Origin of the sequence: Allorhizobium sp. Av2, assembly GCF_021462805.2 — a bacterium.
GTDB classification, from domain to species: Bacteria; Pseudomonadota; Alphaproteobacteria; order Rhizobiales; family Rhizobiaceae; genus Allorhizobium; species Allorhizobium vitis_G.
Map to the genome: position 1 here is coordinate 1 of NZ_CP192699.1, position 57,499 is coordinate 57,499.

Genomic DNA, 57,499 nt, shown 5'->3' on the forward strand with positions numbered 1-57,499 from the left:
ATGAGCCAGCTGCCCAACAGATTTGACGTCGAGATCGCCCAGCAAGGGGCAAAGATCTCAAGCGCGTTGCATATGCTGCGCAGCCAACAGTATCCGCCGGACGCTCGTAAGGGATTACGCAAGTTTCAGCTCGGCGAGGTCGCCGATTTCATGGGTGTGACCCAAAGCCATCTCCGACAAATCCATTCCGAAGGGAAAGGCCCGGAGATCGAATCGGTCAGCGGTCGCCGATATTATACGGCCGATCAAATGCGGGAGCTTCGCGAATATCTCGAAGCCAACAAAAAATCCGACAAGCGCTATTACGTTCCTCAACGTCGCGAAGGCGAGCCGATGCAAGTCGTTTCGGTCGTGAACTTCAAAGGTGGAAGCGGGAAGACAACGACCGCCGCACACTTAGCACAGTATCTCGCCCTCACCGGTCACCGTGTGCTTGCCATCGATCTAGATCCCCAGGCGTCGCTAACGTCACTGTTCGGCATTCAGCCCGAACTCGATGATACAGCGTCCCTATACGAAGCGCTTCGTTTCGATGAGGAGCGAAAGCCAATATCAGCGGTAATTCAGTCGACCAATATTCCAGGACTAGACGTTGTACCGGCGAATCTTGTGCTGCAGGAATTTGAATACGATGTGCCACTGTCAATTTCTTCTCGAAAAGGTGACGAGGGTCGGTTGTTCCACATGCGCATCGTCAATGCGCTTAAAGAAGTGGACGACAAGTATGACGTGGTTGTCATCGACTGCCCGCCGCAGCTCGGCTACCTTACTATCACCGCGTTGATGGCTTCCACTGGCATCCTGATTACAATCCATCCCCAGATGTTGGACATCATGTCGATGAGCCAGTTCCTACAGATGCTGGGAGGGATTATGACCCCTGTTGCAGAGGCTGGTGCCGAAATCAGGGTGGAATGGTTCCGCTACCTCGTGACACGCTTTGAGCCGACCGACATTCCGCAAGCGCAGATGGTCGGCTTCATGCAGTCGATGTTTGCTCAGCAGATGCTGCGAAACCACGTTCTTAAATCTACCGCTATTTCCGACGCTTCAATCAAAAAGCAGACTTTGTACGAGGTCGAGCGGGGAGAGTTCGTTCGGTCTACTTACGATCGAGCAATGGAAAGCCTGAATGCCGCAAATGGTGAAATTGTCGACCTGATACACAATGCTTGGGGGCGGAAATGACAAACTTGTCAGCCGTTTTTTTTCCTATTTTTGCAAGGCGAAATAATGCCTTAGCGGAGTTGAAGTCAAAGTTGGAGTTCGGTCATGGCGCGTGACAATCCATTTGCGAAGCTTGATATAGCGTCGATATCGACCGACAAATCTCCCGTAAAGCCTGGATACGCGATGACGGGCGCCGCGAAGACGGTTGTGCGATCGATTGAAGATCTCGCCGAAAACACCAAGAAGCTCATGGAGGGCGAGGTCGTCGTGGAGCTGGATCCGCGGCTGCTGGATGTATCATTCGTGGCCGATCGGCTGTCGGATGAGGGCGAAGAATACCAGGAGCTCAAACAGGCGATCAAAGAATCCGGTCAGACGACACCAATCCTGGTTCGGCCTAGCTCGTATGACAGCCAACGCTTCATGGTCGTTTTCGGGCACCGTCGTCTCAAGGTCGCCAAAGAGCTCGGGATTTCGGTCAAGGCGGTTGTCAAAAAACTTGACGACATCACGTCCGCAATCGCCCAAGGGCAGGAAAACTCTGCCCGCTCAAACTTATCCTTCATCGAACGTGCGTACTTCGCACAGAACCTGCTTGCGTCCAACATGACGAAGGACGTGGTGCGGTCGTCTCTCGCGATCGACGAGGCGATGTTGTCCAAGATGCTCGGTGTCGTGGAAGTGGTCCCTGCTGCGATCATCAAAGCTCTCGGTGCGTCCAAAAAAATCGGGCGCGACAAGTGGCTTAGCCTGCGTCAACTACTTCTCGTTCCTGCCCTCTTGAAGGTTGCCACTGAATTTACGGAGACCGCAGGGTTCGTTGAACTGGCAGAAGAGAAGCGGTTCGACGAACTTCATGATTATCTGAAGCGCTACAAGGTCAAATCGGCTGCTAAGAAGCCCAAGGGCAACGCATCCGGGAGGGATTGGACGTCGAGCGACAGTTCACTGAATTTCGTAATGAACACCAAATCGAAGAAGGTTGCGATTGAGCTTTCGAATGTCGAAGCGAAGCCCTTCAGCGACTGGCTTTCGGGCCGGATGGACCGCTTGTATGACGAGTACAAACGGTCAAAAAGCGAACGCAACGGAGATTAAACCGCAAAAGAAAAAGGCCCCCAAACGGTAAACCGTGGAAGCCTCTCTCGTCATCTCTAGCAGGATCGAGAATCGCATTTCCCGGAATCGCAGTCAAGAGTGTTGGCACCGATTTGGTGAGCGAATTTCTTTTGCCTAGAGAAAGGTGAGAGAAAAAATGCAAACGGGACATGTAACGACGCCTTTTGGGCGGCGACCGGCTACTCTTGCCCTAGTTAAGGGGCAACTGGCCATCACAGCACCGAGCCCAGGCGCACGCGTAGAAAAGTGGAAAGTGTTTCGTGACGTGTGTGAGGCGAGGGAGCGCTTCGGTCTGCAAGACAGAGCGCTCGCTGTTCTCGATGCTCTCTTGACGTTCTACCCTGAGCCACAGCTCGACCAGGATCATGGACTTGTCGTGTTTCCATCTAATGCGCAGCTATCTGTCCGCGCTCATGGGATCACAGAAAGCACACTCCGCCGGCAACTCGGAGCACTGGTCGATGCCGGACTTATCCAGCGCCGGGATAGTCCAAACGGCAAGCGTTACGCGCATCGCAGTCGAGATGGCGTAATTGAGCAGGCATACGGTTTCGATCTCAGCCCGCTGCTGACGCGCGCGGCGGAGCTTGCCCTACTTGCGCAGGAAGTCGCAGCAGAACGTGTACGCTTCCGCAGGGCAAAAGAAGCACTGACGATCTGCCGTCGCGATGTCCGTAAGCTGATTACGGCTGCGATTGAAGAAGGAGCGTCAGGAAACTGGCTGGACGTCGAGATGATGTATGTTGGAATTCTTGGTCGACTACCTCGTTATCCCGACAGAACCCAGGTCGAAGCAACACTCGACGAGATGGAGCTTTTGAGGAATGAAGTCATCAACCTCCTGGATATGCAGTTAAATACCGACTATATGCACGGCAATGCCATTCAAAATGAACGCCACATACAGAATTCAAATACCGAATCTATCTATGAACTTGAACCTAGCTCTGAAAAAGAGCAGGGCGAAAGCTTGCCGGAAGAGCCGCCAGCCAAGAGGATAGGCGTTGAACAGAAAAGGGCGAATGCAGAACAGATCAAGTCGTTTCCGCTCGGTATGGTCCTTCGAGCTTGCCCCCAGATCGTAGACTATGGGCCGGGCGGTGGCATATCGAATTGGCGCGAGTTGATGACGGCGGCCGTAGTGGTCCGCTCAATGCTCGGAGTAAGTCCCTCAGCCTACGAAGAGGCCTGCAATGCGATGGGGCCGGAGAATGCTGCCGCGGCAGTGGCGTGCATCCTAGAGCGCTCGAACTACATCAACTCGGCCGGTGGTTATCTACGTGATCTGACTAAACGCTCGGAACGAGGAGAGTTTTCAATTGGGCCTATGCTGATGTCGCTGCTCAAGGTAAACGGCGATGGCAACCGGCTTGCGGGTTAGCGATGTCAATAAGCGCAATGTGTTGAACCTAGATGACGAGGTAAGGCTCTCATACAACCGCTACAATCTTGTCAGCCGTTTTTTTCGGAATTTTCCTCATAAATTACTGATGCTTATACGAGATGAGTGCGCGTAATTTCTCGTTGAATTGATGGCTGGGCCTGGTCTATGCCAATCGACGCGAGAGCGGCTTTCACGCTACCGGACGACGAAAGCTTTATCGCGGGTAGACGCCTGCCTTCACAGCAAACGTGCAGCACGACCGCTTCGACGGGTAGCGCTATTGTAATAGCTCGACGCCTGCTGCACTGAACGATGCCTCGACTGCTCCATGGCTTCGGGGAGGGGTATGCCGCGGTTAGCCGCTTCGGTCAGATATCCTGATCGTAGCCCATGTGCCGAAAACTCCGCAGGCTCCAGCCTGCGCCAAGCTACGCCGCAGCAAAGGCGGCGCTTGTCAGCTTCACCCGGAGCTGGGCCCTTGAACTGGCTGCGGGCGTAATAACGGTGAACGCCGTTTCGCCGGGGCCAACGGAGACGGCGTTGTTTCGGGCGAACAATCCTGTCGGCAGCGAGAGCGAAGCGCGTTACCTCTTCGGCGTTCCAATGGGCCGCTTCGGAAGACCGGAGGAAGTCGCTGGGGCAATCGAATTCCTGCTATCGGATGACGCTGGGTTTATTACCGGGTAGACGCTTCATGTCGATGGAGGGGCCTCAATCGGCAAGTCTTCGTTGTAGATTCATCGCGGTCTATCTGGAGGCAGTGCCGGCCGATCCGCGTCTTCAAAGCATACGCGCAGCGCGCCCGCTTCGGCGGGTCGCGTTGTTGTAATAGCTGGAGGCCTGTTGCACCGAACGGTGTCGCGACTGCTCCATTGCTTCGGGGAGGGGGATCCCGCGGTTGGCGGCTTCCGTAAGATATCCCGACCGCAACCCATGCGCCGAGAATTCCGCAGGGTCGAGTCCAGCCATCTCGGCCCGCCGCTTGACGATCGCATTGACCGCGCCCGGCTCCAGCGCCCGCTTCGAGACATTGCCCCAGCGATCGATCTTCCGAAAAATACTCCCGCTTTCGATTCTTCCAGCCGCCATCCATGCGTTCAAAGCATCCACGGGCCGGCCCGTCAGATAAACGGCCTCATCGCTTTCGGCACCTGACGTCTTGGTGCGACCGAGATGGATGGCGAGAGAGGGGAGGGGAGGGGCACCCTCGACGGTGATGGGTGGCTCGACGGTGAGCTGCTCCCTGCGCAGACCGGCAGTCTCACTGCGACGACGACCGCCCGAGGCAAAAGCCACCATCAGGATTGCCCGGTCGCGGATGTCACGAAGGCTGTCGGTGCTGCAGGTCGCGAGCAGCTTTGCCAGCACGTCGCCGGTGACGGCCTTCGCGCTCTTGCGTTTCCTTGGCCGCGGCGTCGCCCGAACGGCGAGGCGTATCGCGGATTTCAGCGAAGGGGAGGAGAAGACGCCTGACAGCCCTCGCCATTTCGTCAGTGTCGACCAACTGGCGAGCCGCCGCCGCACCGTGTCGGGTGCATGCGGTCCTGAAGATCGAAGAAAGCCTTGCTCACGCAGGCTCTGCTCGACATCAGCTGGCATGCCGTGGTGAGGATCGATCTCGCGCTGGTCGGGCTGCCAGAGATGGTGGGCGACGAATTTCAGCAGCAGAGCTTCAGGCGCCGGCCAGGGGAGGGAGGCGCCGGTTGCCGCGAGCGACCAGGCCTGTAAATAGGCGAGGTCGGAGGTGAGCGCGCGCAGGGTGTTTTCCCCCATGCCCTCATTGACCAGGTGACGCAGCGTTTCGATGTCCTGGTCGGTCAACAATTCGGCCAGTTCGTCGCGCCGATCGATTGGCAGCACACTGGCGATGGTATCGAGTTCGTCGGCGCGGCGATCGACGGCCGTTTTTGAAATAAATGCCTTGGCCACAGAGAAACTCCGGATCTACGGTTTCGGCGGCCGCGCGCGCCGTGCTTTGTGTCGGTTTTCGCTGATTTGCGGGGAAAAATCAATAACCCCTGATAAGGAATACTTATCGATGGTTATAACCCCAACCGGCAATCATACCATGTGAGGAACCGTAATATCCACATAGCGTTCGTGTAAGAAATCATTTACCATGATTTCAATGGCTTATGATCTCGCGAAAATCAGCATGACAGCCCTGATGCGGCCGGCTTTCGACGCGGCAATCGCGCTCACACGTCTCGACGAGCGCGTAGCCCGTTCGCCGGTCGGGCACGGCTTTATCGAGCGCAGCCAATTCACGGATGCCTGCGCCTCGCTGTGGATCGACGGCGAACTCGTCCACCTCGAAGACCTCGTCCTCCACGACGATATCAGAGATATTCGTACACCCACCCACGAACTGACCATCGCCCGCGACGTCCTCAAAACCCGCCGGCGCATATCTGGCCAGCCACCCGGCTGGGCACTCTCGCCCGATGGCCTGCGCAGTTTGCGGGGGCAGGCGTGGCCTGCAGCATCATCTGGTGGCGATGTCCACGTCGAGAAAGAAGTCGGCGTGGTGCATTCCGGCGAACCCGTGAAAGGGGAGGGGGAGGAGTGCGATGATGACGCCGGCCCGCTGGCGGAGGAATTCGCCGCCATCGACGCGGTGCTGGCCCGCTCCGACGCCGCGATCGAAGAGGCAAGATCGCCCGGCCCCGCCACAAGCGCTCGGGCCAAGGATCCGCTGGTCTATGATCTCGACTGGGACGAGGACGAGCGGCTGGAGGAATGGCGCGGCGTGCTGCGGCAGGCCGAACATCTGCCGGCGGTGTTGCGGGCGATCGTCGCCCTCGATGCCTGGAACGAGTTGGCCGTCCTACAGCACGCCCCCTGGCTCGGCCGGCTGCTGGCGTCGTCGATCCTGCGCCAGGCCGGCGTCACGTCAGGTGCCCATCTCGCCGCCGTCAATACCGGCCTCAAAACCATCCCGGTCGATCGCCGCCGGAACCGCGACCGGGAGACAAGGCTGCTCGCCATCGCCCACGGGTTTTTGGCGGCCGCCGAGATCGGGCTGAAGGAGCATGACCGGCTGGCGCTGGCCAAGACGATGATGGATAGAAAAGTGGATGGGCGGCGGATCTCGTCAAAACTTCCAAAACTGGTCGAGCTGGTGATGGCAAAACCGCTGGTGTCGGCGGGGATGGTGGCGAAGACGCTCGAGGTGACGCCGCAGGCGGCGCGGCGGATCGTTTTGGAACTCGGCCTTAGAGAGATGACGGGGAGGGGGAGGTTTCGGGCGTGGGGCGTATTGTAAGAGTTGTTGCAAGGTGGCTTCTGGTTTGAAGCCACCTCGTTCGATCGCTGTAATCAGCTGGCAAAGATAGACTTGAGCCAGCGCAGGAAGCGCTTGAACAAGGAGTCCTTGGCGTACTTTTGCTCAAGATAAGCAACGCGACGTGCTTCCTCCTTGCTGCGTCCTGCCATGATTTGCTCGGGCGTCCACTGGCCACACCATATGATCTCCCCACCATCGACTACGTAGTGAGACTGGCATGGCTTCTGCCAATTTCCTACTGACGGCCAGAGTGATGGGCCGGTTGCTTTTTCGGAGAACGACCATTCAGTTTCTCCTAACGGAGTGCGGATCTTTTCCCCGCATCCACAAGCGCACAGATGAGCTGCGGTTCCGTATTTCGTGGACACGTAAAGAATGCCCGGCTCTAGTTGCTTGGGCATGAATTCTACGTGTCGCAGTTTGATGTTATTCAGTTTCATCGCCGTAGATTTCCGATACCGTCTTCAGATCGCCTATCTCGAAAAGCGTGTGGAACGTTGGCGCTTCTTCATGATAGAAACCTTTGAGCTGCTTATATTTGATAACTGCAAGCGCTGCGTTGAGTGCATTGAGTTCGCCGATCTGCACATTCGTTCGATAAAGGTTTTCAGGGGGATCGGAAAGCTCCGACAGTCCTAGCTTTAAGACCTCTGATGCATGTTCAGCATCGTAAAGGGTCGCTCTAAGCATGCCATTTAACAGGCCAGTTTTTCGATTCAATCCCATTCCCACGTCGATGAACGGTATGCCAAGTGACATCAGCACACTGAAAATCCCCGATCGTGATGAGCCCTTATCGACGCAGACGAATGCGAAGGTGACGCCTCGGAGATCGTCACGACTCTCGACATCCACAAATTTTGCTTGAAGCTTTAGACCATGCCGGAAGTTTTCGTACCGTTCTTGGTAGACTTCTGCCTTGCTCCTCTGAAAGTCATGCTCGTCCAGCTTACCTGGCGACCTGTATGCGTTGTGAACATGGTACGCATCGACGTCGAAACCCAGAATTTCCCTAACGGGAGTTTTGACCAGAAAGTCGAGGACGTAAGCGCCCGTCCCGCCCAATCCGATGATTGCGACGACTTCGTCGGAGAACTTTGAGGATAGTTCGGTGATTTCAGCACGGCTGGTAAGGGTGTCGTTGAACTTGAACACCGATCCTTCGCCCTCGTCAGAAACTACTCTAAATGTGTAGGGGGTCGCTCCGTGCAGCTCTGTTGCGGGCCCAGAGATAATTCCCGCATAGGAATCGATCTTATCGAAAAAGTTGGCAAAGCCAGTGAGCACACCATTCGTATTCGGCTTATTCGATAACTGGCGTTGCACCACGATGTCGCTAGCACCGGGGCCAAGTGCTAGCCCTGTCGCCCTGTCGTTCATGTTTGTGATAGGGCTGCCGTCAACGTTGTGGGGTGCGCTTCCAGCGAAGAATACCTGATGGTCGTCTTGCTTGACATGGACCTGGTCCGTGAAAACGAGCTTCGCTACGAACGCACCAGTCTGCAGACCTCGCTGGCTGTCCACATAAGGGATGTCGCGAATGATGAGATAGTTGCTGTCGAAGCCAACAGCATACCCTTTCTCAACTAACCGACGGATATCGTCGTTATGACTGGCCAGTTTCTGATACACTAAAGATCATCCCATTTTTGACTTTGACAGATGCGCCTTTGACGAGAATTCCCTCTGGCTTGTTGCCAGGGCCATTCTTGTATTTTACGGAATATGTGATTTCCGGATGCTGTGCGTAGTCTGGGACTTCCAGAGTGACCACTTCGTCATACGAAATTCTGTTCTGGTCCCATTCATGAGGCGTGCCCTCAACGATGATGGTGACCGGCCCATGCTTTGCTCGAGTTTTGAACTCCTCGGTGCCCGACTTCGAGATGCGGACCTCATCTGACATCCCCACGATCTTATCTGGCTGGTCTTCTCTCTCGAGCAGGATTTCAAAGCCATCCTCTTTGCCCGCCAGAAACAATAACGTGTGCCCGGTCGCTTTCTCCAGCGGCCAAGCCATGCTCAGGCCGTCAATCAGGAACTGGAAAGTCACATCGCTTTTGATCACGAAGAAGCGAAGAGATTTTTTGAGATCGGCCAATTCGGTCGGCCGAAGTGTCTCGATTTCATAAGATGGAAGCTGCTGGAGGACGATGAAGTCCTTCAAAGGATGAGCTCCGGCAGCCTCGCCGATCTGTGCGCCGGTGACCTTCTCGTCGTCAAAGAGGTGCTCAACAAAGTTGAGATCCTCACGACCAATCCGGGCTTTCATTTTCTTGGACATGCCGAGTTCCTTTCTCGTTTCAAGAACGATGCCCGATACGGTCAGCGTCTGCAGTTAATTTACGTTAACTAAAAATCGATTGTCAACAGTCTACTTTTGATTTACAAAATATGAAAAATAATTGACGAAGGCAGCCATGCACATTCCCACAAGCGAAATCCTCGAACTTTTTGATGCGGCCTTGTCAGCCGACTACACGAAGGTCCGGAGGATAGGATCACGCGTTTCTCAGGCCGTAGCAGCGGAGGATCCTGAGGCCGCGAAAGCATTGCGATCGTTGCTGAGGCGCAAGGGAGTGCCTTTGCAGGCGTCAGGTTATTTGGAAACGCTCCCTGTCGATTCCAAATCGCGATCGCCACTCGTCGAGGAGCAACCATGGCCGACCAGTCCGCTCTTTGTTGATGAGCAGAGCGGTAGTATTTTCAGGAATTTCATTGAGGATGCGACGAACGTTCAGATTTTGACCGAAAAAGGTCTCGGGACTCGGCTCTCAATGCTTCTTTCGGGGCCGCCTGGCACGGGGAAGAGCCTCTTGGCCGGTCATTTGGCCGCCCAATTAAATAAGCCACTTTATGTCGTACGGCTGGATTCTGTTGTTTCATCATATCTTGGGGACACCGCGAAAAATCTTCGTAATGTCTTCGACTTCATTCCTTCGAGAAACGCTGTCCTTTTTCTTGACGAGATGGATGCCGTCGCGAAGATTCGAGACGATAAGAATGAGCTTGGTGAATTGAAGCGTGTCGTCAACACGCTGATCCAAGGCCTGGACTCGCTCGATGATCAGTCAGTTGTCATCGGAGCGACCAACCACGCTCAATTGCTTGATCCAGCAATTTGGAGACGGTTCCCCTATAAGATTGAACTGGGGTTTCCCTCTGAAGAGGTTCTTTGTGATCTGTGGAGCCATTATCTTCAGAATGACAACAGCGATTCGACCGTATCGCGAATGCTTGCGAAGATTGCGGCCGGTCTTACTGGAGCCGAGGTTGAAGATTTGGCATTAGCGGCGCGACGGCACGCGCTTCTAGATAAGCGCGAGGTTGACTTGGCAGCCGTTGCGTGGGCGGCGATGTGCTTGCGAGAAGGCCGCTATGCGATGCCTGCGCGCGACGGAGTTAGTACCGAAATAAAGAAGAAATTGGCAAGCCAACTTGTCAATACATCTGGCGTGAGCGGCGCTGACGTTGCCCGATTGCTTGGTGTCAGTAGACAAGCGATTTCTGGATATTTGAGAGACGAACGCGATGGCACCTGAGCCCCCAAGTCGAAATCCGCTTCTTAACCCTGTCCTTCTTTTGAAAAAGGAGCCCGTTCCGGAAGAGCCTCACATTTCAGGAAAGGGAGAGGACGGGATTGTTGCGGCGCGCCTACAGCAACAACGTAGGGAGCTATACCGTGATGCCCAGGAGGTGATCAGGGCTGTGGACGAGACGCCGAAGCACGGCGGTAAGCTCCATATTGTTGCGAAAATGTTTGGAGACTCGCTTGCGCCATCCTGGATACCGCGCGGCTTGTTCGATGAGCGGTCCGGGTGCAAGTTCACGGCGCCAATAAACGGTGGCTATCTGATCGAGGTCGAAGCTGCAAAGTTACCCCTGTTGGGGCGCCATATTCAGGGCGCAACAACAATCGAGGCCCGCACCGCCATCTCGCGCGTCCGTTCGATCTCCACTTTTGGCGAAGAAGCGATTCTTCGCGGTCGTACGATCGACGCGCTCTGGAATGCGGCAGATGAGTTGAAGGAAGGACGCGGCTTTGTCGTCTGGCTAACACCTTTCCGCGATGAGCAGGCACGTGAATCCGTTGTGCAAACTCTGAATCGCATCGAGTCGGAGGGTCATCTGATGCCGACTTTTTCAGGCGTTCTTCTTGCAGGACAAACGAGCGGTGAAGACGGTCTTCCGGCCAACGTAAATCCTAGGCAAACTGCTGTAAGCAGGGCCGTCCGTCGCTATCGCAACAATGGCGCAGCCAGAACTTTCGCAGCAATACCTTCCAAAGAAGCACTCATCGAGCTCATCGCGTCGGGATCATCATTTCGCATTGATCCGGTTCGTCGGATTGAAGTGACCTCGCCAGGGATTGGGGCGCAGCCAGTCCCGCCTGCGCCAACCCTGGCATCCCAACCTATCGTCGCTGTGGTTGATGGTGGATTGACGGCAAATTCATATCTTCCGTTGGAAGCTTGGCGAGCACCGTCACTTGTTGCTGCTACAGTTGCGGACACTGCGCACGGAAATAGGGTGGCATCGCTCGTAGTGCATGCTCACGCGTGGAATAATCAGCTCGAGCTACCTCAATTGGAATGCCGACTAGGTACGGTCCCTGCAGTGGCCAAGGCCGGTGGAAATGCAGGCGTAAATCCAGATGCCCTGATCGACTATCTGCGACAGGTAGCTCGTCTTTACCCAGACGCCAAAGTTTGGAATTTATCGTTCAACCAAGTGTTGCCCGAAGGCGATCTATTCAATGTCAGCTATCTCGGCCATGAGTTGAACGCGATAGCGCGGGAATTCGGCTTGCTGCTCGTAATCTCTATTGGAAATCGCCGGGCGGATAATCCAACACACCAGCTATGCCCTCCTGCCGATTGCGATGCTGCGATTGTCGTTGGCGGCAGGCAGTTCGATAACAGGGGAAAGCCGGCCGATGCATGCGGCGTCTCGCTCGTCGGCCCGGGCCCTGAGGGCATGCTGAAACCCGATCTAAGCTGGTTCTCAACATTAAATATGTTAGGTGGTGGGGCGCCCCAATCCGGCAGTAGTTACGCTGTCCCTCTAGTTTCATCCTTGGCTGCGCATACCTTCGCAAATTTGAAGGACCCAAGCCCGGACCTAGTCAAAGCACTTCTGATTGATCGTTCGGAGGCTGACGCACATCATCCTTCGACGGGATGGGGAACACCTTATCGAGGAACGATGCCATGGATCTGTGCGCCCGGTACCGTAACGATGGCGTGGAAAGCAGGGCTAACCCCCGGGTATGCATATTTTTGGGATGAAATCCCGATCCCGCCGGAGTTGATCAAGGACGGGAAACTCTTCGGAAAGGCGCGGTTGACAGCGATCCTTACCCCTAAGGTATCGGAAGCTGCGGGCACAAATTACTACGCAACCCGAATTCAAGTCGCGTTGCAATACCGTAAGGCAAGCGGTGACATTGGAAATCTACTTGGCAGCATGAAAGAGGACAAGGCGCCCGAGATGGATGCGCGGACGGAGCTAGCCAAGTGGTATCCGGTAAGGCGTCACATGCGCGATTTTTCGAAGAAGAGCGGGATCGGATATTCTGGCGCCACCTTCCGGCTCAGAGCGCAGGTGTTTTCCCGCGATCTGTATCAATTCAACTTGACTGGTAGCCAACGAGAATTGGGTGAGCAATCCGCCGCATTCGTACTAACGTTCGAAGCTGGCGATAACAGCTCAATCTATAACTCGACGGCTCATCGAATGAGGAACTTTGTCGAGAGTGCGGTTATTAACCAAGAAATTGAAATCCAGTAGAGTTCCCAAATCCTGGGATGCCCGTCGCGTAGTGAGCGGATTGACACCCGCACGTTAAATGCCAGCTTAGCTGGCGCCTAGACCCCGGCGACGAGCTTGGCGATCTTGACAGCGTAACGGTCGGTCATCCCGGACACATAGTCGGTCAGCGCATGGAGAGCTGTGTATTCGTCTTTGACGTCTCGCAAATCGAGGTTAGCTGCTCGGCGAAGCTGCTCGTGGTACCCGTCGAGCCCGGCCGGGTCCCAATTCCTGGCGCGCAATTGCTCGAAGACGCCGATTAGTCCGTCAAGCACCCGGTGCAAGACGTTCCGTCCGAAGACCTCCAACTCCGTCTTGCGAGGAGAGGTGAACAGGCGCTGCCTGGAGAGATTCTCGATCGCGGCGAATTCCCTACTTCTAGCCGATGCCTCGATGAGCGATCCCGAGAACGAGCCCGACATGATCGCATCATAGTTTGCCTTGAAGGCCGCGACACAGGCATCAATGGCCGAACCAATCGCGCGAGCGCGGGCATAGGCGATGATCTCGTCGGTCGTTCGGTCGGCTAGGTCGACGTTGGGGATGCCGGCGAGCGACTGAAGATGCTTCAGGACGATGTCCTCGTTGAAGTCGCCCGACGCGTAGGCGTCCTCAAGATCGAGGATGTTGTAGCAGATGTCGTCGGCGGCCTCTACGAGGAAGACAAGCGGGTGGCGGCGCCACCAGCGATCGGCGCCTAAGGTTTCCACGGGCAGCCCCACCGCTTCGGCGACTTGGGCGAACAGCTCGGCATCGCTTTCGAACACGCCGAATTTCTTGAGCCCGCGATACGGTTGCTTTGCCTTGGCGCGGACCCTGGCGGTTACCGGATACTTCGCGAAGGCGCCAAGCACGCCCATCGAGAGGCGCATGCCGCCCTCGTTCCGGTACATCTCAAGCCTGCTGATAATCCTGAAGCCCTGCGCGTTCCCCTCGAAATCCTGGAATTCCAATCGAAGCGGCGTCTCGATTGCGCCGAATAGTTCGGACGGACCGCGGAAGCTCTCCGCGAACCAGCTTCCGATAGCCGCCTCGCCCGAGTGTCCGAAGGGCGGATTCCCTATATCATGGGCAAGGCAAGCTGCCTGCGTCATCCCGGCGACGACGTACTTTTCGCCGGCACCGAGGCCGTGCTCTTTCTCGAGCCAGTCGCCGACGGCAATGCCCAGGGAGCGGCCGACGCTCGCCGTCTCGACGCTGTGGATCAGTCGATGGTGTAGGTGGTCGTTTTCGTACAGGGGATGGACTTGCGTCTTGTTGGCAAGGCGACGGAAGGGAGCAGAGAATGTAATTCGGTCGGCGTCCTGAATGAACGTCGGTCGATCGGTTTTCTCAACGTAATTCGCGTCGCATAAACGCCTGCGGTCGAGGAGGTTTTGCCAATCCACGGGGGCTCTCCAACTATCTGTGCGCTACAACTATCACGTTAGTGGCTGCCAAGGACAGCTGTGTACGCAACGAATACAGAATTAGAATCCGTCTACCACCGCCGCCGTACGCCAGCCGGGACGAGGTGTATCGAACACTCGCGGTCGGTCGCGGATATCGCCAGTTACTCACGCGGGCTCCAGGGCGAAGGGCAGCCGGGCTGGGTCGGCAGCCGCTACGTCCCTATCGAAATCGGCGCGGGCGTAGTCCCTTGGATAGTAGCTGAAACTCTTGAGCTCGAAATAGGAACCGGTATCCATAAATCGGCGAGAGAGCGATAGACTTGCCGCCTCGGCCTCGGCGGCGTCGAAGTCCTTGCTGAGGTGCATCATCGTGATGCCGGTTGCTTCGGCGCTCGCCGGATCCACCGGCCTGGCCCCGCGGGCAATCCAATCGCTAAGCAACGGGTCGGCCGTCTTGGGCGGCCCGTAGGCGATGACCGGGCCTACGGACACGCCTGCGATCGCCGAAACGTGGTGGTCAAGCCATGTCGTCGTTTCGTCGAGGGTCCGCTGTGTTTCACCTGCATAGAGCAGCACATTCGCTTTGACCCGCACGCCGTGTTCGCGGCACGCCTCGACGAGGTCGGATGCGCGCCTGAGATACCTGTCCGGATCACGGGACTTCCCCATGGCCAGGATTTGGGCCGGAGACGCTGTCTCTAGCCCAAGGTCGATGACTTTCAGCCCCGCCTGCGCCAGCGCCGCGACCGTTTCCGGTGTCATGGCGTCCACCCGGGTCTCCGTCCGCCATTCGACGCGGAGCCCGAGGCGCTCGACAGCCAAAGCGAGGCGCTCGCTCCATTGGCGACTGGGCGCGAACATCGACGACTGAAGGTAAGGGTGAATCGCAGCTCCGCGGTACTGCTCCTGTACGAGAGCCATCGATGCGGCGAGGTCGTCCGGATCTCGCAGCTTCTCAAGCGGGATATCGCGCTCTTCGCAAAAAACGCATTTCATGCCGCAACCGCGAGAGGCTTCCACGCTCGGCTGATACCGCTCGTAGCCGTCCACCAGCAGGTGATTCAAAGTGAACCCAGGGGTCGGCGCCGACAGCCTGCGAAGGTCTGGGTTCCCGCTCAGAAGGCTTTCGACGATCGGCTCGCCAAGCCCTTCGACGAGAATATCGGCCTCGGGCAACTTGGTGCGCAACCACGCGACATCGGGCCCGACCACCCACCTGCCTCCGACAATGATCCGACAATCACGATCTGCCTTCTTTGCAAGCGCGCAGAACGCTTTGGCCCAATCGAGGGCATAGAAGCTCGGGATAGACACCATAAGTGGAAAGGACGAGGGCAGCGCCCCCCTTGCCACGAGGCGCTCCATTGCCACCTCTGGCGTGTCATGTTCCCCATGAAGTAGAAGCGTTTCATAGCCCTTGAGCTGCAACATCGTTGCCAACGACAAGGCGCCGTAGTTGAGGTAGAGTTGTCTACGGGCGAGGGAGTGGTCGCGCTTTTTAGGGGCGGACATACCCGCAGAGACAAAGACAACAACATTTGATCGAGCCATGAGCTGCCTTCCTGCGGCGCGGGTTAGTCATATAGGAGTTCAACTTGCCGTTTGTAAGTATTGAGGGAATCGACGGCAGCGGAAAATCCGTGCAGGTCAAACGCCTTGTCGAGCGTTTGCGTGGGGAAGGCAGGAGCGTCGTGCAAACGAAGGAACCCGACGGCGGCCGGCTCGGGAAAGAAATCCGCGCCATCCTGACCCAAGGCGACCGGCAGCTTGAGCGTGTGGAGGAACTGCTGCTGGTCAACGCAGCCCGGTACGACCACGTCCAGAGTGTGATCCGCCCGGCCTTGGTCCGCGGGAACTGGGTCGTGTCGGATCGCTACTTCGATTCGACCTACGCCCTGCAAGTCTTCGGCGCGGCCGAGGATCTCAGACCTCTCCTCGACGCCGTTCTGCACGCAGTTGTCGGTGACGCACGACCGCATGCGACTATCATTCTCGATTTGCCACCACACAGGGCTGCGGCACGCAGGACAATCCGGAAGGACGGTCCCGGCGATCCCGCTGAGGACGGGCGGAACTTCGTGCAGATTGCAGATGGCTTCCGTTCGGCCGCGGCGAACGACCCCGGACGCTGCCATCTAGTGAATGCTGACCGCACCGAGGAGGAGGTGGCAGCCGACATATGGTCAAGAATTGCCACTCTGTTGTAGATGTCAGAATGAGGGTCGCGTTTCCCTAGACCAACCCGACACCCTCCTCTCCGAGGAATCGGCTCGGAGGATTACCAAAGCGGTCGCGGTCATATACATACATCAGCAGTCTTTCCGCCCGGGTTACCGCGACGTAGAACTGCCGCCGTTCTGCATCGACCGCTTCAGGGGTCCGTGCTTTGAAGTGAGGCATCGATCCTTCCCTCAGGCCAATCACCGCGACAGCTGCAAATTCCCGTCCCTTCGATTCATGGATGGTCATCAACCGCAACGCTTTGTCAGGGCTAGCAAACATGCCAAGATCATCGATCGAGAGGTTATCGACATCGATGTTGTTGTGCCGCATGTCTGAAACCATCTCCCGCACGGAAGCGAAAAAGTCGGCTTCGTGCTTCGGTGGAAGCCACTGGTCCTTCACCAGGACACGACCAACCTCCTGCGCCGTCGCGTCGAGCCATTCGACGCCGTCGAGCGACCGCGCCAAATCCTTCGCGATCCGTAGAAGCGCAACCATAGTTCTCCGTCCGTCAAAGCCATAGACGTCAAATCGGCTTTCCCCGCTGGCATCCTGGATCGCATTGAACGTCGCCCGCTCCAGCTGCCGGATGTTGTAAAGATGCTCATCTGTAATGGCAGCTCCAAGCTGCTCCGCCAATGACGCGAAAAGCCGCGAGCGCCTGTAGGGCCTCGCACCCGGGCCGACCACACGGATCCCATAGTCCCGAAGCCCACGAGAAATAGGATAAAGCGCGTTCCAGCTCTTGGCCAGGATTGCTGACCGGCCCAATGGCAACTTCATGCGCTCGATTGCCGGCAGGAACTCGTCCGTTATAGCATCGAAGACTTTCCCCGTCGAAACGAGATGGACCGGCTCTGCGCAGTTCTTCGCTTCGCCCTCGCTTGTCATTGCCGGATTGCGAGGAAAGAGGCGCTCGGCATGTTCGACGACTGCCGGACTGGATCGAAAATTCCAAGATAGGGACAGGTCGCGCTTGGCTCCGATCTCGTCAGCGAAGGGGTCGATGAGCTCGGGTCGCGCGCCCGCAAATCCGAAGATTGACTGAGCGGGATCGCCGACAAGGAAGAACTTTGAGCGCTTCTCCTGATGGAGAAGTCGGAGGATCTCGACCTGGATTTCCGTCGTATCTTGAAACTCGTCGATCAGAAACGAACGAAACTTCGTCGCGACAGATCGGGACACCTCTCGATCGTCTCGCAGCAAGCAGTAGGAATGATAGAGGATGCTGGCGAAGTCGATAAAACCGCGCTCGGCTGCCAGTCGCATGAAGTGCGGCGCGGCGAGGGCGATCATGTCGTCTTCCAGCGCAGATCCTATATACCGACCGCTGGCATCGAGACCGATCCCGCCGAAACGCACATAATCTTCAAAACGAAGATCATATCGGCCGACCATCTCCGCGGCGAGATCGGCGATTTCGACAAACTCGGCTCTCTCCGAGGTCAACACCTTCATAGTGCCGGAAAAACCTGTGACCCGGCTCGCGAAGGGCCGCAGAATATGGTGCAGACAGAACGAATGTATCGTCGAAACGATATAGTTTGTCTGGCTATCCGGCATGAGGTGGGCCGCCACGCGGGCGTCGATTTCGTTGACCGCAGCATTGGTATAGGTGATGCATGCTACAGCAAAGGGCGTCCCCCGGACCTCCTCTACTTCCTTCACGAGCCTTGCAACGATCGTCCGAGTCTTGCCGCTTCCTGGGCAGGCCTTCAAAAGCAGATTGCCGGGATGATCGAGAGCGAGCTGTTGTTGCGGTGTCAGCTTCATTCGAGCAGCCAATCTACTGCGTTGCGAACATAGTCAGGGATGGCGGCCTTTTCCGAAATGTTTTCGGCTGCGAGCTGCGCAAAGCGCGCCTTGCCGAACCGCTTGGCCGTGTTAAGCACGCTCTTCTTCAAGCCGTCGTCAACCAAACCGAAGAGATCGGCCATCTCGAGTTTTTTGGAAATCCGGGGCGCGCCAATGCGCGCTGCTGCCTTCTGCAGCATGTCCAGATTCTCGGGAAGGGTGATCTCCCGTTCAAATGTCGTGGCTCCAAGGAAGACTTTTACATAGTCCCCTTCCAGGGCGGTGAGGATCTCCTTCTCCGGCGCATCGATTTCATCATGGTCCTCGTCGTCGGTCAGCTTGGCGTCCGATGGTTCCTGATCTGCATCAGCCACGATCGCGCAGCGCTTCGGCAGGCCGATTCCGGAAAACAATCGTGCATAGGCTCCGAAATGGACGCCGTGTATGGGCACGATTGAGATTCCTGCGCGTTCGAGGTCTATGCCCATGGCCGATCTGACAAGGCCGGGAAGCAGAAAAGCCTCCGCCGCTCCCTCGACCAGCATTATCCTGCGGGCAAACAGCAGGTTTGATTTGGTTGCGTCTAGATAGCGCTCAAGATCGGCAACGTCGTACGGTGTCAGTGCGGTGTTAGAAGTGATGGTCGAGACGTAAGGGGCGTTGCCGCCCGTGTTGGTCATCATCACATACGACGACAGCGGCGCCTTTGCCGTCACCTGGGTACTGTGGGTGGTGACAATCGACTGGAACGGCAACTCGCGCAGAGCATCCAGCAAGACGCTCTGCAACTGGGGATGCAGATGTGCCTCGGGCTCCTCGATCAGGATCAGTTCGCCCGCCGCCTTGCCTTCTGCCGCGCGCTTGCGAAACTGCTCGATCAAGATCGCAATGTAGAGCAGATTGTTCATGCCAAGACCGTTGCGTCTCGGCTCAAAGGCTTTCAGGGATGGGCCACTCAAGAGGATCCGGATGTTTCGCAGGATCGACTGGAAGGTGGGCGAACTCAGCCCAATATCGACATCGAGCGCAAAGGCGTCGCCCGTCACGTCCTTTAACGCTCCATCAATGGCATCCGCAACGGATTCGATCGCCGGTGATTTTTCAATCGCGTCGTTTGCGGCCTTTACGGCGGCGATCAATGCCGCCTGCTCACCTGCTCCGATTTTGGTCGCCTCGATCAGGCGAATGAGCGGCGACCGGCGCATATCGGCAAGATCTCCTTCGACATCGCGGAGCGCATGGAGGAACACCACCCTGTAGGCCTGAAGATATTGCAAGCCGACAGAGCGCGCTCCAATTTCGTCGTTATCAGTGTCCCATTCGAAGTCGGCAAGGTCGATGTTGGGATCGCCGCCGCCATAGAGCTCCCATCCGAAATCTTCCAGCGTGAGGCTGTCAGCGGTTCGACCGCCGGATGCCAGCTCACCGCGGACGAGGTTTTTGGGACGAAACCTATAGAATATTCGGGCTCGACCGTCTCCAAGCTGGGTCCCATGAAGCATCGCTACCTCGTTATCGCTCGCCTCGTAGCCTGTGAACTCCACGCCCACCAAAACTTGGAAAGGCCGGCTTTGATCGATGCCGCTATGGACGTCGTCTTTCTGCAACGCGCGAAATGCAGACGAAAAATCGACGTCTAGACAGAGGCGAAGCGCTTGGATGAAGCAAGACTTACCCGTATTATTTTCACCGATGATGCAGGTCGCCTTGTCCTTTATACTGACGTCGACGAAGGAAAGGGATCTGTATCCCTTGATAACAATACGGCTCAAATGCATTCGGCACCTTTGGCTCAAAAGAATATACAACCGCTACTATTGCCGATTCGGTGGTTGTCTTCATCATCGGTTGCGTCTTTCTTGCTAAAAAAATATATGGAGCGGCCAACCTCGAATTGGTTCCGTGCCGCCGCTTCCTCTCAAGCACCACCTGCGCGACTCTGGTTGCTGAAAGAACGAAATTGGTAAACCGGCGGGCGCCGTGAAGCAAAAAGGTTTTATATTTCAGTATCATAAAAACTGACACCACCGGATCTCGGTTCGATTCCCATCAAGAGCGAAGAGGAACCAGATGTTGGCGTCCGCCTCTCTATCGGGTGCAGACAGATGGAATGAAGAGGCGGGCGAGCCTACGCCTGCTCGGCATATCGGTCGATGTTTGTGTCGAGAAGTTCCAGCAACTGGTCGCGTCCGGGATCACGAACAGCTTTTGCCCAGGCTGCGGCAAGAGGCAGTTTCCGGAGTGAAATGCCGCCAACCGTCATGAGGGGAACGAAAGTCACCCCGAATACCGCGAGTTTCGCGGTCCAGCGGGGGACGATGGCGGATCCGATTCCTGCCGCAACGAGGTTGATAATCGTTTGTTTCTCGTCAGCAATCTGAGCGATGCGCGGGTGTAGTCCGGCGTCCTCGAAGAGTTTCATGGTCAGGTCATAGCTGTGGGGACGAGAGCGACGCTCTGGCACGATGAGGGGCTCCTCGCGCAGTTCATCGACGGAGATCCGCTCGCGGTTCGCGAGCGGATGCGTGACAGGCAGTGCAATAACGGGTGTTTCCTGCGTCAGGGTGCGAACGACCAGGTTCCGGTTCAGTCCGTCTCGAGGTCGAATAAAGACGATATCCAGACGCCCGGCAATCAGTTTTGGAATGAGACGTATCGACTTGTCTTCGACAAGTTGCGTGATGATCCCGGGGAATCGCTCCCGAAAATCATGCAGCAGCGGCGGTATAAGACCTGCTGCAGCGCTGTCTATCGCACCTATGCGGAGCACGGTCGCCTGCTGCGTTTTCCTTGATCGAAACTCTTCCGCAAGTGTCTGGAGACGATGAAGAAGGGGCCTCACCTCCTCTAGCAGGGCGACTCCATCTTCGGTCAAGGCGACACTTCGGGTTGTCCGGGACATGAGGCGAGTGCCGAGGGACTCCTCCAGCAGTCTTAAATGCCGTCCCAGCGATGCCGGTAATATTCCCATTTTCTGCGCAGCCCTACCGAAATGCAGTTCTTCGGCCGCAGCGACGAAGCATTTTAATTGTTCCAGTTCCATGACATGCCTTTATAACATCTAATTATATAATTAAAGCATTGTCGCTTGGGAGGAAAGTAAGAATTAACGTCTTTCCTGAAGGCGCAGGAGGTGCGCCCAACGGATCATTGGGAGGAGTTCGCTATGAACAGCGACCTGGAGACGCGCGTTCTGCGCAAAATCACTCTGCGCATCGTGCCATTTATCATGCTGCTCTATTTTGTAGCGTTCCTGGACCGGGTGAATATCGGTTTCGCCGCATTGACCATGAACGAGGATCTCGGCTTTTCCTCGACCGTCTTCGGTATCGGCGCAGGCATCTTCTTCGTCGGCTACTTCCTGTTCGAAGTTCCGTCCAACCTCATTCTCAACAAAGTCGGTGCGCGCATCTGGATTGCCCGCGTCATGATCACCTGGGGGATCGTGTCCGGCCTCATGGCGTTCGTACAGGGAACAACAAGTTTCTATGCGTTACGCTTCCTTCTCGGCGTTGCCGAGGCGGGCTTTTTCCCGGGGATTATCCTTTACCTGAGCTTCTGGTTTCCGGCTCGTCGACGTGCGGCAGTGACGGCGATTTTCATGGCCGCAGCCCCGCTTTCGACCGTCCTCGGTTCGCCGATCTCCGGAGCGCTCATGGAGATGCATGGTTTCCTCGGTCTTGCCGGCTGGCAGTGGATGTTCCTGATTGAAGCCGCTCCTGCGGTCATCCTCGGCGTCGTCGTCCTCTTTTACCTCACCGACCGTCCGGAAAAAGCCAAGTGGCTCTCGGAAGATGAGCGCAACTGGCTTGTGAAGACGATGAACGCTGAGCAGGCCGCAAAGGGCAAGGCCAGCCACAGCATTCTTGCAGGGCTCGCTGACATTCGGGTTATCGCGCTCGCCCTTGTCTATTTCGGTACGTCCGCCGGCCTTTACACCCTCGGCATCTGGGCGCCGCAGATCATCAAGGAGTTCGGCCTATCGTCCCTTCAGGTCGGCTTTATCAACGCGGTACCGGGCATTTTCGCAGTTGTTGCAATGGTTCTCTGGGCGCGTCATTCCGACAAGACCGGTGAACGGACCTGGCATGTGGTTGGCGCGTGTCTGCTTGCCGCCGTCGGGCTTGCCTTTGCCACGGGTGCGACAAGCGTCTTCACCGTCCTTATTGCGCTGACGCTGGTTAACATCGGCATCAGCTGCTCGAAGCCGCCGCTTTGGAGCATGCCCACGCTCTTCCTGTCAGGACCAGCGGCCGCAGCCGGTATCGCTACCATCAACTCGATCGGTAACCTGGGCGGCTTCGTTGGTCCCTCGATGATCGGCTGGATCAAAGACACTACGGGCAGCTTTGCGGGCGGGCTCTACTTCGTCGCCGGCTTGCTGGTCGTATCCGCGATCGTGACGCTCGTGTTGTCGCGTACCGCACCGGAAAACGGGGGCAAAGTCGCCCCGGTCCAACATCGTTAAATCTCAAAGTGGAGAAAAGACATGCGTGAATACAAGATTGCAGCGATCCCTGCGGATGGGATTGGTCCTGAGGTTATAGCTGCGGGTCTTCAGGTTCTGGAGGCGCTGGAACAGCGCAGCGGTGACTTCAAGATCCATACCGAAACCTTCGACTGGGGTTCGGACTATTACAAGAAGCACGGCGTGATGATGCCGGCCGACGGGCTGGACAAGCTGAAGAAATTCGATGCCATCTTCTTCGGTGCGGTCGGCGCCCCTGACGTTCCCGACCATATCACGCTCTGGGGCCTGCGCCTGCCGATCTGTCAGGGGTTCGACCAGTACGCCAATGTGCGCCCGACGAAGATCCTGCCCGGCATCACGCCGCCCTTGCGCAATTGCGGTCCAGGCGATCTCGACTGGGTCATCGTGCGGGAGAATTCCGAAGGCGAGTATTCCGGCCATGGCGGCCGCGCCCATAGGGGCCTTCCGGAAGAGGTCGGCACGGAAGTGGCGATCTTCACCCGCGTCGGCGTGACCCGCATTATGCGCTACGCCTTCAAGCTGGCCCAGGCGCGCCCGCGCAAACTGCTGACTGTCGTCACCAAGTCGAACGCCCAGCGCCATGGCATGGTGATGTGGGACGAGATCGCGGCCGAAGTGGCGACGGAGTTCCCGGATGTCACCTGGGACAAGATGCTGGTTGATGCAATGACGGTGCGCATGACGCTGAAGCCGGAGACGCTGGATACGATCGTGGCGACCAATCTGCATGCCGACATCCTGTCGGATCTGGCTGGTGCTCTCGCTGGCAGCCTCGGGGTTGCGCCGACGGCCAACATCGACCCGGAGCGCCGTTTCCCATCGATGTTTGAGCCGATCCACGGATCTGCCTTCGACATTACCGGCAAGGGTATCGCCAACCCGATCGCCACTTTCTGGACTGCCGCGCAGATGCTCGAGCATCTCGGTGAACGCGACGCCGCCGCACGGCTGATGGGCGCCGTCGAGCGCGTGACCGAAGCGGGTATCCTGACCCCTGACGTGGGTGGCACCGCCAACACCAGCCAAGTCACCGAAGCCGTATGCAACGCAATCGCAGGATCGAATATCTTGAAGATGGCCGCTGCAGAATGACCTGGAACGATGTGTCCGCTCGCCAGGTGCTGCGTCGAATTTTCGACGCAGCCGTTGCCAGCGCGGATCCGAAAATAGCTGTTGTCAACAACCTCCCAGAGCGTCCCAGAGGTCGCTGCGTTGTGGTGGGAGCGGGCAAGGCGTCGGCTGCGATGGCGGCTGCGGTCGACGCCGCCTGGCCCGATGTCGATCTCTCGGGCATCGTGGTCACTCGCTACGGCCACGCCGTTCCGGCGGGACGCATCGAAATCCTGGAGGCCTCCCACCCCGTCCCGGATGAGATGAGCATCAAGGCTGCAGAGAAGATTTTCGTTGCGGTTCAGGGCCTTGGTCCGGACGATCTCGTGGTGGCTCTCATCTCCGGCGGCGGTTCGTCATTGCTTGTATCGCCTGCGGGCAAGATGACTTTGGCCGACAAAAGGGCGGTCAATCAGGCACTGCTTGCCAGCGGTGCTACCATCTCCGAGATGAACACCGTCCGTAAGCATCTTTCCGCTATCAAGGGAGGCCGTCTGGCCCGCGCAGCACTGCCAGCAAAACTGGTGACACTGGTCATCTCCGACGTGCCGGGTGATGATCCATCGGAGATCGCCTCGGGTCCAACGGTCGCGGATCCGACCACCTTGGCAGACGCAGCAGCCATCGTCGCCCGCTACGGCATTGACCTGCCCGAGTCTGCGCGCGCAGTGCTGGTGCAAGGCAACGAGACGCCTAAGGCAGAGGGGGTCGCAGGCGAGATTCGGCTGGTTGCTGCCCCCTCGATAGCGCTCGATGCGGCCGCCGCGGCTGCGCTAGATGCCGGCTTGTGTCCACTTATCCTCGGAGATGCCCTGGAAGGTGAGGCTCGCGAAATGGGGCGTGTCATGGCGGGCATCGCGCTGTCCGCGCGCGACAAGGGCCTGCCTATAGCAGCACCTGCCATCATCCTGTCCGGTGGTGAGGGCACTGTGTCCCTTGGTGGCATGACCGACGGGCGAGGTGGAAGAAATACGGAATTCCTTCTAAGCCTTGCGGTTGCCCTTAAGGGAGCTTCCGGCATCTGGGCCATCGCCGGTGATACTGATGGTATCGACGGTGTCGAGGATGCTGCCGGTGCGCTGGTCGCGCCGGACAGTCTTATCCGAATGCGCGATGCTGGTATCGATCCACGGGCGACCTTGTCTGCCCATGATAGTTACACGGCCTTCAAGGCCATCGGCGACCTGGTGGTCACAGGCCCAACGCTTACGAACGTCAACGACATCCGCGCAATTCTCATAGGTTAGGTTTGGACATGTTCATACGCAACAACCGGCGATCAAAGATCGTCGCGACGGTCGGACCGGCGTCAAGTTCGCCCGACATGCTTCGCTCACTGTTTCTCGCCGGTGTCGATACGTTCCGCCTGAATTTCAGCCATGGTGCCCGGGCCGATCACGCGGAAGTCTATAGGAACATCCGGGCTCTCGAGCAGGAGCATGATGCTGCTATCGCCGTGCTGCAGGATCTTCAGGGTCCGAAGATCCGGATCGGAGTTCTGGCACATGGCAGGCTCGATCTCGCACGTGGATCCACCATCGGATTTATCCTTGGCCGTGAGGGTGGTGAAGGAATGAACGATATTCCGCTACCTCATCGGGAAATCTTCGAGGTGGCGGTGCCCGGAATGGACCTCCTGATCGACGACGGTAGAATAAAAGTCCGGATCATGGAGGTGATGGACGGGCGGCTTGTTTGCGAGGTCCTCAATGGAGGCGCCTTGTCGAACCGCAAGGGTGTCAACGTGCCCGGCGCTGTCCTGGACATTTCCCCGCTCACGGCGAAAGATCGTGAGGACCTGGAATTCGGGCTCGAGCTTGGCGTCGACTGGGTCGCACTTTCTTTCGTTCAGCGGGCACGCGACATGATCGAAGCCCGGTCCCTCGTTGGAGACAGGGCTGGCCTCATTGCCAAGATCGAGAAGCCGTCTGCCCTCGATGACATCGAGGATATTGTCAGGCTTTCGGACAGCGTCATGGTTGCGCGAGGTGATCTCGGCGTGGAGATCCCGCCGGAGGACGTTCCGGGCAAGCAGAAGGAAATCATCCGTGCATGCCGGCTAGCGGCCAAGCCCGTGATTGTCGCCACACAGATGCTCGACTCGATGGTGAGTTCGCCAACGCCGACGCGCGCTGAAGCTTCGGACGTTGCCGGTGCCATCTATGATGGGGCAGATGCCGTCATGCTTTCCGCCGAGACCGCAACAGGCGCCTACCCGGTGGAGGCGGTCGAAATTATGAACCGGATCATCGAGAAGACGGAGAAGCACAAGCACTACCGGCCGATCCTTGAGGCAACGGAACCCGATGTCGCTCAATCACCGCCGCATGCAGTTGCCACTGCAGCAGCCAACGTTGCCGTGGCTCTGGGATCGCCGGTTGTGGTGGCCTATACATCGAGCGGAACAACCGCGGCCAGAATTTCGCGTGCCAGACCGGCATTGCCAATTCTGGCTCTCACTCCGTCCGAACAAGTCGCGCGCCGGCTCAACATGTTCTGGGGGGTTGTCGGCGTGCGATCACAAGATGTCCACACCTATGAGGCGTCGCTGATTCATGCGCAACAGGCGGTGCAGGAAGCAAAGCTGGCAAGTCCCTCCGATCACATTGTCATCGTGGCGGGATTTCCATTTGCGCAACAGGGCAGCACCAACAATCTCCGCGTCGTTCAGATCGCCGCAACCGACAACCTAGAGATTGCGTAGATTGTATCGAGCAATAAGGGGGATCAATGCGTCATGAGCATGTTTGCGGTGCAGCCGTGCGGCGCGGCTCGCCGCATCCCCATCACCCTGCTCGATTGCTTCTATGATTTCCGCATGCTCACCGGCCGAGTGCAGCGGCAAGGGCCGTAGGTTGAGGGTGAACATGCGGGCGCGATGCAATTGATCGGCGACGGTCCCCGCCATCCGCATGAGGCGGCTGTTTCCGCTCTCTATTACGAGAGTCTGATGAAAATCCTCGTCGGCCACAGCCCATCGTGGAAGGTCGTTGTCGGCCAATGCCTCAATCATCCGCTTTGTGGCGGCCTTCAGAAGCTGGATGACGGGCGCGCGTTCCACCATCGGCAGCCGGGCGAGCCGTGCCGCCGCGGCACCCTCGAGCGCGGTGATGACTTCGTAGATTTCTTCGATGTCCGCGGGAGACAGGGCGCAGATGATGATGCCCTTCTTGGGAAGTATCCGGACCAGTCCGTCTTCCTGCAGTCGCGCCATGGCTTCGTGCACCGGGGTTCGGCTCATGCCGAGCTGACGCGCAATTTCAATTTCTGCGGCTTGGTACCCGGGGGGAAACGCATTGGAGCGTATCGCCTCCTTGATGGCGAGATAGGCGGCAGAAACCCGACCCGAACCGTTGATGTCGGAGTTTGCTGAATTCTGTTCTGTGGCCGGATCGCGTGGCGCGGCTCCGGGAATGTCGATCGTCCTGATCATGAACTGCCTGCCGTTGTTTCAAGGCTCGTTATAGCCGCTCTCCTGGAGCTTGACAAACGGGCGCGCATCAATAAATGTAAGCTTGCATGCAAGATAGCATGGAAAAGGATGTGGAGGCATCCTTCGCGATCTCAGGGAGGAAAGCGCGATGAAAAAGGTACTGTTGTCCCTCACAGGTGTCCTGTTTGCCATGTCCAGCCATATGGTACTGGCGCAGGAGAACTATCCTGATCGACCCATCACAATCGTGGTGCCTGCAGCGGCAGGTGGACCGAGTGACACCGTGGCGCGCCTAGTGGCGCAGTCGATGTCCACGACCCTTGGCCAGCAGGTGCTGATCGAAAACATGGGCGGCGCCGGCGGCTCGCTTGGTGCCGCAACAGTGGCGCAGGCGGACCCCGATGGCTACCGGTTGCTGCTCTACCATATCGGGGTGGCCACCTTCGCTGCGCTCTACCCGAACCTGACCTACAAGCCGATCGAAGACTTTTCGAGCGTCGGGCTGATTACCGAGGTCCCGATGACGGTCGTCGGCAGGAAGGACTTCGAGCCGAAGACGTTCACCGATCTCCTCTCCTATGTGAAGGCAAACGGGCCTGCCGTCACCTTCGGGACCGCCGGCACAGGTGCAGTTTCCGATCTCTGCGGCAGGTTGCTGCAAGACGCGCTCGGCACCAAGATCACTCTGGTGCCTTACAAGGGGATGGGTCCCGCAATGACCGATCTGATTGGAGGCCGTATCGACCTCGCCTGCGACCAGACGACCAACACCACGACCCAGATCAAGGCCGGTGAGGTTCATCCTTATGCGGTGACAACGAAGGCGCGGATTGGCGTGCTGCCAGATCTTCCGACCGTGGAAGAGAGCGGCCTGCAAGGGTTCGAGCTCAGTGCCTGGCATGCGCTCTGGGCACCCAAGGAAACGCCTGAAGCCATCCGCAGCAAGCTTGCGGAAGCGTTGCGCGCCGCACTCAAGGATCCGGTCGTGATCGAGCGTTTTGCGAGCCTTGGAACCGCACCGGTATCGGAAGATCTGGCGACACCGGCAGCGCTTGACCAGAAGTTCGCGTCTGAAGTCGAGCGACTGACGAAGCTGATCAGCGAAGGCGGCAAGTAACCTCGGTTTGATCGGCGGCTGAGAATAAGCCGCCGATCCATCATTCGTCATGGCCACGGGCCATGCGTCCGGCGCTTGAACCTTGAGCGCTAGCCCTTGAACAGGAGCGAACTTCCCATGCGTGAATACAAGATTGCAGCGATCCCTGCGGATGGGATTGGTCCTGAGGTTATAGCTGCGGGTCTTCAGGTTCTGGAGGCGCTGGAACAGCGCAGCGGTGACTTCAAGATCCATACCGAAACCTTCGACTGGGGTTCGGACTATTACAAGAAGCACGGCGTGATGATGCCGGCCGACGGGCTGGACAAGCTGAAGAAATTCGATGCCATCTTCTTCGGTGCGGTCGGCGCCCCTGACGTTCCCGACCATATCACGCTCTGGGGCCTGCGCCTGCCGATCTGTCAGGGGTTCGACCAGTACGCCAATGTGCGCCCGACGAAGATCCTGCCCGGCATCACGCCGCCCTTGCGCAATTGCGGTCCAGGCGATCTCGACTGGGTCATCGTGCGGGAGAATTCCGAAGGCGAGTATTCCGGCCATGGCGGCCGCGCCCATAGGGGCCTTCCGGAAGAGGTCGGCACGGAAGTGGCGATCTTCACCCGCGTCGGCGTGACCCGCATTATGCGCTACGCCTTCAAGCTGGCCCAGGCGCGCCCGCGCAAACTGCTGACTGTCGTCACCAAGTCGAACGCCCAGCGCCATGGCATGGTGATGTGGGACGAGATCGCGGCCGAAGTGGCGACGGAGTTCCCGGATGTCACCTGGGACAAGATGCTGGTTGATGCAATGACGGTGCGCATGACGCTGAAGCCGGAGACGCTGGATACGATCGTGGCGACCAATCTGCATGCCGACATCCTGTCGGATCTGGCTGGTGCTCTCGCTGGCAGCCTCGGGGTTGCGCCGACGGCCAACATCGACCCGGAGCGCCGTTTCCCATCGATGTTTGAGCCGATCCACGGATCTGCCTTCGACATTACCGGCAAGGGTATCGCCAACCCGATCGCCACTTTCTGGACTGCCGCGCAGATGCTCGAGCATCTCGGTGAACGCGACGCCGCCGCACGGCTGATGGGCGCCGTCGAGCGCGTGACCGAAGCGGGTATCCTGACCCCTGACGTGGGTGGCACCGCCAACACCAGCCAAGTCACCGAAGCCGTATGCAACGCAATCGCAGGATCGAATATCATCTGAACGGGAGGACCGTCAGGGGACGCCAGAGGGGAGGAGACCATGGCTACACTCGAAAAGCACACCCGGAAAAACCTGATTGCCGGTGGCATCTTCATCGCCATCGCAGCCTCGTTCGCTGTGCAGGGTCTAAGATATGAGTTCGGGACCGCGACCCAGATGGGCCCGGGCTTTTTCCCGGTGGTTCTCGCTTTCGTATTGGGTGCACTAGGCGTCGTCATCGGCCTTGATGGCTTGCGCAGTGAGCCGGAGCCGACCGATGGTTCCGTCCCCTGGCGCGGGCTCGTCCTTATCTGTCTGGCACTTGCCATCTTTGCAGCCGGAGCCCGCGATCTTGGGCTCGTACCCGTCGTCCTGCTGTGCACGTTCATGACGGCACTCGCGTCCCGCCGAAATTCGCTGGTATCGGCGGCTATGATGGCCGCCGTCATCGCCACTCTTTGCTATCTGGTCTTCAAGGTCGGGCTGGCAGTTGCCATTCCGACATTCGGGCCGGTTTTCGGACTATGAGGTGCTCACCATGATGGATCTGATCTCGAATCTTGCCCTTGGCTTCGAAACGGCTCTCACGCCGATAAACATCGTCTGGTGTTTCGTTGGCGTACTGCTCGGCACGCTCGTTGGCGTATTGCCCGGCATCGGGCCGACAGCGACGATCGCGATGCTTCTGCCGATCACGTTTACATTCTCCCCGGTAACGTCCCTGATCATGCTTTCGGGCATCTACTACGGCGCCCAGTATGGTGGGTCCACAACAGCAATCCTCATCAACCTGCCGGGGGAAAGTTCTTCCGCTGTCACAGCGATCGATGGCTATCAGATGGCCCGAAAGGGGCGTGCCGGCCAGGCATTGGCAACCGCGGCGCTCGGATCCTTCTTCGCAGGATGCGTGGCAACTATGCTGTTGGCGATCGCGGCTCCGCCGCTTGCCTCCATCGCGCTCGAATTTGGCGCGCCGGAATATTTTGCCCTGATCGTTCTCGGGCTGCTCGTTTCGATCTCACTCGCTCACGGTTCCGTCCTGAAGGCGCTGGGCATGATCGTCATCGGCTTGCTGCTTGGGACGGTGGGCCAGGACATCTATACGGGCGAGGAGCGCTTCACGTTCGGTCGCCTGGAATTGTCGCAGGGGATCAACTTTGTTTCGATTGCTGTTGGAATATTCGGGGTCTCCGAAATCTTCCGCAACCTTCAGAACGAGCACACGCGCGAAATCGGAGTTAAACACGTCACGAACCTTTGGCTGACGAAAGACGATTTCCGGCGGATTATCGGCCCTGTATTGCGGGGAACGGCGCTTGGCTCGCTTCTCGGCGTATTGCCGGGCGGCGGTCACGTATTGGCGTCCTTTGCCAGCTATTCGGTCGAGAAGAACCTGTCGAAAAATCCGGCCGAATTTGGCCATGGCGCGATCGAAGGCGTGGCGGGACCCGAAAGCGCCAACAACGCTGCGGCGCAGACGTCCTTCATTCCGCTGCTTACCCTCGGCATTCCGGCCCATCCAGTCATGGCACTCATTGTTGGCGCCTTTATCCTGCAGGGGATCACGCCGGGGCCGGACGTCATTACCAGCCAGCCGGCGCTGTTCTGGGGCATCATCGCATCGATGTGGATCGGTAACCTGTTGCTGGTGATCCTCAACCTGCCGCTGATCGGGCTGTGGGTGAAGATGCTGACCATTCCCTACCGCATGCTGTTTCCGGCCATCGTCATCTTTGCCTCGATCGGATGTTATTCCATCAACAACAACCCCTTCGACGTCTATGCAATCATCGTCTCGGGCATACTTGGCTACGTGCTGATCCGTGTGGGCTGCGAACCGGCACCCCTTCTGCTGGGATTCGTTCTGGGGCCGCTGCTCGAGGAGCATCTCCGGCGGGCGATGATCATCTCCCGCGGCGACGCGACGGTGTTCGTCACAAACCCGATCGCTGCATCGCTGCTCGGCCTGGGTCTGGTCTGCGTAATCCTGGCGCTCCTACCGTCGATACGTTCCAAGCGCGATCAGGTGTTCGTAGAGGATGACTGATGCCGGACATTTTCATGTCCCCGGGCGCCAGGGCGAGTTTTCAAGTGATGGGGTGTGAGAGCTACCTTCTTTCGCGAACGCCGAATGGTGTGATTATTTTCTATAATAAACTTTCGCCGCCCAGTTGCTGTAGCAGGCTTGCAGATCAAAGGCTTGACCGAAACAACTGGAACCGAAAGTTCGATTCCCGTCAAGGCGTGGTGGTCATCCGCATTCAGCTTGCTGAATTCGTGAGATGAGACGCAGGCTTCCGGGCGCCTGCGTCTCATGTTTGCCTGCGCTACGGAAGGGCTACCAGAACCTCTATCTCGACAAGCCATTCGGGCATCGCGAGTGCTTCGACGCCGATCCAGATACTTGCGCATACCGGCCATTTTTCGCCGAATATTTCAGCGCCCGCACCGAAGATCGCCGGAACGTGATCCGGAGTATGCCGGACCACATAGATCTTCATCTGCAGGATGTCATTAGGATCCGCCTTCATGGCCGCGAGGGAGTTGAAGACATTCCCGAAGCATTGCCTTGCCTGGGCGGCGTGATCGTTTCCACCAATGAGTTGACCTGCCCTGTCGACCGCGACCTGGCCCGAGACGGCGGCAAGACGCGCGCCGGGCGGGGTTATGGCGATTTGTGCGATCAGGTGCGAGAAGGCATCGGTCAGGGAGGAAGGGTTAAGAGTCTCCATCGATGCTCTCCCTTATTCCTGATCGATAGCCGCGGCATAACCGTCGGGCCTGACCAACAGCGCCCGGACGCCGCGAAGGGCCGCATGGTCGGATGGATTTGCCGACAGGGATTTGACGCTGCTGGATCGCAACCATTCCGGGCCGGCAACCGATGCGCCTGGTTTGAAGGAAATGTGAAGCCAACGTCCTTCGACCAGCAGGCTGTAGAGCGACATCGATGCGCCGTCCTTGCCGACAAGTTCGATATCGGGAACGCGCACTCCTGCTGCCAATCGTCCGGCAGCAACGGCCGCCTTTGCATAGTGGCCATAGGCGACGTCAAAGCCGGAAAGCTCGCCGGCAAGACGATGATTGACTGCAGGCATTTTTAGGAGCTCGTTCAGCGTCTCGCGCAGGGCAAGGGTCGCCGGATCGAAGCGGGTGACGAGCCCGACCTGCGCCAGGGTATTGTTGTAGAGAATTTGTCCTATTGGACGCCGTTCCTCGTCATAGGTATCAAGCAGTTTGTCGGGCGCCTCGCCCTTCACGACTGCGGCCAGTTTCCAGCCGAGATTCAATGCATCCTGCAGTCCGACATTCATGCCCTGTCCGCCCATCGGGGCGTGGATGTGCGCGGCATCGCCGGCGAGCAGGACGCGGCCCTTGCGATAGGTTCCGGCAAGACGCGTCTCATCGGTGAAACGCGAAAGCCAGATCGGGTCGCGAGGCTGATAGTCCTCGCCGATAATGCGCGCGGTCGGTCTCGCTACCTCTTCCAGAGTGACCGGTTCGGTTCTTGGCACATGGGTTCTTTGGGGATCCACGAGCACGATGCGGTGGTGCTCGCCATCACCGAGGGGCGCGATCATCACCGAACCATGTTCATTGGTGACCGACACGACGGGCTTCGTCGGCGGCGAGGCGAGAACTACGTCTGCAAGCATGAGAGAATTGCGGGCTTCTGCTCCCTCATATGAGATGCCAACCTGTTCCCGCACGATGCTGCGAGCGCCATCCGCTCCCACCACATAGGAGCCGGAGAACTCTCCGCCGTCGGTTGAGAGGTGCACGCGGTTTCCGTCGTCCACAATTCCGGTTGCTGCCACGCCCCGCACGATGACGACACCGAGTTCAGTCGCGCGTTCTTCGAGACGCTCCTCGGTCACGGCCTGCGGAATAAACAGCGTGTAAGGGAAGCGGGTGTCGAAGGCTGAGAAATCCAGACGCGTATCCAGGACCGCGTAGTGGCCGGTCGGGATCGGTTTGCCGGTGCTCAGGAAGCGATCGGCAAGGCCACGCAGGGCAAATACCTCCAATGAACGCCCATGGATGGTGAGCGCACGCGACTGCGCCGTCCGCTCCGTTCGCCGCTCGAGAACGGCGACATCCACACCGGCAAGTTTCAGTTCACATGCCAGCCACAGCCCGACAGGCCCTGCGCCGACAACAACAACATCGTAGTTCATTTTCATGAGGAGCTCTCCAATCTAACGTTGTTAGATTTGTCTAACAGTGTTAGAGAGTCAACAGAAAACTGGAGATGGACATGCGTATCGTGAAAACCGAGGTCATCTCGACGGCACTCAAACTGCTTGATGAGGTCGGCATGGAGGGGTTGACGATGCGTAAGCTGGCAGACGCCCTGAACATTCAGGCACCCTCGCTTTACTGGCATTTTGCCAACAAGGACGCCTTGCTCGAGGGGATGGCGGATGCGCTAATGGAGCCGGTCGCCGCAAGCAATCCGGAAAGCGAGGCGTGGGATGCGAGGCTTGGGCGCGTGGCCTCCGAAGTGCGCAACGCCCTGCTGTCGCGCCGCGATGCGGCACGCGTTTTCGCCGGCACCTATCCCTTATCCGATAACGTGCTGCGCGTCGGCTCGTTGCTGATCAGCTCTCTCAAGCAAGCCGGAGCTGACGACCGTGTCGCGACTTGGGGTGCGTTCACGATCGTCTATTTCGTGATCGGCTTCGTTATCGAGGAGCAGGGTCTTGTGCGCGGAACAGAACCGGTAGGTCAGGAGGAGAACCCCCTGGCAGAAAAATTTCCTATGGCTGCAATAGCGATGCGTGAGATTGCCGGAGCTAATGCCGATCAACGTTTTGCGTTTGGGCTCGATTTGCAGATCGCAGGCTTGAAGGCGGCGCTTCGCCTCTCCTGAAACGGTAGCAAGGTCACCCGCGTACCTTCGCCTAGGACATTACGACCCCAGACTATCCGTCAGGAAGCGGCCGACGGACTGCGCCTCCGCAGAGAGGCTCGCCCGTCCTTTCACTAGCGCCAACTCGGACGCGGGCTGATCACCAAACCCGTCCAGCGGTCCGAGTTGCCGGTGTTCGGGCAGCACCGCGTCGGAAGGTAGCAGACTGATTCCGAGCCCGGAAGCAACCGCTGCCTGCACGCCCATCAGGCCCTGGCTGGTATAGGCGATCCGCCAACGACGACCGCTGCGCTCGATCGCGCGGATCGCGCGATCCCGGTAGATGCATCCGACGGGAAAAACAGCGAGAGGGACCGGATCCGTCTCAACAGGACGGGTGGCACTTTCCACCCAGACCAGCTCTTCTTTCCAGCTCGCGAGACAGGCCCCATCTCCGGGCTCGCGCTTGATCAGCGCGAGGTCAATTTCGCCCGCATCCAGCAGGCGGCGGAGCTCGGTGCTCCAGCCACTAACCGTGTCGAGCCTTATGCGAGGCGATGCAGCTGAAAATCCCGACAGCAGATTGATGAGGCGCCGCCCGGCAAAATCTTCCGGAACGCCGAGGCGAACGGTCCGCGGCGCCAGAGGTTTTCGCATGACCTCGGCGGCCTCATCTGCGATGGCCAGTATTCTGCGCGCATAGCTCAGCAGCAACTCGCCGGTTTCCGTGGTTTCAACAGTTCCGGTCGATTTGTCCCGCCGCAGCAGTGAGGTGCCTAAATTGACCTCCAGCTTCTTGATCTGCTGGCTCACCGTCGACTGCGTCAAGCGCACCCGTTCGGCCGCCTTGGTGAAGCCGCTGCAATCGACGACTGCAGCAAAGGTTTTCAGAAGATCCAGATCGAAGCCGAAACTCATTTGATTTCTCGATGAAGACGATGAGAAGATTTAATTTCTCAATCCATCCAGGTTTTGTCAAGCTCGGGACAACCAAGGAGAAGACACATGACCCTGACAGGACCCAAGCCGACCTGGTTGACCTTTGATTGCTATGGAACCCTGATTCAGTGGGACGAAGGGCTGCTTGCTGCAATGGACAGAATACTGTCCGCAAAAGGTGGCGATATCGACCAGAAGGCCTTCATCTCGATCTACGACCACCATGAGCATGCGCTGGAGGAGGAGCGTCCGCATCGCACGTTTGCCGAGGTCAGCGCGCTTGCGCTGGAACGGGCGATGATTGAATTCGGACTTCCGTTTGAGGTTGCCGATGCCGAAATCCTGACCTCGTCGATCGGCAAGATGCCGCCGTTTCCGGAGGTCGTGGCAACCCTTGGAAAGTTAAAAGATGCAGGTTTCCGCCTGGCGATCATCTCCAATACTGATGATGCCATCATTGCTGGAAACGTGGCCCAACTTGGTGGCCACATCGACCGCGTCATCACTGCGGAACAGGCCGGTGCCTATAAGCCATCCAGCCAGATCTTCCATCACGCCTGGAAAAGCCTCGGCATCAGCATGGAGGATCTCGTGCATATCTGCGCCAGCCCGCATCTTGATCTTGTCGCAGCGCGTGAGCTTGGCTTTCGTACTGTCTGGGTCGACCGTGGCACGGGCCGCAAACCACTCGCTGACTACCATCCGAATGAAATCGTCCCGGCGCTCGACAAAATACCTGCCATCCTTGCCGCAGCAGGCTGGATGGAGTGATAAGGAGACCAACATGGCGCATGAACTGAATGTTTCGAAGACAAATCCTGCACTTCGGCACAATCTCCCGCTGGATACTGACGAGATATGGGAGGCACGTGTCGATCTTGCCGCTTGCCTTCGCATGGCAGCACGGCTCGGCCTTGAAGAGGGGATTTGCAATCATTTCTCGGCCGTCGTGCCTGGCCATCCCGACCTCTTCATCGTCAACCGCCTCGGCTGGGCGTTTCAGGAGGCGACTGCCTCGTCATTGCTGATCTGCGATTTCGAGGGCAATGTGGTTGCCGGGGACGGCGTGCCGGAGGCAACCGCCTTCTACATCCATGCGCGCCTGCACAAGATGGCGCCTCGGGTAGGGGCCGCCTTTCACACCCATATGCCGAATGCTACCGCGCTCAGCATGGTGGAGGGTGAGCCATTGGTCTGGGCAGGCCAGACGGCACTCAAGTTCTATGGCCGCGTGGCGGTTGACGAGAACTATAATGGTCTTGCTCTGGACGAAAGCGAAGGCGACAGGATCGCCTCCGTCCTCGGCGACAAGGACATCCTGTTCATGAGAAACCATGGCGTCATGGTTTGTGCACCCAACATCGCCGAAGCCTGGGATGATCTCTATTATCTCGAACGTGCTGCCGAAGTTCAGTTGAAGGCAATGGGTTCCGGCCGCAAACTGCTGCCGGTCGTGCCCGCTGTCGCCGATGAAGCGGCAAGGCAGATGCGCGAAGGGGACCCCGAAAGTGCCAGAATGCATCTGGAGAGCATCCGGCGGGTCCTCGACCGGCAGGCGCCAGAGTATCGCGATTGATGGAACAGGAAAGGCGACGCGTTGGCATTCGCCTTTCTCATATTCCGTCCGGGTCAGGACGTCCCTTTCAGCAGCGGTGAATCACCCAGTGTCACGACCATATGCTCGATGAAGGCACGGACGCGGTGGGGCAGGGGACCACCACCAACATAGACGGCATGCACCAGTTCAAGATCGCCTGGATTGAAGTCTTCGAGCAGTGGAATCAACCGCCCCGCTGCGATGTCGTCGGCCACATGGAACAGGCCGACGCGGGCAATGGCGGCGCCGGCCAGCACCATTTGCTTCATCGTCTCGCCGTTGTTGACGACGATGCTGCCTTGGACCAGTTGAGCGATGTCACGGTCACGGTCACGAAACGGCCAGGACGGCCTTGCGCGCCGGAAATTGAACGTCAGGCAGTCGTGATACGCAAGATCCGCCGGCGTTTGCGGCGAACCCCTGCGCGCCAGATAATCGGGTGAAGCGCAGACGACGCGCCTGCTTTGCCCTAGCTTGCGGGCTATCAGCCCGCTGTCCGGCAGATTGCCCATGCGGATAGCGACATCGGTCTTTTCCGCCACCAGATCGACAATCCCGTCAGTGAAGGAGAGGTCCACGATCAGATCGGGATTGCGTGAAACGAACTCCGGGATGGCCGGTGCGACGAACATCGTGCCGAACGGTATCGTTGTATTGATCCTCAGTCGCCCGCGCACCGCGCCACCCGCGGCCTCCTGATCCGCCTCGTTCAGTTCCTGCAAAATCCGAAGCGCCGCATGATGATAGGCCTCGCCTTCTTGCGTGAGTGTCACCGCACGGGTGGTTCGCACCAGCAGACGTGTGCCGAGCCTTGCTTCAAGACGGGCGATCAACTTGCTGACCGCCGATGGCGTGATGTCGAGGTTGCGAGCCGCGGCGGAGAATCCTCCGTCCTGAACGACGCGGGCAAACACTTCCATTTCTCCCGAACGTTCCATCAGGATGCGCGGCATTGATGATCCTCGTTCACAGGTGCATGTCTTCTGCAGGCAATAGTGTGAATTGAGCTTAAATCATAAGTTTCCTCCAGCAACAATCTGGAGACACGGATATGGATCTGCAACTGAACGGGAAGGCCGCCCTCGTGACCGGCGCCACCGCGGGCATAGGCCTCGAGATTGCCCGCACGCTTGCCGTAGAAGGCGCGCGTGTCGTCATCACGGGCCGCGACCGCGCCAAGCTCGACAGCGCGATCGCTTCCGTCAAGGCATCGGGCGGATCGGATATCTCCGGAATTCTGGCGGACGCCGCCAGCGCCGAGGGTGCGGCGATCATCGCCAAGGCCGAACCGTCGATCGATATCCTCGTCAACAATCTCGGCATCTACGAGAGCAAAGCCTTCGGCGACATCACTGACGCTGATTGGAGCCATCTATTCGACGTCAATGTCATGAGCGGCGTGCGCCTGTCGCGCACCTATCTGCCCGGCATGCTGGAGCGCAACTGGGGCCGGATCATCTTCATTTCGAGCGAGTCGGGCCTCGCCATCCCTGAGGACATGATCCACTACGCAACGAGCAAGACGGCGCAGCTGTCGATCTCGCGCGGATTGGCGCAGCTGACACGCGGCACCAATGTCACGGTCAATTCCGTGCTGCCAGGACCGACCCGCTCGGAAGGCATCGAAGCCTTCCTGCGCAGCCAGGCAAGCGACCCTTCCGCACCGATCAAAGAGATTGAGGCCGAATTCTTCGCGACCGCCCGCTCGGCTTCGATCCTCCAGCGCATGGTGGAAGCGGAAGAGGTGGCAAACCTCGTTGCCTATCTCGCCAGCCCTCGCTCATCGGCTACCAACGGCGCCGCTCTGCGTGCCGAAGGCGGTCTCGTCAACACCATCGCCTGAGAAGGGTTTCTCCTATGTCCGACACACCTCTGACCATCATCGCCATTACCACAGCAAAGCCCGGCAAGGAGGCAGCGCTTGGCGCCGCCCAGGAAAAGCTGGTCACCGAGACTTTGGCCGAAGACGGCTGCCTTCGGTACGAGTTGCATCAGTCACTCGATGATGGACGCGTGCGCATCTTCGTCGAAACCTGGGCAAGCGAACAACAGTGGCGCGCCCATATGCAGGGGGCCGCCATGCAGCGTTTCCAGGCGAGCGGCGTGGGAGACTATTTCGCCGATTTCGCCCTTCATCGGCTGACCAGGGTCGCTGGCTGAGCATCCCCTTTTATTCCCAAACAGATTTTCTTATTTTCGGAGATAAACCCATGAAACTTCTGCGCAGTCTCGCCACCATTCTTGCGCTCGGCACCAGCACTTATGCCCATGCGGGAAACGTGCTGATCGTCCTGTCCGATTCCGACCGCCTCGACCTGAAGGACGGCAAGGTGTTTGCCACCGGCTTCTATCTCAACGAACTGATGCAGCCCGTCAAAGCCCTTAGCGATGCCGGCCATGAGATCACCTTTGCTACGCCGAAGGGGACGGCTCCCGCGGTCGACAAGACGTCCATCGACAAAATGTATTTCGGTGGCGACGAAGCCGCGATGGAGGATAGCGAAAAGCAGCTGGCGGCGCTCGGCCTGATGTCGAGCGACAGGTCGCCAGTCATCAGCCTCGCCCGTGTCGAGCAGATCGGTTACGACCATTTCGACGCGGTCTATGTTCCCGGCGGTCATGCACCGATGCAGGACCTGCTGGTAAGCTCGGAGCTCGGCAAGCTGCTCACCTATTTCCATGAAAACGGCAAGACGACCGCGCTCGCCTGCCATGGCCCGATCGCGCTTCTTTCTACGCTGGCAGACGCGAAGGGTTTCGTCACGAAGTTCGAAACGGCGGGAACGGCAACGACGCAAACGGACTGGATCTATGCCGGCTACAAGCTCACGGTCTTCAGCAACCGGGAGGAGGAAATGGCCAAAGGACTACTGGGTGGCGGCGAGATGAAGTTCTACCCGCAGGATGCACTCACGCAAGCAGGCAGCCGTTTCAGTCAGGCTGACGCACCTTTCTCCGCACATATCGTGACCGATCGCGAGCTTATCACCGGCCAGAACCCGGCATCGGCGCCGGCTGTTGCCCAGGAGTTGCTGAGCAGGCTGAAATAGAATCCGTGGAAAATCCTGATGACGTCCCAACGGGGGCGTCATTCATTTCAGGGACGTAGGGCGATGATTTTTCCCGCAGGCCTGCGGCACTGTCGAGGCCGCGGCGCTGTTACCACCCTCAGGAGCCATTGAATATCTGCGTTAATACCATTCGTTGGCCTGACCTCAATCATCAGAAATTGTGCCACAGTCTTGCGACGCGAGGGGCTTTGCTACAGGTTTGCGGTTCGAAATCTAATCACGTTGGGCAGATGACGGCAGTGAGTTATTCCGGCATTATCCTTTGTCATGTTCCGCCCATCGACGCTCTCCCCCTTTGTGTATTTGTCTCCGGCTCTCCTTCAGGATGAGCTGGTAACTAGCCCACTTGCCACCAATGGCATGAAGCTTCTCCGCTATGTCGAGCAAAACGACGGAGTTCCGCTGACACAATCCTTGGGCGCTTTTCATAGGAAATGTGTCGAATGGGCCGCACGTGAATTTCAGTGGCCCGGGTATGAACCGGAAATCCTCTATTCCGTGAATAAGGTTCTCAACGAACCGGATTTCCCTCCGCTCTCTGTCCTGCATTGGGCGCTGCAGGACCTTCGTATCATCCGCCACTACAAGGGCAGGGCCTTGCTCACGAAGCGCGGCAGGTCGATCCTCGGCAATCACGGGGACCTTCAGGCACTTCTCGCAGAATGGATGCTGGCCGCTCCGCTGCAGGAGAGACTGTCCTCTGAGGCTGCCGCCTTGTTCTGGGATCTTAGGCATATGCTGGGCATCGTCTCGACCCGGTTGGGCGACTGGGTAACGCTTGGCGATTATACCGAATGGGCACTCCCGGTGGTGCTTTTCCCGGCGAGGGGACCACTTGGCCCCCTACACGAGGCAGGCCGGTTCATCGCACATAATCTCGTTCGCCCGCTGACCTGGCTGGGCGTACTTGAAAACTCGCCGCAGAACGTGTCAGCCATGCCGATGATGGACAGGCAATTTCGGAAGACGGTGTTGTTCGATAAATTCTTCAAGATCGGCCTTCCGATCGGGATCGATGCGGTTATCCTTCACTGATGGGCCCCAGGGACGGGGCGCTGGGGCCATCGCGTAGCGGGCACTCTGACCCACACGACGGAGCATTATCGTCGCACGACAGATGCTCCGCCAACAGTACATTCTGCGGTTGGTGAATTGCAGCGCCTGACGTTCAGCACCGGGCATTTACATCGCCAACCAACATTTCCCTATGCCTGGTGGATGCTGCAAATCTGGTCCCATCGCGGCAGGGCTTGGGATCCCTTTGCCGCCCATTCTGATCATCGATGCAAGGTGGCGCCTCTGGAATGAGAGAAGCTGCCCCGCGCGCCGGGGGCTGTCGATCCCGGACCCCGGCGTTGCCGTCGCTATGCTGACCCTCCTGCGGCAACCCTTTTAACCGGTCTTGCGGGAGGCGAACGGCTTTCGCAGTCCCTGCTACAGCTGGTATGCCCTTCCTAGTTTGGACGCTTCCGCCCAACGATCCAAGAGTTGTCACCGCGTGAAATCCCGCGATTTTAAGACCGCTCGCCGTGTTGGCTGAAATCGCACCCCCACCAACAAGGTTGATCTGCAGATCGTGCCGTGTTTTGAAGTCAGCAAATTGGCGGCGGGGCTTCGACAACCGGAATGGCAGAACAGTTCGACATGTTTTCGGAAGAGGTTTCTCGCGACCAGATGGTCACGCGTGCCGCCTCCAGATTCGCAAAGCCTGAACAGCCTACCGTCCCCATGAGTGAAGAGGACATGGTTCGGCATCTCTCGGAGACCGGCCGCTACCGCATCCTCACGAAACTGGTGCCGCGCGCGATCGCGCCATTCCCCCGTCCAAAGTATCCCCTCAAAGGCATCATTCTCGACACCGAGACCACGGGCCTGAATGCTCGCAAGGATGAGATCATCGAGATCGGCGTGATCGCTTTTACCTTCAATGCGACTGGAAACATCGGTGACGTGACCGGCATCTACGGTGGACTTCAACAGCCAAGCGCTTCCATTCCCCCCGAAATCACCAGGCTCACCGGCATCACCGACGACATGGTGGCCGGGCAATCAATCGATATGGCTTCGTTGCAGACGCTGGTTGAACCGGCTGATATTCTTATCGCGCACAATGCCGGTTTCGACCGGCCATTCTGCGAGGCGTTTTCTCACCTGTTTGCCGGCAAGGCCTGGGCTTGCTCCAACTCCGAGATCGACTGGTCGTCGCGGGGATATGAAGGCACCAAGCTCGGCTACCTGATCGGGCAAGCGGGATATTTTCATGAGGGTCATCGTGCGGTCGACGATTGTTTCGCGCTCCTGGAGGTCCTCGCCCGAGAGGCTGATGGATCGGCTTCCACCGCGTTCGCGGAACTCTACGAAGCAAGCCAACGGTCGCGTGTCCGGATATTTGCTGAGAACAGCCCCTTCGACATGAAGGATCACCTGAAGGCGCGAGGCTATCGCTGGTCCGACGGACGCGACGGCCGTCCCAAATCCTGGTGGATCGAGGTGGGCGAGGAAGCGCTCGATGGTGAGCTGCGCTATCTCAGGGCCGAAATCTATCGTTATCCAGACGCCGATCCTCCAATCAAACGCCTCACTGCCTTCGACCGGTTCCGGGCCTGATAGCCCCTTCAGCTCATCTCTGATTGGACCCATGCTTTGAGCGCATGGCCGACCTGAGGCCTTGTGTCTTATCGATGAGCGTCCAAGGGCCTATATTTCAATCATCGAAACGACGTTGGAACCGAAGCAAGGTTGCTGGCGTCAAGAGACCTCACGAAAGGGGATCATCATGAACGTAGCACGCTCTTTCAACAACTGGCGCAAGTATCGTCAGACCGTTACCGAACTTGGCCGTATGAGCTCCCGCGAACTTCAGGACCTCGGTATCAATCGCGCCGATATCCAGAGCGTTGCTCGCCAGTCGGTCGCTCGCTAAGCGGCTTTCCCTGCCTATCCTGAATGACACTACGCCCGCTGATGATGCGGGCGTTTCTGTATCTGGCCTGCCACGAAGCTCTAAGTTGGAGATTTCCTTCGTCAGGAGAGGCCGTGCATTTCTCGCATAGCTGCACTGCAGCAAAGTCTATTTAATGTGCGGCGAGAATGGGTATCCTGGTTTTATCGAAGCGATGCACCTCCTCCCGCAGAGCTTCGATCTCAGACGACCCACTCCTCCTCCCAAGGGGCGTCTGTCGGAACAGCGGCACTCCTCCTCCCAGCCGTTGTTCGGTTCTTTTCGAAAAGCCTGCCGCACCTCCTCCCGCGGCAGGCTTTTTCGTTTTCAGGACCGTGGTATCAGAGCCCGAGCGCGAGCTGCGGCTCTTGCCCACTCTCTTCGGTGTTGAGCGATGACAGGGTGATCCCCAATAGCCGCACAGACCGTTTGAACGGGAACACCGAGGCGAGCAGGGTTTCAGCATTCTCCAAGACCATGTCGACGTCGGACACGGGTCCCGACACGGTCCTGCTGCGTGTCGCCTGACTGAAATCAGAATATTTGATTTTGACGGTGATCGTCTTTCCCGTGATGTCGTGCGCCTCGCAATAGCGCCAGACCTTCTCGGCCAACGGCCGCAACTCGGCTTTGGCCAGATCGAGATCGTCGATGTCCTCAACGAACGTGTCTTCGGCGCCAACCGATTTGCGGATGCGATCAGGTCTGACCTGCCGTTCGTCGATCCCTCGGGCAATGCCGTAGAAATACGGGCCGGACTTCCCAAAATGCTGCTGAAGGAAGGCAAGCGACTTCGATTTCAGGTCAAGCCCGGTTTCGATACCATGCCGTTTCATCCGCTCGGCCGTCGCCGGCCCCACGCCATGGAATTTCTTGACGGGGAGGGCCTCGACAAAACCCGGGCCGTTCTTTGGCGTAATGACCGCCTGGCCATTCGGCTTGTTCAGATCGCTCGCCATTTTGGCCAGGAACTTGTTGTAGGAGATGCCAGCCGACGCATTGAGGCCCGTGACCGCCTTGATTTTCGCACGGATCTCAAGCGCAATCTCGGTGGCGATTTCCATGCCCTTCAAGTTCTCCGTGACATCGAGATAGGCCTCGTCGAGTGACAGCGGCTCGATCAGCGGCGTGTATTCGGCAAAAATCTCGCGGATCTGCTGCGAGACCTGCCGATAGACGTCGAAGCGCGGCGGCACAAAAATCAGATCCGGGCATTTGCGCTTGGCGGTCACCGACGGCATGGCCGAATGCACGCCGAAGACACGGGCCTCATAACTCGCTGCCGCCACAACGCCACGTGCCGCGGATCCACCGACGGCCAGTGGCAGGCCACGCAGCTCCGGATTGTCACGTTGCTCGACCGAGGCATAAAAGGCATCCATATCGACATGGATGATTTTGCGCACGGGTTGCACGCTCCGCATGACGTCAGTGCCCACAGGATAAGCCGGCATTTGGTGAACGGGCATTTGACCGACTTGGTCGTGCTCTGTGCTGGTGGTCAAAGCAACAGACCTTCCTCGTCCGGCTTCGGTTTGGCCTGTGGCGGCACGATCACAAGCATGTTGCCCGGGAGCGGACGCTGTAGGTGGCGGGCTTCATCCCACGGTGCTGTCAGCCAGGTCTCGACTTCTTCAGGCGTGGTCAGAATGGAGGGCATGGCCTTTTGATGGATCGGCGAGACAATCTCGTTGGGCGAGGTCGTCAGAAATCCAAACAGCTCGTATTCCTGCTCGCCATCCCTGACTTTGCGCACGCCCTTCCACGGGGTCCAGAAGCCCGCGAAAAACATCAACGGCCGCTCTTCATTGCCCGCGAACCAGGCGTTCGGCACGCGCCCGCCCTCAATCTTGCTGGCTGGATCCGGTTCGGCAAAGGAGGTGAACGGCACGACGCAGCGGCTGGTTGGGCCGAGCCACCGCCGCCAGTGCGGTGAACTCACATTGCGAATATTGGTGACGCCGGGATCGTAGTTTTTCACATAGGCCGGCGGCGAGGGCATTCCCCAGGTCGCCCGGGCAATCTCGCGCTGTCCGTCCTCGGCAACGCGGACAATCGGCGCCTGATAACCTGGATAAACATCGAAGGATGCTTCATTCCAGCCGGCTCGATCGCGGAACGCCTTTGTAAATTGCAGAACCGCGTCACGCGTGGTCGTCACGTTATAGAGATTACACACTACCCGTCCTCCTATCCAATGCGGTTCAAGGCGAAGTTTCCGGCCCTTTCGGGATGCAACCAAGCTTTGAGAGCTCCACCGATCACGTGGGCTTTTGCAGCTCAAAAACCAAGGCCGCGTCCAGCAAACAGGGAAATCCCGTCCCGCATCTATCCTGCCCGTCAGAACAGTGCATCTTGTCACAACCCATTGCCATGCGACGGCGCAGATCCACAAAACGCATGCTGGCGCCAAACTGTTTCACCAGCGCCTTGCGATCAAGCTCGCCCTGTTGCCCGCACGGTTTGCATTCGACGGTAATCACCGGTCCCTTGAAATCTCTGAGCGTCAGCAGGCCGGGCATATCTCTATTTTCTCATCGACGATATTTTTCATCACATTCAGCATCGGCTTGAATCTGCTTGATGAATCGATTGGGCAACAACCGTCTCGTGATGCCGGCTGCAGTCCACCCGATTCTTGCCCGTTGACTCGTCACCGATTAAAGAACAAAAACAGAACATATCAGCTTTTTTTGGCTATGCAAATGCACTCTTGACGTTGGAAATCGATGCCAATCACTGCCGCCAACCCCGTCATTTCCGAGCTTCAGGACCGTATCCGGCGCCTTGAAGGCGGAGCTGCGCGCAAGGGCGAGGTGCTGTCGTTCGGAATAGCTGAGATCGATGCAAAGCTTCCCGGTGGTGGGCTGGCTTGCGGTGCCCTGCACGAGGTGGCCGGTGGCGGCGCTGATGCGGTGCATGGCGCCGCCGCCGCCCTGTTTGTTGCAGGGATTGTCGCGCGCACAAAGGGCGACATCCTTTGGTGCCTGACACGGCCGGATCTCTTCGCGCCGGCACTGGCACAGGCAGGCCTCCATCATGATCGGGTGATCTATGTCGAGGCCGACCGGGAAGAGGACGTGCTGACGAATTTCGAAGAGGGCCTGCGTTTTGGCGGGCTTGGCGCCGTGGTTGCAGAGCTTGTTCGCCTGCCCATGACCGCCTCGCGGCGCCTGCAGCTGGCGGCCGAGGCTTCAGGAACGATCGGAATTGCGCTGCGACGATGGCGGCGCCCGACGGAGGCCGCCGATTTCGGGCAGCCGACGGCCGCCACGACACGCTGGCGCATCAGCGTCCTGCCTTCCGAGCCACTTCCCGTGCCCGGCATCGGGCGGGCACGGTGGCTGGCGGAATTGATCAGAGCAAGAGCGGGAGAAGCCGCAGAATTTGAAATAGGTGCCTGCGATGCCACGGGTCGTATCAGTCTTTCTCCCCACGCTCGCGACGGACAGGATCAGGCGCGCCGATCCTGGAATTTTGCCTGAAACACCGGTCGTGGTCGTCGCGCGCAGTGGATCAAAACGCACCGTCTCTGCAATCGACGCTGCGGCATTCAAGGCGGGTGTCCGCATCGGCATGCCCGCCGCCAAAGCCCAGGCGATGATATCCGGCCTGCACATAGTTGATGCCGATCCGGACGGCGATGCCTTGGCGATTGAGCGCCTGGCGCTATGGATGCTGCGCCAATATACGCCGGTCGTAGCAATGGACAGTCCCGATGGTATTGTCATGGATACCGAGGGCGCCGACCATCTGCGCGGCGGCGAGTTGCTGATGCTGACTGGCCTGGTCAATGCGTTGAGAGGTCACGGCCTTCACGCCCGCGGCGCCATCGCCGATACTTGGGGCAGTGCCCATGCGATCGCCCGCGCCACGCGGCGCGAGGTGATCATCGTGCCAGTTGGTGAGACAGCAAAGGCCGTCGTCAACCTGCCGATTTCCAGCCTTCGTCTGCCTCCTGACATTGTCAGCGGCTTGACCGTGCTCGGGTTCCGAACCGTCGGCGAACTTTCCGCAACGCCGCGAGCGCCTTTGACATTGCGTTTCGGGCCGGAGGTGGGCCGCCGGCTCGATCAGATGTTCGGACGGCTTGCCGAACCGATCGACCCCATTCGTACCGCTGAGCTCGTCGAGGTGTCCCGGTCGTTCTCCGAGCCTATCGGGGCCGCTGAGACCATCGCCAAATATATCGGCAAGCTGGTGGTCGAACTCTGCGCCGCCTTGGAGGCGCGCGGGCAGGGCGTTCGCCGCGCCGATCTGATTATCTACCGCGTCGACAACACCTTACAGTCCCTGCGTGCCGGCACGGCCAAGCCGGTGCGCGATATCCAGCATCTGACAAAGCTTCTCTGTTCCAGCATCGAGAAGATCGATCCCGGTTTCGGTATCGAAAAACTGTCCCTCACTGCTACCATGATCGAGCCGTTCGAAGAAAAGCAGTCGATCTCCTCGTTGGTCGAAGAGATGATCGTCGACGTCACGCCGTTGCTCGACAGTCTTGGAAATCGCGGTCAGCGCATGTATCGGCTGGCGCCGGTCGAAAGCGACGTTCCCGAGCGCAATGTCGGGCGTGTCTCCCCCGTTTCCGCGAAACTCGGTCAAGCCTGGCCGACCCGCTGGCCGCGACCAAGCCGGATGCTGGCGCGCCCGGAACGGATCGAGGTCATTGCACTCACACCCGATCATCCGCCGGCATCCATGACCTGGCGCGGCAAACGCCGGCGCATCAAGCGTGGTGACGGGCCGGAACGGGTATTCGGCGAGTGGTGGGTCCGTTCCTCCGAAATGGAGGCGGTCAGGGACTACTATTCCGTCGAGGACGAGGACGGCAATCGCTTCTGGGTCTATCGCTCCGGCGACGGCGTGGATCCCGCGACCGGAACGGCCAAATGGTTCCTGCACGGGATCTACGGCTGATGCGCTACGCTGAACTCCAGGTCACCAGTCATTTTTCTTTCCTGCGCGGCGCGTCAGGTTGCGATGAGCTGTTTGCCACCGCCAAGGCACTCGGCATCGAGGCGCTTGGCATTGTCGATCGCAACAGTCTGGCCGGGATCGTGCGGGCCTGGGAGGCGGCCAAAGAGACCGGCGTCCGGCTGGTGGTCGGCTGCAGGCTTGATTTGGCTGATGGCATGTCGATGCTGGTCTATCCGACGGACCGGGCCGCCTATTCGAGGCTTTGCCGGCTGCTGTCGCTCGGAAAGGAGCGGGGTGGCAAGGGCAAATGCATCCTCGATCTGTCGGATGTCGCCCTTTATGCGGACGGTCTGCTCGCCATCCTGATTCCCGACGAGGCTGATGATGCCTGCGCTGTCCAGCTGCGCAAGTTGAGGCAGATATTTGGCGACCGCGCCTATATAGCGCTGACGCTGCGCCGGCGGCCGAACGACCAACTGCGCCTGCACGACCTCAACACTATGGCGATCCGGCACAAGGTTCGGCCTGTTGTCACCAATAACGTGCTGTTTCACGAGCCGGGTAGACGGCAATTGCAGGATGTCGTCACCTGCATTCGCCATCGCACGACCATAGATCAGGCGGGCTTCTTGCGCGAACGGCATGCCGATCGCTTTTTGAAGCCGCCAGAGGAAATGTACCGGCTGTTCAGCCGATACCCCGAGGCACTTGCCCGTACCCGCGAGATTGTCGACCGCTGCCGCTTCGACATGAGCGAGCTGACTTACCAATACCCCGAGGAAGCCATCATCCCCGGCCTGACGGCGCAGCAGACGCTGGAGAAGTTCACCTGGGAGGGCGTTCGCGATCGCTACCCCGAGGGTGTGCCTGACGATGTGGTGAAGACCCTCAATCACGAACTCGACCTGATCCGAAAACTCCATTACGCGCCGTACTTCCTGACTGTCTACAGCATCGTCCGCTTTGCGCGATCTCAGAGCATCCTGTGTCAGGGGCGTGGCAGCGCCGCCAATTCCGCCGTCTGTTACGTGCTGGGGATCACGGCGATCGATCCGGCCGCCAACGATCTGCTGTTTGAGCGCTTTATCTCGGAAGAGCGCAACGAGCCGCCCGACATCGACGTCGATTTCGAACATGGCAGACGCGAAGAGGTGATCCAGTGGATCTACAAGACCTACGGCCGGCAAAAAGCCGCCCTTTGCGCGACCGTCACCCGTTACCGCGCCAAGGGTGCACTTCGCGATGTCGGTAAGGCGCTCGGCCTGCCCGAAGACATGATCACAGCGCTATCTGCCGGCGTCTGGGGCTGGAGCAAGGAGGGCGTCGGGCAAAAGCAGGTCAACGAGCTGAACATGAACATGTCCGACCGCCGCCTGCGGCTGACATTGGAACTGGCGCAGCAGCTGATGGGCGCGCCGCGTCATCTGGGCCAGCATCCGGGTGGTTTTGTCCTGACCAATGACCGCCTCGACGAATTGGTGCCGATCGAACAGGCGCGCATGCAGGACCGCCAGACCATTGAGTGGGACAAGGACGATATCGAGGCGCTCAAGTTCATGAAGGTCGACGTGTTGGCGCTCGGGATGCTCACCTGCATGGCACGAAGTTTCGCCTTCCTGCAGGAGCACAAGGGAAGAGTGCTCGATCTCGCCACTATCGAGCAGGAAGATCCAGCGACCTATGCGATGATCCGCAAGGCCGACACGCTCGGCACCTTTCAGATCGAATCCCGAGCGCAGATGTCGATGCTGCCGCGGCTGAAACCCCAGACCTATTACGACCTGGTCATCCAGGTGGCGATCGTTCGCCCCGGTCCGATCCAGGGCGACATGGTGCACCCATATCTTCGGCGGCGCGAGGGCAAGGAGGCTGTCGTCTATCCGAAGCCGGAACTGGAGGCCGTGCTTGGCAAGACGCTGGGCGTGCCACTGTTTCAGGAGAGTGCGATGAAGGTGGCGATCGTCTGTGCCGGCTTTACCGCCGGCGAGGCCGATGCGCTCAGACGCTCGATGGCGACCTTCAAGTTCACCGGCGGCGTCAGCAAGTTCAAGGACAAGCTTGTCCGGGGCATGGTGAAAAACGCTACACCGAGGAATTCGCCGAAAAGACTTTCTCCCAGCTCGAGGGCTTTGGCTCCTATGGCTTTCCGGAAAGCCACGCCGCTTCGTTTGCCCTGATCGCCTACGCCTCCTCCTATATGAAATGCCATTATCCGGATGTGTTCTGTGCCGCCCTCATCAACGCGCAACCGATGGGGTTCTATGCGCCGGCCCAGATCGTTACCGACGCACGAGCCCATGGCGTTGTGATCCGGCCGGTCTGTATCAATCGTTCGCGATGGGACTGCACGCTGGAAGAGATCGCGGGTACCGCCCGCCATGCGGTGCGTCTCGGAATGCGTCTGGTCAGGGGGCTGCCAGAACAGGACGCGGCAAAAATCGCGGTGGCGCGGGGCGACGAGCCCTTCGTTTCCATCGACGATATGTGGCGGCGCGCCGGCGTGTCGTCGGCCTCCCTGGTCAAGCTCGCCGAAGCCGATGCGTTCCGGCCGGCTCTGAAACTTGAACGACGCGATGCGCTGTGGGCGATCAAGGCCTTGCGCGACGAACCGCTCCCTTTGTTTGCTGCCGCCGCCGATCGCAAGCGGGCGGTGATCGCTGAACAGCAGGAACCGGATGTGGCGCTTCGGCAGATGACGGAGGGCGCCAATGTCGTCGAGGATTACGGACATACGGGCGTCACTCTGCGAGCCCATCCCGTCAGTTTCCTGCGGGAGGATCTCGCCCGCCGAAACATCGTCACCTGCGCCGATGCAACATCGGCGCGCGACGGTCGCTGGTTGATGACATCAGGCCTTGTGCTCGTCCGGCAGAAACCCGGCAGTGCCAAGGGCGTGATGTTCATGACCATCGAGGATGAAACCGGGGTCGCCAATATCGTCGTCTGGCCGAGCCTGTTTGAAAGACAGCGCCGCGTCGTGCTCGGATCCGCGATGATGGCGATCAACGGCAAGATCCAGCGCGAAGGCGGCGTCGTGCATCTTGTCGCGCAACGGATGTTCGATCTGACCAGTGATCTGGCAAGCCTTGGTGAGCGGGATAGTTTCCGGGTGCCGACAGGGCGTGGCGACGAGTTCGCCCATGGTTCACCGGACAGTCCGGACAGTCGCGAGCGGCCGCCGATGGGCGTCAAGGCGCGCGAAATTTACATAGATGACCTTCATATCGATACGCTGAAGGTGAAGAGTAGGAATTTTCAGTAAACCGCCTCTCAACGGTCATTTAGCTTTTGTGCTCAAAATGGACAATGCCTTTGCGGCAAACTTGGGAGCAATCCCTGACAGCCTTTCCATCAATTCCACGACGGACAAAGTTGGTCGACGGTAGCCTGCGGCCTGTGCGACGAGCGTCTCCAACAGCCTGTCCGCCTCTTTACTCAGCAGGGAGACCAGAAAGTCGTCGGGTGTCATGGCGACGACGCCGGACGGAAGATCGCTGAAGTCTCGGATGTTCGATGTGACGATGATGCCAGCCCCGATCGCTGCAGCTGCTGCGGCCACGTGCCGATCCTTGGGGTGGTTCCGCATTGCCGGCTCCAGTGGCTCCCAGCCTTCGACATTCGCGTCGGGGAACGCCTCCTCCATAACGGCGCGCAGTACCCTCGCTCTGGTCGGCTCCATTCCATAGTCGCTGATAAGGTTGCGCGTGACTTCGTCCAGGATTCGCGACGACCAATGCGCGCGATAGCAATCTGCCGCAGCCACGCGCAATAATGTGTCGCGCAGCATCATGGGGAATAGGACGTCGGCATCGAGGACGGCGATTGGCATAGGCACTCATCAAGATCCCCCCTGATCATTCGGGGAGGTGGTTGCGTTTATAGCGTTTATGCGCCATATTACCGGCATGGCCATATCACATCGCACATCGTCCGACAAAAAGCCCTCGAAGACTTCGAAAGCCGTTCCTGCTCTCGAGCGGTCAGCCGCGGCCCGTGTCGCATCGCTGTTGGTTTCCCGTTCCGCAAAGCAGCATGGAACGTTTCAGGTAATCAATGCCGATGGCGAACGCCTGGACCTGCCAGATGCGCTGACCGACATCATGTATCGGGCCGCGGAGCTTCTCGCAGACGGAAGACCGGTAACGGTTTTGCCCGACGAAGAGATGCTGTCAACGCAGGCGGCGGCCGATATTCTCAACGTATCGAGGCAATATCTCGTGCGTTTGGTCGATACCGGCGAGCTTGCTGGTGAAAAAGTGGGAAGTCACCGGCGTTTGAGAGCCGTGGATGTCGCAGCGTTCAAGGCTGTGCGTGACGCCAAGCGAACATCGGCGCTGGATCGGTTGAGTTCATTGAGCGAAGACGCTGGCGGCTACGAGCTCGAAATCAAGCAGCGCTGAAGGAGCTATATAGCGCGCCGGGCTCGAATGCGCGGGTGCGCCGCTTGTTCAATGATCGCTCAGAAGGGAGCCGAGCGTGGACTTGCACGTTTTTGTTCCCTCATCGAATACGGCGGACCTTTCACATCGCGTGTAGGCCGCCAAGGCGTAGCTAAAGGCTTCCTCGTCCCAGTCTTTGAAGATGCGCAACTCGTCGCTGCCCGGAATTAGGCCTGAATATGACTCAACATGCATTTGCTCTACCTGCATGAACTCATCGTTCTCGGATGTGATATAAAAATGCGTCGCATCCCTCAGTGTGGCTTTGTAGTGAACACGAGCCGCCAGTTCGCTGAATTGGGCGCCGATAACAGCGGATCCGGAGAGCGCGTAAGGCCCTCCTGGGCCAGCGTGCATTTGAAGCCCGCCGTCGCTAACAAATATCACGCCAAGCCGGCCGACTCTAATCGCTGCGGACTGTCCGAAAATGTTTGTCGAGAGGTCGAATTCTTGATCTCCTCCGGTATCAGTTACTTCGTAAAAATACAGTGAAAAAGGCAAATCGCCGTGGAGGCATCGGAATGTGGTGGGTTTTCGCGCGCTTTGGAGTACGAAATGGCAGTGCTGCAGTTCCTCGATGAATTGCGCAGGAACCATCGGCCCACTATCTGGTCGCTTGCGATCAAGTAAGAGGCCGGTCTCTTTCACGAGAAAGCCGATCAGGATTTTAGACAACCATCGGCCAAGGAGTAGTTTTTCGTCCTGAGTCTCTACTGTGCCACGCTCAATAATGGGCTGCACGGCGTTTTCAATCTGGGAGAGGAAACCGTTGTTGCAAGCTTCGCAACACGGAACAGTCAGATTTCGATATGGAATAAGTGTCCCATTCAGCAGGGTGAGACGCTCATTGAAGAGATTGAACTTATGCTGAAGCCATTTGGGGATCACGTGTTCGCCGGCGCCAGTGCTGGGGGGACCGCCGCACGCAAAGCACATTCTTTGTGAAATGCTGTTTTCCGACACGGCCCTTGCCGATAGCTCGAGTATTCTCATTTTTCTCGTTTTCGGTTGGGCTTTCAACGGTTCACGCCGGGCCTGACGATCATGGAAGAATCTCATTCGTCCCAAACCAGAATACCAAGCCACCGCTGCCTTGGACACCCGGCCATCATGCTACAAGCCAACGCCGACTCCGAAGGCCTGCCGGCTTCAGTCGCTTCTCTTGCGGATCGTTTCCACAATCAGGTAATTCTGAGGAAGCGCGTGGAGTAATTCAGCCCCAGGTTTCGTCAATTGAAGCCAGGATGTGTTGTTCCTAATCCTTGCACATAGGCGGGACTTGGCTTTCCTGAGTGTGGCGTCACCCTCTGGGACCGGGCTGTAGGCTGCGCTGAAGCCTTCAATATAAAGTCTTCACCCTTCGGGCCGCCATCCCTGACGCGTACGTCGATCCGGGTCTGTCCAGCAACACGTAATGTAACATCAAGGTTCCCTTCCCAGCAGGCCGAAGCCGCGCAGTTCCATCCCTGAGTTAGAGCCGAACCGGCAGGTTGCTTGATCAGGAAGTGGCCGTGCAATTTAGCCCGAACGCAATCCGCTCCAACCATTGGCGTTGCTAACCCAGCTCTCTTGTCTGGCATCCCTAATCCAGTCCCGTCCTTGGGCAGTCAACCCGCAAGGGGTTCGCAGCTACTGCGACCTCTCTGGCTGCGCCGCCGAGGTGACCGCGGCCGGGTCCGGATCGAACGGGCGCCATCGAGCGGGGATTGGCCCCGCCAACGGATGGAGCCTCACATGTCGGATCTCAGCCTCGCACAGAACCACGCTTTCGATCTTGCCCGGACCCTGATGGTCCCGGTCACCCTCTTCGAAATCGATGGCGAGATCGGCGTCATGCTTTCCGCCGAGTATGACGGCGATGAGGACGCCATCATCAATATCTATGATCCCTTTGCCTACGGATCGGCTCATTGAGCCGATCAACCCTCCGGGGGGAAGGCGTGCCGCTTGCGCTGATGCGCGCGCAAGGGAGGCTTCGCCGCGAGCTTGTCCCGCAGATCTGCACATTGCGAACCGCGCCCTTGCGCGTTTTCATCTTCGCGGCCTGGGCGCTGCCAGTCCGAAAAGCCAGGAAAGCAGGGGAAACGAAATGGATAAGAATGACATCGAGGAGCTGCGCGCCCGGGTGGGATGCGCAGCCGTCCTTGAGCATGAGGGCTTCGCGATAGACCGGAAAGAGAGCACGCGCCGGGCGGTCAAATTCCGGCGCGACGACGATATCGTCATCGTGATCCACGACGACAGGGGCTGGTTCGACGCCCGTTCGGACGCCAAGGGCGATGTGTTTGCCCTTGCAAGCTATCTTCATGGGATCGGATTTGCCGAGGCCCTGGCAGTTGTCGGGGCTCTCATCGCGTTCCAGCCAGTCGCACCGACATGGGAGAAGCCTCAACATCAAACGCAGCCAATTGCTTCGGTCGCTGACCGCTGGAACCACCGAAAACGGCCGTGGCGCGGATCGGCGACGTGGACTTACCTCCAGCGATGCCGGGCGCTGCCATGGCAAGTCATCTCCGCGGCGATCGATGCAGACGTTCTTCGGGAAGGCCCATATGGCTCGATGTGGGCAAAGCATGTCGATGAGGCTGGTGCCGTCATCGGCTGGGAGGAGCGCGGTCCGGACTGGCGCGGGTTTTCCACCGGCGGCGCCAAGGCGCTCTTCCAGTTTGGGATGAATGACGCTCATCGGATCTGTGTGACGGAGGCGGCGATCGATGCGCTCAGCCTGGCCGCGATCGAGCAGACACGATCCGACACGCTCTATGTCAGCACTGGAGGCGGCTGGTCTCCGCTAACCGCGTTCGCGTTGGAAAACTTAGCGTCCGGGGAGGGCGCGTGGCTTGTGGCAGCGACCGACAATAACGTCCAGGGTGAAGTTTTTGCCGACCGCCTGCGCCAGATGGCGGACAGCGCCGGTTGCGATTTCTCTCGGCTGAGGCCGCAGAGTGAGGATTGGAATGAGGAACTGAAGGAGAGGAGGGAGAAAGGCGAGCTGCCGCATACGCGGCCAACGCATCAAGGGTGAAGCTGCCGCCCGCCTGACGGCGGCCCTTGACCCGCTGCCCGCGAGGCGCCGGCTGAGGAGGGGTAATCAAAGGACTGAAGCAGGAGAGGTCGAACAGGCTTTTCAGCTCAGCCGCAACCCCAAAGGAGCCGCAGATGTTCGATACTCCCACCATCCGTAAAGTGTTCGAAGGTGTGGCCAGCCACCACGAAATGTACGCCCTGTTCAATCGCCATAGCCAGTCGCCGTTCAACGATGACAGGATGAACGGCACGCGATATGTCGGCGAGTGGTTTGAGATATCCGAAGCCGATCACGACCACATGTTCGAGATCCTGCCGCCGCTCTTTTATCGCGGCGACATGTTCGCCATGCGCGAATTCCTGGCCGCCAGCGTCACCAGCGTTTTCTTCGCCCTGCCGATCGATGATCGGTTCCGATGGTTTCACGGCTATTGCGACCTGGCCGATCGACAGTCACCCGACCGCATGCGCGCCGAGATCATCACCCGCGAATCCCGTCCCGTCCGCGCCATGAACCGACAGGAAAAACTCGATCATATCTGGAGCGCGACCGGTCCGGATTTCCGCGGCTATGCCGACGCACGTTTTCCAGCCGATCTGCGCAATCGCCAGATCGTGCTCGTCTATCCCTCAGCTCAAGGCAAGGTCTGGAAGCTGCTCGGCGATCTGACCGACGAGGAGATCGCCGCCAAGCTGCCGGTGCAATTCCGTCTATTGCCGGAAACTATCGCTGCCTGACAGCGACCTTCACTTCGCGATCTCACCATTCTGCGTCTTCGCAACACTCGCATTCAACGGCGAGTGTGCCTCGGCGCGCCACCTCACAGGAGTTTTCCAATGGCGCATGACGATCCTTTCACCATCGACCTGTTCGGCAATACAGCTCTCGCATCCGGTTTCGATCTCGGTGTGCCGGGTTTCGCAGCGGACTTTGGGACCGATCTCGAGGATGACCCACCGCCGTCGACGCCGGCGCCGGCCGCCCCAGTTCTGACGATCCCAGAGGCTAAACCGCAGATGCGCGCGAGGGTCGATTTCCGACTGGAGAGTACACGCGGTCTCGCCAAATCCTGGCGCGACCGGGCGCGTGACAATATCGCCGCCATCCAACTGGCCAACGAGATCGAGCGTCACGGCCTTCCGGCCCGACCTGACCAGCAGGCCAGGCTGATCAAGTTCACCGGCTTCGGCGCGTCGGATCTGGCCAACGGCATATTCCGGCGTCCTGGCGAAGACGCTTTTCGTAGAGGCTGGGAAGAGCTCGGTGGCAATCTGGAAAGCGCCGTCGCGGCCGGGGACTACGCATCTCTGGCGCGCTGCACCCAGTATGCCCACTTCACGCCGGAGTTTATCGTTCGTGCCATCTGGTCGGGCCTGGTCCGCATGGGGTTCGATGGTGGACGGATCCTGGAGCCGGGTATCGGTACGGGGATGTTTCCGGCGCTGATGCCGGATGCTCTCTCGAAGGTGAGCCATGTCACCGGCGTCGAGCTCGATCCCGTCACCGCCCGCATCGTTCGGCTGCTACAACCGCGGGCAAGGATCATCACAAGCGATTTTGCGCGCACCGACCTGCCCGACCATTTCGATCTGACGATCGGCAACCCGCCGTTTTCTGACAGGACGGTGAAGAGTGATCCGGCCTTCCGGTCTCTCGGCTTGCGGCTGCATGATTATTTCATCGCCAAGTCCATCCACCGGCTGAAGCCCGGCGGTCTTGCGGCCTTTGTCACCTCGTCCGGCACGATGGACAAGGCCGATGCCCGCGCGCGCGAACACATCGCCGGCATGGCCGATCTGATTGGCGCCATTCGCTTGCCCGAAGGCAGCTTTCGCGCCGACGCCGGAACCGATGTCGTTGTCGATATCCTCTTCTTCCGAAAGCGCCGTGCGGATGAGACGGTTGGAAACAACACTTGGCTCGATCTCGCGGATGTCCAGGCCGAAGGCGAGGGCGGCAGCGTCCGTATCAACAGGTGGTTCGCCGATCATTCCGACATAGTGCTGGGACAGCATGCGATCACGTCAGGTCCATTCGGCGAAGCCTATACATGCCTCCCTTTTGACAATGATCTCGAAACGAGCCTGAACTCCGCGATCAGCCAGCTACCAGCCGATCTCTATGACGGTGAGCCATCCACAATCGACTTCGCCCTTGAGGACGAAGTCGCGGAAGCCATGGTCGAGCGCCCGGATGATCCAAAAGTTCGCGA

General features: G+C 58.6%; 50 protein-coding genes and 3 pseudogenes (1 of these 53 cut by a window edge). 33 read left to right on the forward strand and 20 right to left on the reverse strand.

Annotated elements, in window-relative coordinates; all coding sequences use genetic code 11:
• The 3 genes from repA (at position 1) to repC (ending at position 3,670) form a co-directional block, all read left to right on the forward strand.
• A complete protein-coding gene (gene repA, locus FS819_RS25720) occupies positions 1–1,188 on the forward strand; it encodes a plasmid partitioning protein RepA (RefSeq protein WP_018326379.1) in 1,188 nt (395 codons plus the stop codon).
• An 84-nt stretch (positions 1,189–1,272) separates the two neighbouring features.
• Positions 1,273–2,268, forward strand: a complete 996-nt coding sequence (repB, locus tag FS819_RS25725) for a plasmid partitioning protein RepB (protein ID WP_070149951.1) — start codon at positions 1,273–1,275, stop codon at positions 2,266–2,268.
• Positions 2,269–2,425: 157 nt separating this feature from the next.
• Positions 2,426–3,670, forward strand: coding sequence for a plasmid replication protein RepC (gene repC, locus FS819_RS25730; RefSeq protein ID WP_070149952.1), 1,245 nt, complete (start codon positions 2,426–2,428; stop codon positions 3,668–3,670).
• 240 nt (positions 3,671–3,910) lie between these two features.
• On the opposite strand, the pseudogene FS819_RS25735 reads toward repC, so the two are convergent.
• Positions 3,911–4,090: pseudogene (locus FS819_RS25735) on the reverse strand (integrase); the annotation flags it as partial.
• A 9-nt stretch (positions 4,091–4,099) separates the two neighbouring features.
• Here FS819_RS25735 and FS819_RS25740 point away from each other — a divergent pair.
• A pseudogene (locus FS819_RS25740) lies at positions 4,100–4,360 on the forward strand (SDR family oxidoreductase); the annotation flags it as partial.
• Positions 4,361–4,453: 93 nt separating this feature from the next.
• On the opposite strand, the gene FS819_RS25745 reads toward FS819_RS25740, so the two are convergent.
• Positions 4,454–5,602 (reverse strand): site-specific integrase, encoded by a 1,149-nt coding sequence (locus FS819_RS25745; protein WP_070167300.1) that lies wholly within the window; start codon positions 5,600–5,602, stop codon positions 4,454–4,456.
• A 190-nt stretch (positions 5,603–5,792) separates the two neighbouring features.
• Between FS819_RS25745 and FS819_RS25750 the strand changes: the two genes are divergently transcribed.
• On the forward strand, positions 5,793–6,938 hold the full coding sequence (locus FS819_RS25750) for an RHE_PE00001 family protein (protein WP_070167301.1): 1,146 nt from the start codon (positions 5,793–5,795) through the stop codon (positions 6,936–6,938).
• Between the two features lie 53 nt (positions 6,939–6,991).
• Here the strand turns inward: FS819_RS25750 and FS819_RS25755 are convergent, their stop codons facing one another.
• Genes FS819_RS25755 through FS819_RS25765 form a run of 3 tightly spaced genes read right to left on the reverse strand, consistent with a single transcriptional unit; the run spans position 6,992 to position 9,243 of the window.
• The gene (locus tag FS819_RS25755; RefSeq protein WP_070167302.1) at positions 6,992–7,399 is read right to left on the reverse strand and encodes a ubiquitination-like system serine protease family protein; all 408 of its coding nucleotides are present in this window, start codon (positions 7,397–7,399) and stop codon (positions 6,992–6,994) included.
• Complete coding sequence (locus tag FS819_RS25760; protein WP_070167303.1) at positions 7,386–8,591, reverse strand: ThiF family adenylyltransferase; 1,206 nt, start codon at positions 8,589–8,591, stop codon at positions 7,386–7,388. Before FS819_RS25760 ends, FS819_RS25755 begins: the two co-directional genes overlap by 14 nt.
• Positions 8,566–9,243, reverse strand: coding sequence for a multiubiquitin domain-containing protein (locus tag FS819_RS25765; RefSeq protein ID WP_081344231.1), 678 nt, complete (start codon positions 9,241–9,243; stop codon positions 8,566–8,568). Before FS819_RS25765 ends, FS819_RS25760 begins: the two co-directional genes overlap by 26 nt.
• Positions 9,244–9,364: 121 nt before the next feature.
• On the opposite strand from FS819_RS25765, the gene FS819_RS25770 reads away from it, so the two are divergent.
• Positions 9,365–10,501: an AAA family ATPase gene (locus FS819_RS25770; RefSeq protein ID WP_234614099.1), complete on the forward strand. Its 1,137-nt coding sequence runs from the start codon at positions 9,365–9,367 to the stop codon at positions 10,499–10,501.
• Positions 10,491–12,749, forward strand: a complete 2,259-nt coding sequence (locus tag FS819_RS25775) for a S8 family peptidase (RefSeq protein ID WP_070167305.1) — start codon at positions 10,491–10,493, stop codon at positions 12,747–12,749. The genes FS819_RS25770 and FS819_RS25775 overlap by 11 nt, the downstream gene beginning before the upstream one ends.
• Positions 12,750–12,826: 77 nt before the next feature.
• Here FS819_RS25775 and dgt read toward each other — a convergent pair whose 3' ends face one another.
• A complete protein-coding gene (gene dgt / locus FS819_RS25780) occupies positions 12,827–14,158 on the reverse strand; it encodes a dGTP triphosphohydrolase (protein WP_070167306.1) in 1,332 nt (443 codons plus the stop codon).
• Positions 14,159–14,326: 168 nt separating this feature from the next.
• Positions 14,327–15,712 carry a B12-binding domain-containing radical SAM protein gene (locus tag FS819_RS25785; RefSeq protein ID WP_070167307.1) on the reverse strand — a complete coding sequence of 462 codons (1,386 nt, stop codon included), beginning with the start codon at positions 15,710–15,712 and terminating at the stop codon, positions 14,327–14,329.
• Between the two features lie 44 nt (positions 15,713–15,756).
• On the opposite strand from FS819_RS25785, the gene tmk reads away from it, so the two are divergent.
• Positions 15,757–16,368 (forward strand): dTMP kinase, encoded by a 612-nt coding sequence (tmk, locus tag FS819_RS25790; RefSeq protein ID WP_071207337.1) that lies wholly within the window; start codon positions 15,757–15,759, stop codon positions 16,366–16,368.
• A 25-nt stretch (positions 16,369–16,393) separates the two neighbouring features.
• Here the strand turns inward: tmk and FS819_RS25795 are convergent, their stop codons facing one another.
• From FS819_RS25795 to FS819_RS25805, 3 genes are all read right to left on the reverse strand, one after another.
• Entirely contained in the window at positions 16,394–18,157 is a 1,764-nt protein-coding gene (locus FS819_RS25795; RefSeq protein WP_070167309.1) for an ATP-dependent helicase, read from the reverse strand.
• Positions 18,154–19,956 (reverse strand): ATP-dependent nuclease, encoded by a 1,803-nt coding sequence (locus tag FS819_RS25800; protein ID WP_070167310.1) that lies wholly within the window; start codon positions 19,954–19,956, stop codon positions 18,154–18,156. The genes FS819_RS25795 and FS819_RS25800 overlap by 4 nt, the downstream gene beginning before the upstream one ends.
• Before the next feature lie 350 nt (positions 19,957–20,306).
• Positions 20,307–21,221 (reverse strand): LysR family transcriptional regulator, encoded by a 915-nt coding sequence (locus tag FS819_RS25805; RefSeq protein ID WP_071201483.1) that lies wholly within the window; start codon positions 21,219–21,221, stop codon positions 20,307–20,309.
• Between the two features lie 123 nt (positions 21,222–21,344).
• Between FS819_RS25805 and FS819_RS25810 the strand changes: the two genes are divergently transcribed.
• Genes FS819_RS25810 through pyk form a run of 4 tightly spaced genes read left to right on the forward strand, consistent with a single transcriptional unit; the run spans position 21,345 to position 26,484 of the window.
• Positions 21,345–22,646, forward strand: coding sequence for an MFS transporter (locus tag FS819_RS25810; protein WP_046802348.1), 1,302 nt, complete (start codon positions 21,345–21,347; stop codon positions 22,644–22,646).
• 21 nt (positions 22,647–22,667) lie between these two features.
• Positions 22,668–23,762: a tartrate dehydrogenase gene (locus FS819_RS25815; protein ID WP_071207341.1), complete on the forward strand. Its 1,095-nt coding sequence runs from the start codon at positions 22,668–22,670 to the stop codon at positions 23,760–23,762.
• A complete protein-coding gene (locus FS819_RS25820; protein WP_071201628.1) occupies positions 23,759–25,027 on the forward strand; it encodes a glycerate kinase type-2 family protein in 1,269 nt (422 codons plus the stop codon). The genes FS819_RS25815 and FS819_RS25820 overlap by 4 nt, the downstream gene beginning before the upstream one ends.
• An 8-nt stretch (positions 25,028–25,035) precedes the next feature.
• A complete protein-coding gene (pyk, locus tag FS819_RS25825; RefSeq protein ID WP_071207358.1) occupies positions 25,036–26,484 on the forward strand; it encodes a pyruvate kinase in 1,449 nt (482 codons plus the stop codon).
• On the opposite strand, the gene FS819_RS25830 is transcribed toward pyk, so the two are convergent.
• Positions 26,470–27,213, reverse strand: a complete 744-nt coding sequence (locus FS819_RS25830) for a GntR family transcriptional regulator (RefSeq protein ID WP_071207344.1) — start codon at positions 27,211–27,213, stop codon at positions 26,470–26,472. The genes pyk and FS819_RS25830 overlap by 15 nt on opposite strands.
• Positions 27,214–27,361: 148 nt before the next feature.
• Here FS819_RS25830 and FS819_RS25835 point away from each other — a divergent pair, with 148 nt between their 5' ends.
• The 4 genes from FS819_RS25835 (at position 27,362) to FS819_RS25850 (ending at position 31,550) form a co-directional block, all read left to right on the forward strand.
• Positions 27,362–28,330 (forward strand): tripartite tricarboxylate transporter substrate binding protein BugD, encoded by a 969-nt coding sequence (locus tag FS819_RS25835; RefSeq protein ID WP_071207346.1) that lies wholly within the window; start codon positions 27,362–27,364, stop codon positions 28,328–28,330.
• Positions 28,331–28,447: 117 nt separating this feature from the next.
• The gene (locus tag FS819_RS25840) at positions 28,448–29,524 is read left to right on the forward strand and encodes a tartrate dehydrogenase (RefSeq protein ID WP_032489006.1); all 1,077 of its coding nucleotides are present in this window, start codon (positions 28,448–28,450) and stop codon (positions 29,522–29,524) included.
• Positions 29,525–29,563: 39 nt separating this feature from the next.
• Positions 29,564–30,031, forward strand: coding sequence for a tripartite tricarboxylate transporter TctB family protein (locus FS819_RS25845; protein ID WP_003551173.1), 468 nt, complete (start codon positions 29,564–29,566; stop codon positions 30,029–30,031).
• Between the two features lie 13 nt (positions 30,032–30,044).
• Positions 30,045–31,550 (forward strand): tripartite tricarboxylate transporter permease, encoded by a 1,506-nt coding sequence (locus tag FS819_RS25850; RefSeq protein ID WP_032988221.1) that lies wholly within the window; start codon positions 30,045–30,047, stop codon positions 31,548–31,550.
• 280 nt (positions 31,551–31,830) lie between these two features.
• Here the strand turns inward: FS819_RS25850 and FS819_RS25855 are convergent, their stop codons facing one another.
• Complete coding sequence (locus tag FS819_RS25855) at positions 31,831–32,235, reverse strand: RidA family protein (RefSeq protein ID WP_156551355.1); 405 nt, start codon at positions 32,233–32,235, stop codon at positions 31,831–31,833.
• 12 nt (positions 32,236–32,247) lie between these two features.
• A complete protein-coding gene (locus tag FS819_RS25860) occupies positions 32,248–33,687 on the reverse strand; it encodes an FAD-dependent oxidoreductase (RefSeq protein ID WP_156551354.1) in 1,440 nt (479 codons plus the stop codon).
• 74 nt (positions 33,688–33,761) lie between these two features.
• Between FS819_RS25860 and FS819_RS25865 the strand changes: the two genes are divergently transcribed.
• Entirely contained in the window at positions 33,762–34,376 is a 615-nt protein-coding gene (locus FS819_RS25865; RefSeq protein WP_156551353.1) for a TetR/AcrR family transcriptional regulator C-terminal domain-containing protein, read from the forward strand.
• Positions 34,377–34,415: 39 nt separating this feature from the next.
• Here FS819_RS25865 and FS819_RS25870 read toward each other — a convergent pair whose 3' ends face one another.
• Positions 34,416–35,273, reverse strand: a complete 858-nt coding sequence (locus tag FS819_RS25870) for a LysR substrate-binding domain-containing protein (protein ID WP_156551352.1) — start codon at positions 35,271–35,273, stop codon at positions 34,416–34,418.
• 87 nt (positions 35,274–35,360) lie between these two features.
• On the opposite strand from FS819_RS25870, the gene FS819_RS25875 reads away from it, so the two are divergent.
• Both FS819_RS25875 and FS819_RS25880 read left to right on the forward strand, forming a co-directional pair.
• A complete protein-coding gene (locus tag FS819_RS25875) occupies positions 35,361–36,065 on the forward strand; it encodes a haloacid dehalogenase type II (RefSeq protein WP_156551351.1) in 705 nt (234 codons plus the stop codon).
• Between the two features lie 13 nt (positions 36,066–36,078).
• Positions 36,079–36,870, forward strand: coding sequence for an aldolase (locus FS819_RS25880; protein ID WP_156551350.1), 792 nt, complete (start codon positions 36,079–36,081; stop codon positions 36,868–36,870).
• Positions 36,871–36,923: 53 nt separating this feature from the next.
• Here FS819_RS25880 and FS819_RS25885 read toward each other — a convergent pair whose 3' ends face one another.
• Positions 36,924–37,844 carry a LysR family transcriptional regulator gene (locus tag FS819_RS25885; RefSeq protein WP_156551349.1) on the reverse strand — a complete coding sequence of 307 codons (921 nt, stop codon included), beginning with the start codon at positions 37,842–37,844 and terminating at the stop codon, positions 36,924–36,926.
• Positions 37,845–37,942: 98 nt separating this feature from the next.
• Here FS819_RS25885 and FS819_RS25890 point away from each other — a divergent pair, with 98 nt between their 5' ends.
• From FS819_RS25890 to FS819_RS25915, 6 genes are all read left to right on the forward strand, one after another.
• Complete coding sequence (locus FS819_RS25890; RefSeq protein WP_156551348.1) at positions 37,943–38,734, forward strand: SDR family NAD(P)-dependent oxidoreductase; 792 nt, start codon at positions 37,943–37,945, stop codon at positions 38,732–38,734.
• Between the two features lie 14 nt (positions 38,735–38,748).
• On the forward strand, positions 38,749–39,051 hold the full coding sequence (locus tag FS819_RS25895) for a putative quinol monooxygenase (protein WP_003551715.1): 303 nt from the start codon (positions 38,749–38,751) through the stop codon (positions 39,049–39,051).
• 50 nt (positions 39,052–39,101) lie between these two features.
• Positions 39,102–39,941: a type 1 glutamine amidotransferase domain-containing protein gene (locus FS819_RS25900; protein ID WP_156551347.1), complete on the forward strand. Its 840-nt coding sequence runs from the start codon at positions 39,102–39,104 to the stop codon at positions 39,939–39,941.
• A gap of 381 nt (positions 39,942–40,322) precedes the next feature.
• Entirely contained in the window at positions 40,323–40,997 is a 675-nt protein-coding gene (locus FS819_RS25905; protein WP_498724757.1) for a hypothetical protein, read from the forward strand.
• 591 nt (positions 40,998–41,588) lie between these two features.
• Positions 41,589–42,569 carry a 3'-5' exonuclease gene (locus tag FS819_RS25910; protein WP_156551345.1) on the forward strand — a complete coding sequence of 327 codons (981 nt, stop codon included), beginning with the start codon at positions 41,589–41,591 and terminating at the stop codon, positions 42,567–42,569.
• 169 nt (positions 42,570–42,738) lie between these two features.
• Positions 42,739–42,885, forward strand: coding sequence for a DUF1127 domain-containing protein (locus FS819_RS25915; protein WP_082520459.1), 147 nt, complete (start codon positions 42,739–42,741; stop codon positions 42,883–42,885).
• A 359-nt stretch (positions 42,886–43,244) separates the two neighbouring features.
• On the opposite strand, the gene dinB is transcribed toward FS819_RS25915, so the two are convergent.
• The 3 genes from dinB to FS819_RS25930 form a co-directional block, all read right to left on the reverse strand.
• On the reverse strand, positions 43,245–44,327 hold the full coding sequence (dinB, locus tag FS819_RS25920) for a DNA polymerase IV (RefSeq protein ID WP_156551387.1): 1,083 nt from the start codon (positions 44,325–44,327) through the stop codon (positions 43,245–43,247).
• Positions 44,328–44,404: 77 nt separating this feature from the next.
• On the reverse strand, positions 44,405–45,082 hold the full coding sequence (locus tag FS819_RS25925; RefSeq protein WP_234624976.1) for an SOS response-associated peptidase: 678 nt from the start codon (positions 45,080–45,082) through the stop codon (positions 44,405–44,407).
• Between the two features lie 82 nt (positions 45,083–45,164).
• Positions 45,165–45,425 carry a hypothetical protein gene (locus tag FS819_RS25930; RefSeq protein WP_156551344.1) on the reverse strand — a complete coding sequence of 87 codons (261 nt, stop codon included), beginning with the start codon at positions 45,423–45,425 and terminating at the stop codon, positions 45,165–45,167.
• A 207-nt stretch (positions 45,426–45,632) separates the two neighbouring features.
• Here FS819_RS25930 and FS819_RS25935 point away from each other — a divergent pair, with 207 nt between their 5' ends.
• The 3 genes and pseudogenes from FS819_RS25935 (at position 45,633) to FS819_RS25945 (ending at position 51,082) form a co-directional block, all read left to right on the forward strand.
• Positions 45,633–46,388: an ImuA family protein gene (locus FS819_RS25935; RefSeq protein WP_156551343.1), complete on the forward strand. Its 756-nt coding sequence runs from the start codon at positions 45,633–45,635 to the stop codon at positions 46,386–46,388.
• Positions 46,309–47,820: a Y-family DNA polymerase gene (locus FS819_RS25940; RefSeq protein ID WP_156551342.1), complete on the forward strand. Its 1,512-nt coding sequence runs from the start codon at positions 46,309–46,311 to the stop codon at positions 47,818–47,820. Before FS819_RS25935 ends, FS819_RS25940 begins: the two co-directional genes overlap by 80 nt.
• Positions 47,820–51,082: pseudogene (locus tag FS819_RS25945) on the forward strand (error-prone DNA polymerase). Before FS819_RS25940 ends, FS819_RS25945 begins: the two are co-directional and overlap by 1 nt.
• 15 nt (positions 51,083–51,097) lie before the next feature.
• On the opposite strand, the gene FS819_RS25950 reads toward FS819_RS25945, so the two are convergent.
• Positions 51,098–51,649, reverse strand: coding sequence for a VapC50 family PIN domain-containing toxin (locus FS819_RS25950; protein WP_156551341.1), 552 nt, complete (start codon positions 51,647–51,649; stop codon positions 51,098–51,100).
• Between the two features lie 76 nt (positions 51,650–51,725).
• On the opposite strand from FS819_RS25950, the gene FS819_RS25955 reads away from it, so the two are divergent.
• Positions 51,726–52,220, forward strand: coding sequence for a helix-turn-helix domain-containing protein (locus FS819_RS25955; RefSeq protein ID WP_234624975.1), 495 nt, complete (start codon positions 51,726–51,728; stop codon positions 52,218–52,220).
• Between the two features lie 48 nt (positions 52,221–52,268).
• On the opposite strand, the gene FS819_RS25960 is transcribed toward FS819_RS25955, so the two are convergent.
• A complete protein-coding gene (locus FS819_RS25960) occupies positions 52,269–53,360 on the reverse strand; it encodes a hypothetical protein (protein ID WP_156551339.1) in 1,092 nt (363 codons plus the stop codon).
• Positions 53,361–53,993: 633 nt separating this feature from the next.
• On the opposite strand from FS819_RS25960, the gene FS819_RS25965 reads away from it, so the two are divergent.
• The 4 genes from FS819_RS25965 to FS819_RS25980 all read left to right on the forward strand — a co-directional run.
• Entirely contained in the window at positions 53,994–54,173 is a 180-nt protein-coding gene (locus FS819_RS25965; RefSeq protein ID WP_156551338.1) for a hypothetical protein, read from the forward strand.
• 175 nt (positions 54,174–54,348) lie between these two features.
• Positions 54,349–55,284 carry a DUF3991 and toprim domain-containing protein gene (locus FS819_RS25970; RefSeq protein ID WP_156551337.1) on the forward strand — a complete coding sequence of 312 codons (936 nt, stop codon included), beginning with the start codon at positions 54,349–54,351 and terminating at the stop codon, positions 55,282–55,284.
• A gap of 134 nt (positions 55,285–55,418) precedes the next feature.
• Positions 55,419–56,024, forward strand: coding sequence for a DUF1419 domain-containing protein (locus FS819_RS25975; RefSeq protein ID WP_156551336.1), 606 nt, complete (start codon positions 55,419–55,421; stop codon positions 56,022–56,024).
• Positions 56,025–56,123: 99 nt separating this feature from the next.
• Positions 56,124–57,499: the beginning of a helicase-like domain-containing protein gene (locus FS819_RS25980; protein ID WP_156551335.1), read on the forward strand. It continues 3,712 nt past the right edge of the window; 1,376 of the gene's 5,088 nt are visible here — the first part of the coding sequence; its start codon is at positions 56,124–56,126; its stop codon lies beyond the right edge, outside the window.

Bases quoted from the DNA above. Each gene is read 5' to 3' on its own strand.
- repA (WP_018326379.1), top strand. From the start codon at position 1: ATGAGCCAGCTGCCCAACAGATTTGACGTCGAGATCGCCCAGCAAGGG.
- repB (WP_070149951.1), top strand. From the start codon at position 1,273: ATGGCGCGTGACAATCCATTTGCGAAGCTTGATATAGCGTCGATATCG.
- repC (WP_070149952.1), top strand. From the start codon at position 2,426: ATGCAAACGGGACATGTAACGACGCCTTTTGGGCGGCGACCGGCTACT.
- FS819_RS25750 (WP_070167301.1), top strand. From the start codon at position 5,793: ATGATTTCAATGGCTTATGATCTCGCGAAAATCAGCATGACAGCCCTG.
- FS819_RS25755 (WP_070167302.1), bottom strand. From the start codon at position 7,399: ATGAAACTGAATAACATCAAACTGCGACACGTAGAATTCATGCCCAAG.
- FS819_RS25765 (WP_081344231.1), bottom strand. From the start codon at position 9,243: ATGTCCAAGAAAATGAAAGCCCGGATTGGTCGTGAGGATCTCAACTTT.
- FS819_RS25775 (WP_070167305.1), top strand. From the start codon at position 10,491: ATGGCACCTGAGCCCCCAAGTCGAAATCCGCTTCTTAACCCTGTCCTT.
- FS819_RS25785 (WP_070167307.1), bottom strand. From the start codon at position 15,712: ATGGCTCGATCAAATGTTGTTGTCTTTGTCTCTGCGGGTATGTCCGCC.
- FS819_RS25795 (WP_070167309.1), bottom strand. From the start codon at position 18,157: ATGAAGCTGACACCGCAACAACAGCTCGCTCTCGATCATCCCGGCAAT.
- FS819_RS25800 (WP_070167310.1), bottom strand. From the start codon at position 19,956: ATGCATTTGAGCCGTATTGTTATCAAGGGATACAGATCCCTTTCCTTC.
- FS819_RS25805 (WP_071201483.1), bottom strand. From the start codon at position 21,221: ATGGAACTGGAACAATTAAAATGCTTCGTCGCTGCGGCCGAAGAACTG.
- FS819_RS25810 (WP_046802348.1), top strand. From the start codon at position 21,345: ATGAACAGCGACCTGGAGACGCGCGTTCTGCGCAAAATCACTCTGCGC.
- FS819_RS25815 (WP_071207341.1), top strand. From the start codon at position 22,668: ATGCGTGAATACAAGATTGCAGCGATCCCTGCGGATGGGATTGGTCCT.
- FS819_RS25820 (WP_071201628.1), top strand. From the start codon at position 23,759: ATGACCTGGAACGATGTGTCCGCTCGCCAGGTGCTGCGTCGAATTTTC.
- pyk (WP_071207358.1), top strand. From the start codon at position 25,036: ATGTTCATACGCAACAACCGGCGATCAAAGATCGTCGCGACGGTCGGA.
- FS819_RS25830 (WP_071207344.1), bottom strand. From the start codon at position 27,213: ATGATCAGGACGATCGACATTCCCGGAGCCGCGCCACGCGATCCGGCC.
- FS819_RS25835 (WP_071207346.1), top strand. From the start codon at position 27,362: ATGAAAAAGGTACTGTTGTCCCTCACAGGTGTCCTGTTTGCCATGTCC.
- FS819_RS25840 (WP_032489006.1), top strand. From the start codon at position 28,448: ATGCGTGAATACAAGATTGCAGCGATCCCTGCGGATGGGATTGGTCCT.
- FS819_RS25845 (WP_003551173.1), top strand. From the start codon at position 29,564: ATGGCTACACTCGAAAAGCACACCCGGAAAAACCTGATTGCCGGTGGC.
- FS819_RS25850 (WP_032988221.1), top strand. From the start codon at position 30,045: ATGGATCTGATCTCGAATCTTGCCCTTGGCTTCGAAACGGCTCTCACG.
- FS819_RS25855 (WP_156551355.1), bottom strand. From the start codon at position 32,235: ATGGAGACTCTTAACCCTTCCTCCCTGACCGATGCCTTCTCGCACCTG.
- FS819_RS25860 (WP_156551354.1), bottom strand. From the start codon at position 33,687: ATGAAAATGAACTACGATGTTGTTGTTGTCGGCGCAGGGCCTGTCGGG.
- FS819_RS25865 (WP_156551353.1), top strand. From the start codon at position 33,762: ATGCGTATCGTGAAAACCGAGGTCATCTCGACGGCACTCAAACTGCTT.
- FS819_RS25870 (WP_156551352.1), bottom strand. From the start codon at position 35,273: ATGAGTTTCGGCTTCGATCTGGATCTTCTGAAAACCTTTGCTGCAGTC.
- FS819_RS25875 (WP_156551351.1), top strand. From the start codon at position 35,361: ATGACCCTGACAGGACCCAAGCCGACCTGGTTGACCTTTGATTGCTAT.
- FS819_RS25880 (WP_156551350.1), top strand. From the start codon at position 36,079: ATGGCGCATGAACTGAATGTTTCGAAGACAAATCCTGCACTTCGGCAC.
- FS819_RS25885 (WP_156551349.1), bottom strand. From the start codon at position 37,844: ATGCCGCGCATCCTGATGGAACGTTCGGGAGAAATGGAAGTGTTTGCC.
- FS819_RS25890 (WP_156551348.1), top strand. From the start codon at position 37,943: ATGGATCTGCAACTGAACGGGAAGGCCGCCCTCGTGACCGGCGCCACC.
- FS819_RS25895 (WP_003551715.1), top strand. From the start codon at position 38,749: ATGTCCGACACACCTCTGACCATCATCGCCATTACCACAGCAAAGCCC.
- FS819_RS25900 (WP_156551347.1), top strand. From the start codon at position 39,102: ATGAAACTTCTGCGCAGTCTCGCCACCATTCTTGCGCTCGGCACCAGC.
- FS819_RS25905 (WP_498724757.1), top strand. From the start codon at position 40,323: ATGAAGCTTCTCCGCTATGTCGAGCAAAACGACGGAGTTCCGCTGACA.
- FS819_RS25910 (WP_156551345.1), top strand. From the start codon at position 41,589: ATGGCAGAACAGTTCGACATGTTTTCGGAAGAGGTTTCTCGCGACCAG.
- FS819_RS25915 (WP_082520459.1), top strand. From the start codon at position 42,739: ATGAACGTAGCACGCTCTTTCAACAACTGGCGCAAGTATCGTCAGACC.
- dinB (WP_156551387.1), bottom strand. From the start codon at position 44,327: ATGCGGAGCGTGCAACCCGTGCGCAAAATCATCCATGTCGATATGGAT.
- FS819_RS25930 (WP_156551344.1), bottom strand. From the start codon at position 45,425: ATGCCCGGCCTGCTGACGCTCAGAGATTTCAAGGGACCGGTGATTACC.
- FS819_RS25935 (WP_156551343.1), top strand. From the start codon at position 45,633: ATGCCAATCACTGCCGCCAACCCCGTCATTTCCGAGCTTCAGGACCGT.
- FS819_RS25940 (WP_156551342.1), top strand. From the start codon at position 46,309: ATGCCACGGGTCGTATCAGTCTTTCTCCCCACGCTCGCGACGGACAGG.
- FS819_RS25950 (WP_156551341.1), bottom strand. From the start codon at position 51,649: ATGCCAATCGCCGTCCTCGATGCCGACGTCCTATTCCCCATGATGCTG.
- FS819_RS25955 (WP_234624975.1), top strand. From the start codon at position 51,726: ATGGCCATATCACATCGCACATCGTCCGACAAAAAGCCCTCGAAGACT.
- FS819_RS25965 (WP_156551338.1), top strand. From the start codon at position 53,994: ATGTCGGATCTCAGCCTCGCACAGAACCACGCTTTCGATCTTGCCCGG.
- FS819_RS25970 (WP_156551337.1), top strand. From the start codon at position 54,349: ATGGATAAGAATGACATCGAGGAGCTGCGCGCCCGGGTGGGATGCGCA.
- FS819_RS25975 (WP_156551336.1), top strand. From the start codon at position 55,419: ATGTTCGATACTCCCACCATCCGTAAAGTGTTCGAAGGTGTGGCCAGC.